This window comes from Pseudomonas sp. PAMC 29040 (genome assembly GCF_003994535.1).
GTDB classification, from domain to species: domain Bacteria; phylum Pseudomonadota; class Gammaproteobacteria; order Pseudomonadales; family Pseudomonadaceae; genus Aquipseudomonas; species Aquipseudomonas paraversuta.
In genome coordinates this window covers 113,245-170,027 of the sequence record NZ_RZAA01000006.1, presented here as the reverse complement: position 1 = coordinate 170,027, position 56,783 = coordinate 113,245, and the positions used below count along the sequence as shown (strand labels likewise).

At 60.5% G+C, this 56,783-nt stretch carries 59 protein-coding genes (1 of these 59 running past the window's edge); 10 read left to right on the top strand and 49 right to left on the bottom strand.

Annotation, left to right across the window (positions count from 1 at the left end; genetic code table 11):
* The first annotated feature begins 154 nt into the window (after window positions 1–154).
* The 7 genes from gcl (at window position 155) to WG29040_RS12900 (ending at window position 8,954) form a co-directional block, all read left to right on the top strand.
* Window positions 155–1,930, top strand: a complete 1,776-nt coding sequence (gcl, locus tag WG29040_RS12930) for a glyoxylate carboligase (protein ID WP_010656420.1) — start codon at window positions 155–157, stop codon at window positions 1,928–1,930.
* 56 nt (window positions 1,931–1,986) lie between these two features.
* Complete coding sequence (hyi, locus tag WG29040_RS12925; RefSeq protein ID WP_003441941.1) at window positions 1,987–2,769, top strand: hydroxypyruvate isomerase; 783 nt, start codon at window positions 1,987–1,989, stop codon at window positions 2,767–2,769.
* Between the two features lie 135 nt (window positions 2,770–2,904).
* Complete coding sequence (locus tag WG29040_RS12920) at window positions 2,905–3,795, top strand: 2-hydroxy-3-oxopropionate reductase (RefSeq protein WP_003441938.1); 891 nt, start codon at window positions 2,905–2,907, stop codon at window positions 3,793–3,795.
* Between the two features lie 138 nt (window positions 3,796–3,933).
* Window positions 3,934–4,845 carry an urea transporter gene (locus WG29040_RS12915; RefSeq protein ID WP_127196243.1) on the top strand — a complete coding sequence of 304 codons (912 nt, stop codon included), beginning with the start codon at window positions 3,934–3,936 and terminating at the stop codon, window positions 4,843–4,845.
* 39 nt (window positions 4,846–4,884) lie between these two features.
* On the top strand, window positions 4,885–5,706 hold the full coding sequence (locus tag WG29040_RS12910; RefSeq protein ID WP_003441923.1) for an ion transporter: 822 nt from the start codon (window positions 4,885–4,887) through the stop codon (window positions 5,704–5,706).
* Between the two features lie 93 nt (window positions 5,707–5,799).
* On the top strand, window positions 5,800–6,804 hold the full coding sequence (locus tag WG29040_RS12905) for a sulfate ABC transporter substrate-binding protein (protein ID WP_003441920.1): 1,005 nt from the start codon (window positions 5,800–5,802) through the stop codon (window positions 6,802–6,804).
* A 212-nt stretch (window positions 6,805–7,016) separates the two neighbouring features.
* Window positions 7,017–8,954 carry a DNA topoisomerase III gene (locus WG29040_RS12900; protein WP_127196242.1) on the top strand — a complete coding sequence of 646 codons (1,938 nt, stop codon included), beginning with the start codon at window positions 7,017–7,019 and terminating at the stop codon, window positions 8,952–8,954.
* Between the two features lie 15 nt (window positions 8,955–8,969).
* On the opposite strand, the gene WG29040_RS12895 is transcribed toward WG29040_RS12900, so the two are convergent.
* The gene (locus WG29040_RS12895; protein ID WP_003441918.1) at window positions 8,970–9,812 is read right to left on the bottom strand and encodes a PhzF family phenazine biosynthesis protein; all 843 of its coding nucleotides are present in this window, start codon (window positions 9,810–9,812) and stop codon (window positions 8,970–8,972) included.
* Window positions 9,813–9,986: 174 nt separating this feature from the next.
* Here WG29040_RS12895 and WG29040_RS12890 point away from each other — a divergent pair, with 174 nt between their 5' ends.
* Window positions 9,987–10,709 (top strand): SDR family oxidoreductase, encoded by a 723-nt coding sequence (locus tag WG29040_RS12890; RefSeq protein WP_127196241.1) that lies wholly within the window; start codon window positions 9,987–9,989, stop codon window positions 10,707–10,709.
* A gap of 47 nt (window positions 10,710–10,756) precedes the next feature.
* On the opposite strand, the gene WG29040_RS24450 is transcribed toward WG29040_RS12890, so the two are convergent.
* From WG29040_RS24450 to ccmA, 12 genes are all read right to left on the bottom strand, one after another.
* Window positions 10,757–10,888 carry a putative transporter small subunit gene (locus tag WG29040_RS24450; protein WP_003441916.1) on the bottom strand — a complete coding sequence of 44 codons (132 nt, stop codon included), beginning with the start codon at window positions 10,886–10,888 and terminating at the stop codon, window positions 10,757–10,759.
* Window positions 10,870–12,555, bottom strand: a complete 1,686-nt coding sequence (locus WG29040_RS12885; RefSeq protein ID WP_127196240.1) for a sodium:solute symporter family protein — start codon at window positions 12,553–12,555, stop codon at window positions 10,870–10,872. Before WG29040_RS12885 ends, WG29040_RS24450 begins: the two co-directional genes overlap by 19 nt.
* Before the next feature lie 364 nt (window positions 12,556–12,919).
* The gene (locus WG29040_RS12880; RefSeq protein ID WP_003441914.1) at window positions 12,920–13,315 is read right to left on the bottom strand and encodes a hypothetical protein; all 396 of its coding nucleotides are present in this window, start codon (window positions 13,313–13,315) and stop codon (window positions 12,920–12,922) included.
* 96 nt (window positions 13,316–13,411) lie between these two features.
* Window positions 13,412–14,614: a c-type cytochrome biogenesis protein CcmI gene (gene ccmI / locus WG29040_RS12875; protein ID WP_003441913.1), complete on the bottom strand. Its 1,203-nt coding sequence runs from the start codon at window positions 14,612–14,614 to the stop codon at window positions 13,412–13,414.
* Window positions 14,607–15,083 (bottom strand): cytochrome c-type biogenesis protein, encoded by a 477-nt coding sequence (locus WG29040_RS12870; RefSeq protein WP_003441910.1) that lies wholly within the window; start codon window positions 15,081–15,083, stop codon window positions 14,607–14,609. The genes ccmI and WG29040_RS12870 overlap by 8 nt, the downstream gene beginning before the upstream one ends.
* Window positions 15,080–15,616, bottom strand: a complete 537-nt coding sequence (locus tag WG29040_RS12865; RefSeq protein WP_003441908.1) for a DsbE family thiol:disulfide interchange protein — start codon at window positions 15,614–15,616, stop codon at window positions 15,080–15,082. The genes WG29040_RS12870 and WG29040_RS12865 overlap by 4 nt, the downstream gene beginning before the upstream one ends.
* Window positions 15,613–17,601: a heme lyase CcmF/NrfE family subunit gene (locus tag WG29040_RS12860; RefSeq protein WP_003441907.1), complete on the bottom strand. Its 1,989-nt coding sequence runs from the start codon at window positions 17,599–17,601 to the stop codon at window positions 15,613–15,615. Before WG29040_RS12860 ends, WG29040_RS12865 begins: the two co-directional genes overlap by 4 nt.
* Window positions 17,602–17,604: 3 nt before the next feature.
* Window positions 17,605–18,060, bottom strand: coding sequence for a cytochrome c maturation protein CcmE (ccmE, locus tag WG29040_RS12855; RefSeq protein WP_003441905.1), 456 nt, complete (start codon window positions 18,058–18,060; stop codon window positions 17,605–17,607).
* Window positions 18,057–18,233 (bottom strand): heme exporter protein CcmD, encoded by a 177-nt coding sequence (ccmD, locus tag WG29040_RS12850; RefSeq protein WP_003441903.1) that lies wholly within the window; start codon window positions 18,231–18,233, stop codon window positions 18,057–18,059. The genes ccmE and ccmD overlap by 4 nt, the downstream gene beginning before the upstream one ends.
* Window positions 18,230–18,988, bottom strand: coding sequence for a heme ABC transporter permease (locus WG29040_RS12845; protein WP_177412974.1), 759 nt, complete (start codon window positions 18,986–18,988; stop codon window positions 18,230–18,232). The genes ccmD and WG29040_RS12845 overlap by 4 nt, the downstream gene beginning before the upstream one ends.
* Window positions 18,989–19,072: 84 nt before the next feature.
* A complete protein-coding gene (ccmB, locus tag WG29040_RS12840) occupies window positions 19,073–19,741 on the bottom strand; it encodes a heme exporter protein CcmB (RefSeq protein WP_003441898.1) in 669 nt (222 codons plus the stop codon).
* Window positions 19,738–20,373 carry a cytochrome c biogenesis heme-transporting ATPase CcmA gene (gene ccmA / locus WG29040_RS12835; protein WP_003441897.1) on the bottom strand — a complete coding sequence of 212 codons (636 nt, stop codon included), beginning with the start codon at window positions 20,371–20,373 and terminating at the stop codon, window positions 19,738–19,740. Before ccmA ends, ccmB begins: the two co-directional genes overlap by 4 nt.
* A 191-nt stretch (window positions 20,374–20,564) precedes the next feature.
* Between ccmA and WG29040_RS12830 the strand changes: the two genes are divergently transcribed.
* Together WG29040_RS12830 and WG29040_RS12825 are read left to right on the top strand one after the other, a co-directional pair.
* Window positions 20,565–22,136 (top strand): flagellar hook-length control protein FliK, encoded by a 1,572-nt coding sequence (locus WG29040_RS12830; protein WP_127196239.1) that lies wholly within the window; start codon window positions 20,565–20,567, stop codon window positions 22,134–22,136.
* Window positions 22,133–22,453, top strand: a complete 321-nt coding sequence (locus WG29040_RS12825) for an EscU/YscU/HrcU family type III secretion system export apparatus switch protein (protein WP_003441895.1) — start codon at window positions 22,133–22,135, stop codon at window positions 22,451–22,453. The genes WG29040_RS12830 and WG29040_RS12825 overlap by 4 nt, the downstream gene beginning before the upstream one ends.
* Window positions 22,454–23,032: 579 nt before the next feature.
* Here the strand turns inward: WG29040_RS12825 and WG29040_RS12820 are convergent.
* The 36 genes from WG29040_RS12820 to WG29040_RS12645 form a co-directional block, all read right to left on the bottom strand.
* On the bottom strand, window positions 23,033–23,425 hold the full coding sequence (locus WG29040_RS12820; RefSeq protein ID WP_003441894.1) for a DUF2802 domain-containing protein: 393 nt from the start codon (window positions 23,423–23,425) through the stop codon (window positions 23,033–23,035).
* Complete coding sequence (locus tag WG29040_RS12815; protein ID WP_003441893.1) at window positions 23,426–23,908, bottom strand: chemotaxis protein CheW; 483 nt, start codon at window positions 23,906–23,908, stop codon at window positions 23,426–23,428.
* Between the two features lie 69 nt (window positions 23,909–23,977).
* On the bottom strand, window positions 23,978–24,751 hold the full coding sequence (locus WG29040_RS12810) for a CheW domain-containing protein (RefSeq protein ID WP_010656430.1): 774 nt from the start codon (window positions 24,749–24,751) through the stop codon (window positions 23,978–23,980).
* 84 nt (window positions 24,752–24,835) lie between these two features.
* Complete coding sequence (locus WG29040_RS12805) at window positions 24,836–25,624, bottom strand: ParA family protein (protein WP_003441891.1); 789 nt, start codon at window positions 25,622–25,624, stop codon at window positions 24,836–24,838.
* 50 nt (window positions 25,625–25,674) lie between these two features.
* Window positions 25,675–26,565 carry a flagellar motor protein MotD gene (gene motD, locus WG29040_RS12800; protein ID WP_003441890.1) on the bottom strand — a complete coding sequence of 297 codons (891 nt, stop codon included), beginning with the start codon at window positions 26,563–26,565 and terminating at the stop codon, window positions 25,675–25,677.
* A 2-nt stretch (window positions 26,566–26,567) separates the two neighbouring features.
* Window positions 26,568–27,308, bottom strand: a complete 741-nt coding sequence (locus tag WG29040_RS12795) for a flagellar motor protein (RefSeq protein ID WP_010656431.1) — start codon at window positions 27,306–27,308, stop codon at window positions 26,568–26,570.
* Window positions 27,308–28,438, bottom strand: coding sequence for a chemotaxis response regulator protein-glutamate methylesterase (locus tag WG29040_RS12790; RefSeq protein ID WP_127196238.1), 1,131 nt, complete (start codon window positions 28,436–28,438; stop codon window positions 27,308–27,310). The genes WG29040_RS12795 and WG29040_RS12790 overlap by 1 nt, the downstream gene beginning before the upstream one ends.
* Window positions 28,439–28,486: 48 nt before the next feature.
* Window positions 28,487–30,661 (bottom strand): chemotaxis protein CheA, encoded by a 2,175-nt coding sequence (locus tag WG29040_RS12785; protein WP_127196237.1) that lies wholly within the window; start codon window positions 30,659–30,661, stop codon window positions 28,487–28,489.
* A gap of 70 nt (window positions 30,662–30,731) precedes the next feature.
* Window positions 30,732–31,520: a protein phosphatase CheZ gene (locus tag WG29040_RS12780; RefSeq protein ID WP_003441885.1), complete on the bottom strand. Its 789-nt coding sequence runs from the start codon at window positions 31,518–31,520 to the stop codon at window positions 30,732–30,734.
* A gap of 20 nt (window positions 31,521–31,540) precedes the next feature.
* The gene (locus WG29040_RS12775) at window positions 31,541–31,912 is read right to left on the bottom strand and encodes a chemotaxis response regulator CheY (RefSeq protein ID WP_165439717.1); all 372 of its coding nucleotides are present in this window, start codon (window positions 31,910–31,912) and stop codon (window positions 31,541–31,543) included.
* A 207-nt stretch (window positions 31,913–32,119) separates the two neighbouring features.
* Window positions 32,120–32,863 (bottom strand): RNA polymerase sigma factor FliA, encoded by a 744-nt coding sequence (fliA, locus tag WG29040_RS12770; RefSeq protein WP_232286857.1) that lies wholly within the window; start codon window positions 32,861–32,863, stop codon window positions 32,120–32,122.
* On the bottom strand, window positions 32,860–33,690 hold the full coding sequence (fleN, locus tag WG29040_RS12765) for a flagellar synthesis regulator FleN (protein ID WP_003441882.1): 831 nt from the start codon (window positions 33,688–33,690) through the stop codon (window positions 32,860–32,862). Before fleN ends, fliA begins: the two co-directional genes overlap by 4 nt.
* Before the next feature lie 119 nt (window positions 33,691–33,809).
* Window positions 33,810–35,123 (bottom strand): flagellar biosynthesis protein FlhF, encoded by a 1,314-nt coding sequence (flhF, locus tag WG29040_RS12760; protein ID WP_003441881.1) that lies wholly within the window; start codon window positions 35,121–35,123, stop codon window positions 33,810–33,812.
* A gap of 11 nt (window positions 35,124–35,134) precedes the next feature.
* Window positions 35,135–37,264 (bottom strand): flagellar biosynthesis protein FlhA, encoded by a 2,130-nt coding sequence (gene flhA, locus WG29040_RS12755; protein WP_003441880.1) that lies wholly within the window; start codon window positions 37,262–37,264, stop codon window positions 35,135–35,137.
* Window positions 37,265–37,483: 219 nt separating this feature from the next.
* Window positions 37,484–38,053, bottom strand: a complete 570-nt coding sequence (locus WG29040_RS12750; protein WP_010656434.1) for a hypothetical protein — start codon at window positions 38,051–38,053, stop codon at window positions 37,484–37,486.
* A gap of 72 nt (window positions 38,054–38,125) precedes the next feature.
* A complete protein-coding gene (flhB, locus tag WG29040_RS12745) occupies window positions 38,126–39,262 on the bottom strand; it encodes a flagellar biosynthesis protein FlhB (protein WP_003441878.1) in 1,137 nt (378 codons plus the stop codon).
* Between the two features lie 2 nt (window positions 39,263–39,264).
* Entirely contained in the window at window positions 39,265–40,047 is a 783-nt protein-coding gene (fliR, locus tag WG29040_RS12740; protein ID WP_003441877.1) for a flagellar biosynthetic protein FliR, read from the bottom strand.
* Window positions 40,048–40,317 carry a flagellar biosynthesis protein FliQ gene (fliQ, locus tag WG29040_RS12735; RefSeq protein ID WP_003441876.1) on the bottom strand — a complete coding sequence of 90 codons (270 nt, stop codon included), beginning with the start codon at window positions 40,315–40,317 and terminating at the stop codon, window positions 40,048–40,050.
* Between the two features lie 24 nt (window positions 40,318–40,341).
* Window positions 40,342–41,085: a flagellar type III secretion system pore protein FliP gene (gene fliP / locus WG29040_RS12730; RefSeq protein ID WP_003441875.1), complete on the bottom strand. Its 744-nt coding sequence runs from the start codon at window positions 41,083–41,085 to the stop codon at window positions 40,342–40,344.
* Entirely contained in the window at window positions 41,085–41,525 is a 441-nt protein-coding gene (gene fliO, locus WG29040_RS12725) for a flagellar biosynthetic protein FliO (protein WP_127196236.1), read from the bottom strand. Before fliO ends, fliP begins: the two co-directional genes overlap by 1 nt.
* The gene (fliN, locus tag WG29040_RS12720) at window positions 41,526–41,990 is read right to left on the bottom strand and encodes a flagellar motor switch protein FliN (RefSeq protein WP_003441873.1); all 465 of its coding nucleotides are present in this window, start codon (window positions 41,988–41,990) and stop codon (window positions 41,526–41,528) included.
* A gap of 58 nt (window positions 41,991–42,048) precedes the next feature.
* Window positions 42,049–43,017, bottom strand: coding sequence for a flagellar motor switch protein FliM (gene fliM, locus WG29040_RS12715; protein WP_127196235.1), 969 nt, complete (start codon window positions 43,015–43,017; stop codon window positions 42,049–42,051).
* A 9-nt stretch (window positions 43,018–43,026) separates the two neighbouring features.
* Window positions 43,027–43,518, bottom strand: a complete 492-nt coding sequence (gene fliL, locus WG29040_RS12710) for a flagellar basal body-associated protein FliL (RefSeq protein WP_003441871.1) — start codon at window positions 43,516–43,518, stop codon at window positions 43,027–43,029.
* A gap of 185 nt (window positions 43,519–43,703) precedes the next feature.
* Window positions 43,704–44,975, bottom strand: a complete 1,272-nt coding sequence (locus tag WG29040_RS12705; protein ID WP_127196234.1) for a flagellar hook-length control protein FliK — start codon at window positions 44,973–44,975, stop codon at window positions 43,704–43,706.
* A gap of 77 nt (window positions 44,976–45,052) precedes the next feature.
* A complete protein-coding gene (locus WG29040_RS12700; protein ID WP_003441860.1) occupies window positions 45,053–45,415 on the bottom strand; it encodes an Hpt domain-containing protein in 363 nt (120 codons plus the stop codon).
* 30 nt (window positions 45,416–45,445) lie between these two features.
* Window positions 45,446–47,143 (bottom strand): fused response regulator/phosphatase, encoded by a 1,698-nt coding sequence (locus WG29040_RS12695; RefSeq protein WP_127196233.1) that lies wholly within the window; start codon window positions 47,141–47,143, stop codon window positions 45,446–45,448.
* Complete coding sequence (locus WG29040_RS12690) at window positions 47,140–47,442, bottom strand: STAS domain-containing protein (protein ID WP_003441855.1); 303 nt, start codon at window positions 47,440–47,442, stop codon at window positions 47,140–47,142. The genes WG29040_RS12695 and WG29040_RS12690 overlap by 4 nt, the downstream gene beginning before the upstream one ends.
* A 136-nt stretch (window positions 47,443–47,578) precedes the next feature.
* On the bottom strand, window positions 47,579–48,031 hold the full coding sequence (gene fliJ / locus WG29040_RS12685) for a flagellar export protein FliJ (RefSeq protein WP_003441852.1): 453 nt from the start codon (window positions 48,029–48,031) through the stop codon (window positions 47,579–47,581).
* A gap of 6 nt (window positions 48,032–48,037) precedes the next feature.
* Window positions 48,038–49,396 carry a flagellar protein export ATPase FliI gene (gene fliI / locus WG29040_RS12680; RefSeq protein ID WP_003441848.1) on the bottom strand — a complete coding sequence of 453 codons (1,359 nt, stop codon included), beginning with the start codon at window positions 49,394–49,396 and terminating at the stop codon, window positions 48,038–48,040.
* Window positions 49,386–50,153: a flagellar assembly protein FliH gene (gene fliH / locus WG29040_RS12675; protein ID WP_003441846.1), complete on the bottom strand. Its 768-nt coding sequence runs from the start codon at window positions 50,151–50,153 to the stop codon at window positions 49,386–49,388. Before fliH ends, fliI begins: the two co-directional genes overlap by 11 nt.
* Window positions 50,154–51,176: a flagellar motor switch protein FliG gene (gene fliG / locus WG29040_RS12670; RefSeq protein ID WP_003441844.1), complete on the bottom strand. Its 1,023-nt coding sequence runs from the start codon at window positions 51,174–51,176 to the stop codon at window positions 50,154–50,156.
* Window positions 51,169–52,950: a flagellar basal-body MS-ring/collar protein FliF gene (fliF, locus tag WG29040_RS12665; RefSeq protein WP_003441841.1), complete on the bottom strand. Its 1,782-nt coding sequence runs from the start codon at window positions 52,948–52,950 to the stop codon at window positions 51,169–51,171. The genes fliG and fliF overlap by 8 nt, the downstream gene beginning before the upstream one ends.
* A 15-nt stretch (window positions 52,951–52,965) precedes the next feature.
* Entirely contained in the window at window positions 52,966–53,298 is a 333-nt protein-coding gene (gene fliE / locus WG29040_RS12660; protein WP_003441837.1) for a flagellar hook-basal body complex protein FliE, read from the bottom strand.
* 234 nt (window positions 53,299–53,532) lie between these two features.
* A complete protein-coding gene (locus WG29040_RS12655) occupies window positions 53,533–54,912 on the bottom strand; it encodes a sigma-54 dependent transcriptional regulator (protein ID WP_003441834.1) in 1,380 nt (459 codons plus the stop codon).
* Window positions 54,913–54,917: 5 nt separating this feature from the next.
* Window positions 54,918–56,084, bottom strand: a complete 1,167-nt coding sequence (locus tag WG29040_RS12650) for a PAS domain-containing sensor histidine kinase (RefSeq protein ID WP_003441830.1) — start codon at window positions 56,082–56,084, stop codon at window positions 54,918–54,920.
* A gap of 239 nt (window positions 56,085–56,323) precedes the next feature.
* Window positions 56,324–56,783 carry the 3' portion of a sigma-54 dependent transcriptional regulator gene (locus WG29040_RS12645; RefSeq protein WP_003441828.1) on the bottom strand. It continues 1,016 nt past the right edge of the window, so only the last 460 of its 1,476 coding nucleotides appear in the window; its start codon lies off the right edge, out of view — the gene reads right to left on this strand; the stop codon is at window positions 56,324–56,326.

Below are 56,783 nucleotides of genomic sequence, written 5' to 3'. Positions count from 1 at the left end.
AAACCCTAAATCATTAGGCCTTGTGCCCTATTACAAGGGGGATCGGCTATTACAAACTGATTCTACAAAACCCATTGACCTGCGCACCGGAGCATGAATACACTCGCCAAACAGCCACTTGTATACAATTATAAAACGTAAGAGGCACAAAACGATGAGCAAAATGAGAGCAATCGAAGCCGCCGTTCTGGTGATGCGTCGCGAAGGTGTCGATACCGCATTCGGTATCCCGGGCGCCGCGATCAACCCGCTGTACTCTGCCCTGCAAAAGGTCGGTGGCATCGATCACGTCCTTGCTCGCCACGTCGAAGGCGCCTCGCATATGGCCGAGGGTTATACCCGCACCAAAGCCGGCAACATCGGCGTGTGCATCGGCACCTCCGGCCCCGCCGGGACCGACATGGTGACCGGCCTGTACAGCGCCTCTGCCGACTCGATCCCGATTCTGTGCATCACCGGCCAGGCCCCGCGTGCGCGGATGCATAAAGAAGACTTCCAGGCCGTGGACATCACCAGCATCGTCAAGCCCGTGACCAAGTGGGCAACCACGGTCATGGAGCCGGGCCAGGTGCCTTATGCCTTCCAGAAGGCCTTTTACGAAATGCGCTCCGGGCGTCCCGGACCGGTGCTGATCGATCTGCCGTTTGATGTGCAAATGGCAGAAATCGAATTCGATATCGACGCCTACGAACCGATGCCGCTGTCCAGGCCGACGGCGACCCGGATCCAGGCCGAGAAAGCCTTGCACCTGCTCAACCAGGCCGAGCGCCCGCTGCTGGTCAGTGGCGGTGGCGTGATCAACGCTGACGCCAGTGAACTGCTGGTGGAGTTTGCCGAGCTGACCGGGATCCCGGTCATTCCAACCCTGATGGGCTGGGGCACCATTGCCGACGATCACCCGCTGATGGTGGGCATGGTCGGCCTGCAAACCTCCCATCGCTACGGCAACGCCACCCTGCTCAAATCCGACCTGGTGCTGGGCATCGGCAACCGCTGGGCCAACCGCCACACCGGCTCGATCGATGTCTACACCGAAGGCCGCAAATTCATCCACGTCGACATTGAACCGACCCAGATTGGCCGGGTATTTACTCCCGACCTGGGCATCGTTTCCGACGCCGGCTCGGCGCTCAGGATGTTCCTTGAAGTAGCCCGGGAATGGAAAGCCGCCGGCATCCTGAAAAACCGCAGCGCCTGGCTACAAGACTGCCAGCAGCGCAAAGCCACCCTGCACCGCAAGACCCACTTCGACAACGTGCCGGTCAAACCGCAACGGGTGTACGAAGAGATGAACCAGGTGTTCGGCAAAGACACCTGCTACGTCAGCACCATCGGTTTGTCGCAGATTGCCGGTGCGCAATTCCTGCACGTGTACAAACCGCGCCACTGGATCAACTGCGGTCAGGCCGGCCCGCTGGGCTGGACCATTCCGGCAGCCCTAGGGGTGGTCAAGGCCGATCCGCAGCGCAATGTCGTAGCCCTGTCCGGCGACTACGACTTCCAGTTCATGATCGAAGAGCTGGCCGTCGGCGCACAGTTCAACTTGCCGTACATCCATGTGGTGGTGAACAACTCCTACCTGGGCTTGATTCGCCAGGCACAGCGCGGGTTTGAAATGGACTACTGCGTACAGCTGTCTTTCGATAACCTCAATGCTCCGGAGCTCAACGGCTATGGCGTCGACCACGTAGCCGTCGCCCAGGGCCTGGGCTGCAAGGCACTGCGGGTCTTCGAACCGAACGACATCCAGCCGGCACTGCGCAAGGCTCAAGAGCTGATCAAGGAGTTCCGCGTACCGGTGGTGGTGGAAATCATTCTGGAGCGTGTGACCAACATTTCGATGGGCACTGAAATCAACGCAGTCAATGAATTTGAAGACCTGGCGCTGGTAGGCAACGACGCGCCGACCGCCATTTCGATGCTTGACTGACTGACTGCGCCCCTCTCACTTCGGGGAGGGGCATCCCCTTTTCACAGGAGTTCACCATGCCGCGTTTTGCCGCCAACCTGTCCATGCTGTTCACCGAACAGGATTTCCTTGTCCGTTTTCAAGCGGCTGCCAATGCTGGTTTCCACGGCGTTGAATACCTGTTTCCTTACGACTACAGCTCCGCCGAGATCAAGGCCCAGCTCGACGCCAACAAACTGACCCAGGTGCTGTTCAACCTGCCAGCCGGTGACTGGGCCAAGGGCGAGCGCGGCATTGCCTGCCACCCGGACCGGGTTGAAGAATTTCGCGCGGGGGTCGATCTGGCCCTCGCTTATGCACAAGTCCTGGGCAACGACCAGATCAACTGCCTGGCCGGAATTCGCCCCCAGGGCGTGGCCGAGGCCGAGGTCGAAAAAACCCTGGTCAGCAACCTCAAGTACGCCGCCGACAAGCTTCAGGCGGCGGGGATCAGGCTGGTGATGGAGTCGATCAACACCCTCGACATCCCGGGCTTCTACCTGAACAACACCAAGCAGGCACTGGCCATTCAGGACAAGGTCGGCAGTGCCAACCTGTTCCTGCAATACGACATCTATCACATGCAAATCATGGAAGGGGATCTGGCCCGCACGATGCAGGCGCACCTGCCGCAGATCAACCACATCCAGCTGGCCGACAACCCGGGGCGCCACGAACCCGGCACCGGCGAGATCAATTATCGCTTCCTGTTCGAGCACCTTGACCGTATTGGCTATCAAGGCTGGGTCGGCTGCGAATACAAGCCGCTGACCAGCACCGAAGCCGGTCTTGCGTGGCTCAAAACCCACAACGCGGTTTAAGCGCGACTACGGGTCTTTTGTGGGAGCCGGCTTGCCAGCGATTGGATCACCCGGCGAAAACGGAAACACCGCATCGCTGGCAAGCCAGCTCCCACGGACCTGCATCAGCTGCAAATAAAAACAAGAGGATTTGTCATGGCTAAAATCGGATTTATCGGCACCGGCATCATGGGCTCACCCATGGCCAGCAACCTGCAAAAGGCCGGGCACAGCCTGTTCCTGTCCACCCACCACGGTGCAGCTCCTGCCGATCTGGTGGCCGCTGGCGCGGTCGCCCTGGCCAGCCCGCAAGAAGTCGCCCAGGAGGCCGAGTTCATCATCGTAATGGTCCCGGACACCCCCCAGGTCGAGGACGTGCTGTTCCGCGAGGACGGCATCGCTGCCGGCCTGAGCCCGAACAAAGTGGTGATCGACATGAGCTCGATCTCCCCCACTGCAACCAAAGCCTTCGCCGCAAAGATCAATGCCAAAGGCGCGCAATACCTGGACGCGCCGGTCTCCGGTGGTGAAGTCGGGGCCAAGGCAGGCACCTTGAGCATCATGGTCGGCGGCGACGAAAAGACCTTCGCCCGCGCCCTGTCCCTGCTCCAGAGCATGGGCAAAAACATCACCCTGGTCGGCGGCAACGGCGACGGTCAGACCGCCAAAGTGGCGAACCAGATCATCGTCGCCCTGAACATTCAGGCGGTGGCTGAAGCCTTGGTGTTTGCCGCCAAAAACGGCGCTGACCCGGCCAAGGTTCGCGAGGCCCTGATGGGCGGTTTTGCCTCTTCGAAAATCCTCGAAGTGCACGGCGAGCGCATGATTAAAGGCACTTTCGATCCGGGCTTCCGCATCAGCCTGCACCAGAAAGACCTCAACCTGGCGCTGGCCGGTGCCCGCGAGCTGGGGATCAACCTGCCCAACACCGCCAACGCACAACAAGTGTTCAGCACCTGCGCCGCCCTGGGTGGCAGCAACTGGGATCACTCGGCACTGATCAAGGGCCTGGAGCACATGGCCAACTTCTCGATCCGCGACAAATAAACCTGACGCTGACGAGGCACGAAGGCAGCGATGCGGGCCGCAGGACCGCGCTTGGCGGTTAGCAGTTAACCGCCAAGCGCTCGCAGCCTTCGTGCCCCGGCCGCGACTACCCCCCCTCCGCGTGCCACGGAACTCATCATGGGCTCAAACCAACTCAGTCCTGCATGCCCTGACTGGGCCACCGCTCTGTGCGCGGGGTTCAGTCAGATCTTCCTCCAGCGCCAGCCGCTGTGTGGGGTTTTGTGCTTGCTGGCAATTCTGGTCAGTGCCCCGGGCCTGCTCAGTGGCGCGTTGCTGGGAGGGATTGCCGGGCTCTTGACTGCGCAACGCCGTGACTATCCCAAGGCCGAACGCCAGGCAGGCCTCTATAGCTACAACGGCATTCTGTTGGGCATGTTGCTGAGCCACCAACTGCAATGGTCGGCCCTGTTGCCGCTGCTGATCATCGCCAGTGCCGGCCTGAGTACCATGCTGATTCACCAGTGGCTCAAACGCGCGGCAGACGGGCAAAGCCTTCTGGCCTATACCGCGCCCTTTGTCGGGCTGGGCTGGATCCTGCTGCACCTGCACAACCCGCCGGCCCAACCCCTGAATCACGACCTGCCACTCAATGGCCTGACCCTGGGTCTGGCCGTGCTCAAAGGCATTGGCCAGGTCATGTTGCTGCAACACCCCGTGGCCGGGTTGCTGATTGCGCTCGGGCTGTGGCTGAGCAGTTGGCGGGCCGCAGGCTGGGCATTGGCGGGATCGCTGGCAGGTCTTTTATTCAGTCTGTATCAACAGGACACCAGTGCCGCGCTCAGCGGGCTCGGCGGCTACAACCCGGTGCTGGCCGCCCTGGCCCTGAGCCAGCAGCGACGTCGACCCTGGCTGCCATTGATCGGTATCGTCGTGACCCTGATCCTGACCCCCGGATTCATTACCCTGGGGCTGCCCCTTTTAACCGCTCCATTTATTCTCGCCTGCTGGCTGGTGCATTCCAGTGTGCGGGTACTCAGGCCCGCCGCGGCGAAATCCGAAGAGCAATGCAGGTTGCGCATTGAGCGTTAATCCTTGAACCTTCTGTCATTTAAGGCTCGAGCAACCTACATGAATAACAAGGATTGGCGTCAACGCCTGTACGTCATGGTCTTTCAGGCTGACACGCCTGCCGGGCGGCGCTTTGACACCACGCTGTTACTGATCATTCTGTGCAGCCTGGTGGTGGTGGTGCTCGACAGCATCAACAGCATTCACCGCGACTACGCCGATCTGCTGGCTTACATCGAGTGGGGTTTCACCTTTGTCTTTGCCGTGGAGTACGGCCTGCGCCTGTATTGCTCACCCAGGCCCCTGCGCTATGCCTTCAGCTTTTACGGGCTGGTGGACCTGCTGGCGATCGTACCCGGCATTCTGGCGATTTATTACAGTGACGCGCAGTACCTGCTGATCATCCGCATCATCCGCATGCTGCGCATCTTTCGGGTGCTCAAGCTGGTGCCGTACCTCAGCCAGGCCAACTACCTGCTCTCGGCCCTGCGGGGCAGCAAACAGAAAATCATCGTTTTCCTGGTCGGTGTATCGACCCTGGTGACCGTGTTCGGCACCTTGATGTATGTGGTTGAAGGCCCGGAGAACGGCTTTACCAGCATTCCTGTGAGCATCTATTGGGCCATCGTGACCCTGACCACTGTGGGTTACGGTGACATCGTGCCGCAAACCGTCCTCGGGCGAGTCATCTCGGCCATGGTCATGATCACGGGCTACTCGATTATCGCCGTGCCAACCGGTATTTTTACCGCCGAACTGGCCAACGCCATGCGCGGCGAGCAACTGCAGCACGACTGCCCGGCGTGCAAGAAACAACGTCACGAACAGTCCGCCTCATTCTGTTCACGCTGCGGCAATGCTCTATATGCTAAAAATGCATAACCAAAGTGCTTTTTAATCTTTTAAGACCTATGCGGCAGCGACTATAGTCGCTGGCAATTTGCCCCTATTGCTCCCTATAACAAGGAATGCGCAGTGAAAAAACTTTTTAGTGCCTCAATCCTGGCCGCTGGCCTGGCCCTCGGCAGCATTGCCCATGCAGCCACCCCGCCGCCATTGCTAAACGTGTCCTACGATGTGATGCGCGATTTCTACAAGGACTACAATGCCGCGTTCCAGAAACACTGGGAAGCCGAGCATGGCACCAAGCTCAATGTGCAAATGTCCTTTGGCGGTTCGAGCAAACAGGCCCGATCAGTGATTGATGGCCTGCCGGCTGACGTGATCACCATGAACATGGCCACCGACATCAATGCCCTGGCTGATAATGGCCAGCTGGTTCCGCAAAACTGGGTGACCCGCCTGCCGGACAACAGCGCGCCTTTCACTTCGGCCACCGTGTTTATTGTGCGCAAAGGCAACCCCAAAGCCCTGAAAGACTGGCCGGACCTGCTCAAGGATGGCGTGCAAGTGATAGTGCCAAACCCGAAAACCTCGGGTAACGGCCGCTACACCTTCCTTTCGGCCTGGGGCTATGTTCTGAAGAACGGCGGCGATGAAACCAAGGCCAAGGAGTTCGTCGGCAAACTGTTCAAGCAGGCTCCTGTACTGGACACCGGCGGCCGTGCAGCCACCACCACCTTTATGACCAACCAGATCGGCGACGTGCTGGTGACCTTCGAAAACGAAGCGGAAATGATCGCCCGCGAGTTCGGTCGCGACCAGTTCGAAGTGATCTACCCGAGCGTATCGGCCGAAGCCGAGCCGCCAGTGACCGTAGTCGACAAGGTGGTGGACAAAAAAGGCACCCGCGCAACGGCCGAAGAATATCTGAAGTACCTGTGGTCTCCTGAAGGTCAGGAAATCGCCGCCAAAAACTACCTGCGTCCACGGGACCAGGCAATCCTGGCCAAGTACAACGACCGCTTCCCGAAAGTCGATTTCCTGTCGGTTGAGAAAACCTTCGGCGACTGGCGCGACGTGCAGAAAAAGTACTTCAACGACGGTGGCGTGTTCGACCAGATCTACAACGGTCAATAACCCCCACCCACGAGCTGGTCTGCAGGAGCGAACTTGTCTGTAGGAGCGAGCTTGCTCGCGAGCTTTTTCAACGCCACAACGAAGAGCTCGCTCCTGCAGGTTGGTTGGCAACCACCTCAAAGCTGTACAAAAACACAGTAAAAACAGTTGCCCTTCAGCCATTCTCTGCCATGCTGTGCACCTTCTGTGCGGCATGATGAATGAGTGGAGCTATGCGGCTGTTTCTGTGCGAAAAACCTTCCCAGGCCAAAGATATTGCGGCCGTGCTCGGTGCCAGCCGACGCGGTGATGGCTGCTGGGTGGGCCCCGCTGTCACCGTCACCTGGTGCATCGGTCACTTGCTCGAAACCGCCCCGCCCGATGCCTACGACGAGCGCTACAAGCGCTGGGTGCTGGCCGATCTGCCGATCATTCCCGAAAAGTGGAAAATGCGCGTCAAGCCCAAGACCGCCAGCCAGTTCAAGGCCGTCAAACGCCTGCTCGGCGAAGCCAGCGAACTGGTGATCGCCACCGACGCCGATCGCGAAGGTGAAATGATCGCCCGTGAACTGGTCGAGCACTGCCGCTATCGCGGGCCGATCCAGCGCCTGTGGCTGTCAGCCCTGGATGACGCGTCTATTCGCAAGGCCCTGGCCGCCCTCAAGCCGGGCAGCGAAACCTTTAACCTCTACCACTCGGCCCTGGGCCGCTCGCGGGCCGACTGGCTGATCGGGATGAACATGAGCCGCCTGTTCACCCTCCTCGGGCGCCAGTCCGGCTATCAGGGCGTACTGCCGGTGGGCCGGGTACAAACCCCCACCCTGCGACTGGTGGTCGACCGCGATCGCAGCATCAGCGACTTCGTACCCGTGGCTTACTGGGCCATCGACGTGCAGCTCAAACACGACGGGCAGTTGTTCACCGCACAGTGGCGGGCCGATCCCGACACCTGCGACGAACAGGATCGCTGCCTCAATCAGGCCCATGCCCAGCAGGCGGCCGACGCCATCAACAGCGCCGGCAGTGCCCGGGTGAGCAAATTGCGCACCGAACGCATGCGGGAAGTCGCGCCACTGCCATTCGACCTCGGCACCCTGCAAGAAGTGTGTTCGAAAAAGCTCGGCCTCGGCGCCCAGGAAACCCTCGACATCGCCCAGGCACTGTACGAAACCTACAAGGTGGTCACCTACCCGCGCAGTGACTGCGGTTACCTGCCGCAAAGCCAGCACAGCGAAGCAGCATCGATTCTGGCAGCCCTGCAACAGGCCGACCCGAGCCTGGCACCGCTGGCCGGACACCTCGACCCGCAACGCCGCTCCCGGGCCTGGAACGACGCCAAAGTCAGTGCTCACCACGGCATCATTCCTACGGCAGCGGCGAAAAACCTGGAACGCCTGACGGGCAAACACCGTGCGGTGTATACCCTGATTCGCGCACGCTATCTGGCACAATTCCTGCCCAACCACGAATACGATCGCACCCAGGCCGACTTCGATTGCGCCGGCCAGGCCCTGCGGGCCGTGGGCAAACAAATTGTCGAAGCCGGCTGGAAACGCGCCCTGCCCGAGGCCCTGGCTCCGGCCAGGGGTCGCGAAGCTGCGGCCCCGCAACCATTGCCGATTTTGCGCGAGGGTCTGGACTGCGCCATTGCCAACGTCCACCTCAAAGACCTGTGGACCCAGCCACCCAAGCCTTTCACCGAAGGCGACCTGATCAAGGCAATGAAAAACGTCGCCAAACTGGTGCAGGACCCGCTGTTAAAACAAAAGCTCAAGGACACCACCGGCATCGGCACCGAGGCCACCCGCGCCGGGATCATTCAGGGGCTGCTGGATCGTGGCTACCTGATCAAAAACGGCAAGGCCCTGGCCGCCACTGCGCCGGCCTTCAGCCTGATCGATGCGGTGCCCCGCGCCATCGCCGACCCCGGCACCACTGCCATCTGGGAACAAGCGCTGGACATGGTGCAAAGCGGTGAAATGACCCTGGAGACCTTCGTCGCCAAACAGGCGGCGTGGATGAGCAAACACATCGCCCGCTGCAGTGGCATGACCATGACCATCAGCGGCCCGGCCAGCCCGGCGGGCATGGCGCCGGCGTGGAAGAAAAAACGTAAGGCAGCGCCCGCCAGGGCAAAGCCAAAGCGGGCGGTGAAAGCTAAAAGCACTTGAGCCGGCGGCTGCCGGTCAAAGCGTCAGCGAGCCGTTGATGCAGGTCACTGCGGCACCGCCGACCCAGATATCGGCGCCGACTTTCTCAATCGATACCCGCCCTTCCCGGCCCATGGCCGTGCCCTGGCTGGCCACATAGCGCGACGGAGCAATACCCGCGCCAATCAACCATTGCGCCAGCCCGGCATTCAGGCTGCCGGTCACCGGATCTTCCGACATGCCGTCACCGGCAACGAAGGCACGGACTTCAAATTGCGCTTCAGTGCCGTCGCGCTCGGGGTTCCACGGGGCGACTACGCCGACCACCCGATTATGCAACTGTGAAAAGTCCGGCTTCAGCGCCAGCACCTGTTCGCGATCGCGCAGCAGCAACCCCAGCCAGCCGGGACCATTGTCGATCCAGCGGGCCTGCACCACCGCCCGGGTGTCGATCCCCAGGCCACGGCAGATGCGCTGCAGCAGGTCGTCATCCAGGGCTTCGTCGCGCAGCAGAGGCGGTGCAGTGAAAGCCAGCTGTCCATTCTGGCGACGAACCCGGATCAGGCCCACGGCGCATTCCTGGATGATTTCTTCACCCCGCGGCTTGCCACCTGCTTCCAGCCAGGCATGGCAACTGCCCAACGTCGGGTGCCCGGCAAAGGGCAGCTCCCTGAGGGTGGTGAAAATCCGCAGGCGGTAATCTGCTTCCGGGTTTTGCGGTTTGAGGACGAAAGTGGTTTCACTGAGGTTGGTCCAGCGCGCAAAGTCGGCCATTTGCTGATCGCTCAGACTGTCCGCGTTCAACACCACCGCCACCGGGTTGCCTTTGAGGGCAACCGTGCTGAAAACATCCACTTGTTTGAATTCAAATTGGCTCACTGCGACCTCCTGTTTTCGAATAAATCGCAGCCTACCATGGCCCCCCGCCCTGTAGGGGCGAGCTTGCCCGCGAGCTTTTACATCGCAGCAACAAAAAGCTCGCGAGCAAGCTCGCTCCTACAGGGTCAATGGCAAACCGGTATCATCGCTGCAGATTTAACTCAGGAGCACAGCATGACTGCACGTACCTTCCTCATCACTGGTGCCAGCAAAGGTATCGGTCGCGCCCTGGCAACCTGGCTGGCGCAAGCTGGGCATACCGTGGTGGGCATCGCCCGCAATGCCGATGACCCGAGCTTTCCCGGCACGCTGGTGGCGCTGGATCTGGCCGACCGCGAACGCAGCGCCCAGGTGCTCGGGGAACTCAGCGAACGCATTGCGTTTGACGGGCTGGTGAATAACGTAGGGCTGGTTCGCCCTCAAGCACTGGGTGAAATCGATCTGGATGCGTTTGATGACGTAATGCGGGTCAACCTGCACTCGGCGCTGCAAGCCACCCAGGCTTTGCTGCCGGGGATGCAGGCACGGGGCTGGGGCCGGATTGTCAATATTTCCAGCCTGACGGTGCTGGGCATCGCTCAACGCACCGCCTATGCCGCGGCCAAAGCCGCACTGGTCAGCTTCACCCGTTCGTGGGCACTGGAGCTGGCGCAAAGCGGGATCACCGTGAACGCCGTGGCCCCGGGCCCTACCGAAACCGAACTGTTCCGTGCCAATAACCCGCCGGGTTCGGCAGGCGAAGCCCGCTATCTGGCCGGAGTGCCGATGGCACGTCTGGGACAACCCGAGGAAATTGCCTCGGCAATTGCCTTCCTGCTCTCGGAGAACAGCGGCTTCATCACTGGCCAGACCCTGTTTGTCGACGGCGGTGCCTCGGTAGGCAAGGCCGCGTTTTAATGCGCATGCGGGCAAGCGCACGGCACTTGCCCGCACCACGGAACGATTTACACCAGGTCGGTACCGTCACGTCTGGCCTTGCGCATATCGCGGTACACACTGACGCACAGGGTGATCATCACGCCCGCCGCTATCACCGGCCAGATCATTACATAAAGGGTTAACGCGTAGCTGGACATGGGGAATCTCCTTGTTCAATTGCAGGTTTATCCAAGGTTTCGGGCACAGGGTTGTAGTGGAAGGCCACCACACGCTCATTGATGCAGTCGAAATCAAAGTTTTCGTTGGACAGCAAACTCACCAGTACACAGACCACGGTACTGATGCCGTAGGCAGTGAGTGAACTGAGCAAAACCGGGTAGTCGCGCAAGAAGCCGAAGGCAAAGGGTGCAAGCACCAGAAACGCCAAGCCGCCCAAGGTGAATCCGACCTTGCGTCCGAAGAAACCAAAGGCCATCAAACCTATGACTACCCCGCCACCGACCGATGCAAAGAGTTCGAAGAACAGGGCCACCACTCCCTGCAGTTCCAGCAGTTCGAAGCGCGCCACCAGAAACATGACAAAACCGGCAATGGCCGCACTGGTGAAGGCGGCATTGGTGATGCGCCCCCAGTACAGGCTGGCGATTACCGGGAACACGATGGCTCCCCACAGTGCGCCGACAAAAATCAGCATGGTCAGGATGTCCAGCTTGAGACTGGCGAAAACCACCGCGAGCATCGTCGCCACCACCATGGTCATGCGCCCGACGAACAACATGGTTTTAGGATTGGGTTTGCCCTTGGCCATATTTTTGCCATAGACGTCGGTCATCACCAGTGCCGACAACGCCGACAGATCCGAATCGGCAGTGGACGACAGCGAGCCAATCACCATGATGAAAAACAGCCCGACCGCAAAAGGTGGCAAGTAGGTCGAGGCCATCTGCGGGATCAGGTTGTTAAGGTCGCCGTCCACCGGTTGCACACCGGCCAGCAATGCCAGAAAACCCAGCATGCCAAGGCCGATCACGATCGAGGCATAGCCGATGGTAGCCGTGACAAAGGTCGATTTCATCAGGTCTTCACGCACCGCGAACAGCCGCTGGGCGATGGTCTGATTACCAATGGCATACGCCAGCACCGCGACAAAATAGGGGGCGCCCTGTTCCAGAATCGCGGTTTTCGAGTAAAAACTCGCTTGTTCGGCAGAAATATTCGGCATGCCCCGGGCAAATAATTCCGGGCCGCCGAGCTGGAAGAAAATAATCGGAATAATCACCACGGCCGCGAAGATCATGGCGATCAACTGACCGAAATCCGTCAGCACCGAAGAGCGAAAACCCGACCAGATGGTGTAGCCCAGAATCCCGAAGCCTGCGATCAAGACCCCGTGGATAAAGCTCAAGGGCGAGAGTACCGCCACCAGCGCCCCGGCGGCGGTGAAGTTGACCATCAGGCTGATCATGCTCCCGACAATATTGGAGCCCGCCAGAATCATCTGGCTGGAGCGCCCGTGCCGGGCATGCATGATTTCCGCCAGGGTATGGGCCTTGGGTGCCAGCTCGCGAAAACGCCGGCCGAAGGGGTAGATAAACAGAATCATCAGCGCGCCCCAGAAGCCGTAATGCAGCGCCCCCGAAAGACCGAACTTGTAGCCGGAGCTGGCAGCGGCATAGAACGAGGCCGCCCAGATCCAGGTGGCGGTCATGCTGGCAGCCGCCATGCCGAAGCCAATGGAATTATTGGAGACCATATAACCATCGACGTTTTCGTCCTTGCGCCCGACGCGCAACGACACCAGAAAGGTCAGGCCATAGAAACAGAACAGAAGCAGCAACACGGTGGGGGTGGAAAGTTGAAACATTCCTTTCTCCTTTTTATGTGCGCCACAGTCGTCACAGTCGCAACGAAAGGCCGATAAAGGCAGGCGCAAAACAACCCGGGTTTCCTGACAGGCAGGCAGCGACGGACAGCGGTCCGCTGGGTTGTTTTCATGAAGGCTGACAAGGGACGGGACGCAAAGGGCGACCCAGGTCCAAAGGTAAAGCGTGCGCCAGCACGTTGAACCCTGTGCTTGCAGCAATGGCCGGCAAGAGCCGGAAGATGAGTCGGTATCCAAGGCACAAGGCCTGACACCGACAGCCGGGAATTATAACAGGCTTGGGGCGGGGATTGCCGGTTGCAGTCCCATAAACAAAAACGGCGACCCGAGGGCCGCCGTTACTACATCACTTGAACTGCCGGCTCAACCCCGGCGGAACACCGCTGGTGTCGGTCTCTTCCCACGGGCCATTGGGGCTGACTGCCCGGCTCCAGCCATTGTCCCAACGGTAGTAGGCACGCTGGCGATAGAAGATGTTGGTCTGGTCATCCAGCACATAGACCCCCATGCGCGCATCCCAATGGCTCGGGCCACCGGGTGGCGGCGCGAAGGTGGCCGAAGTCCGCGGCAGCGGCTTGGGCGGCTTGGGGATGGGCATGTCCGGCAACGGCTGACCCGAAGGCTGCGGCGCCGGTTGCGGAGCGGGTGTCGATGGCGCCGAGGGTTCATAGGGCTGATGAACCGCACAGGCACTGAGGCCTAAAACCAGACTGAGCACAGTGATGCGTACAAGGACGGCCATGGATAATTCTCTTGTCATTGATTGCCCTGCAGGAGCGAGCTTGCTGGCGAGCTTTTCGTTGCCGCTTTGAAAAAGCTCGCTCCTGCGGGTTCCCGGTTATTTGTCCGGACTGTCGATGGTCAGCTGTTGCAGCTGCGTGGTGCTGCTGGACAGCGGTTTGCCCCGCCCTATCCACTCGCCGGCTGTTGGCTGGCCGGCGCGGGAGATGCGTGCCATGAGTTGGACTTCAGGAAAGTTGGACAGTTTCAATTGCGGCATCATTGCGTCGACATCACCCAGTTCAACGGTGATCGGCAGGTCGGCCACGGTCACGCGCTTGACCGCCAGGGGTGCCGGCGGGCCTGAGACTGCACGGGCGAAGATGAAGACGCTGTCACCCGGCAGGACCTGGGCCTTGACTGCATCAGCCAGATCGACACTGACCTTGATCGAAGCCCGGGCCTTGGCCGCAGGGGCCTCTTCGACTTTGCCACCACTGGCCAGCAACTGCTGACGAGCACGTTCGATGCCGCCTTCCAGCGCTTCACGGGACTTGTCACCCTGGGGCAGCTCGTTGAGCAGACGCTGCCAATAGGTGATGGCTTCCTGATAACGCTTGCCTTCAAAGGCGGCGATACCCAGCAGACCGAGGCTGGTGACTTCTTTCGGATCGGCCTTCAGGGCTTCATCGGTCAGCGCCTGGGTCTTGTCGCTCCACTGTTTGTCATCGGCAAAGTACTGCGCCTGGGCCCACTGACCCAACAACTCCGGCTGACGGCCGGCCAGGGCCACGGTGCGCTCAAACACTTTGGCGGCGTCGGCCGGGCGGTTTTGCGCCATATAGGCACGCCCCAGGAAATACAGGCCTTCGGCCGAGTCCGGCTGCGCTGCCGCAGCACGCTCCAGGCGCGCGACCATCTCTTCAAGGGATTGCGGCGGTTGCGAGAATTCGCGGGTCAGCTCGACTTTATCGCTGGAGCCATAGTGCAGGTACAGGCCCAGACCCAATACCGGAACCATGATCGCTGCCAGCAGTGGCAAGGCTTTGCCCAGGCTGGAAACCCGCGCCGGGGCCACGCCTTCAGTGTCTGCCAGCAATTCCCGGGCGGCTTCGGCACGCCCGGCTTCCAGCTGCCCGGCGTTCAATACGCCCTCTTCAAGCTGCTGCTGCAATTCAGCCAGACGCTCCTGATACAACGCTACGTTGAGCGCGGTACGGTCTTCTTCACGCTGGGCACGACGCCCGCGCAGTACCGGAATCAATAAAAAACTGAGGGCAATGAGTAGCAGCAAGCCTGCTGCGAGCCAGAAATCAATCATCTTTGGTTTTATCCAGCAAAGTGTCGAGGCGCTGACGCTCTTCGACAGAAAGTGTGTCCGAGCCTGCAGCCTGCGGGGCTCGACGACGGCGACCGACAATCACCCCGATCAGCACCAGGCCACCGAGCAGCAAGGCGAACGGGCCAAACCAGAGCACTGCGGTCTTGCTGGTCAGGGCCGGCTTGTAGAGCACGAAATCGCCGTAGCGCGCGACCATGAAGTCGAGGATTTGCTGGTTGTCCTTGCCCTCGCCCAGCATGCGGTAGATCTCGCGCCGCAGGTCAGTGGCGATCGGTGCATTGGAGTCGGCAATGTCCTGATTCTGACACTTGGGGCAACGCAGTTCCTGGGTCAGCTCACGAAAACGCGCGCGTTCGGCATCATTGGCAAACTCATAGGTATCGATGGCCCCCTGGGCCACGCCGCTCAGGGCCAGGCCCAGGGCTGCTGCCGCTAACCAGCGCTTCATGGCTTGGCCTCGTCAACCAGCGCCTGATAGCGGCTGGCCAGTTGTTCGCGCCAAACGGTTTCATCGATCACACCGACAAACTTGTGGCGAATGATGCCCTTGCTGTCGATCAGGAAGGTCTCGGGCGCACCGTACACCCCGAGGTTCAGGCCCAGGGAGCCGTCTGCATCGTTGATGTCCAGCTGGTAGGGATTGTGAAAGTCCTTGAGCCATTTTTTGGCGTCGGCATTCACGTCCTTGTAGTTGACGCCGTAAATCACCACACCCTGCTCGGCCAGTTTGGTCAGCACCGGGTGCTCGACCCGGCACGAAATACACCAGGTGGCCCACACGTTGACCAGCGCCGGCTTGCCCTTGAGGTCGGCCTCGGTCAGGGTCTTGTCACCCTCGACCGCTGGCAGGCTGAATGCCGGGAACGGCTTGTCGATCATTGCCGAGGGCAATTCGGTGGGGTCCAGGTACAGGCCTCTGTAGAGAAACCACGCCATGCCCAGAAATACGGCCAGCGGAACCAGCATCAACCAGCGCTTCATACGGTGGCTCCTGTCATGCCCAATGCTTCACGCACGCGGCTTTTAACCTTGACCCGATAACGCCGGTCCATCGCTGCCAGCAAACCGCCAAAGCCTGTGAGCAGGCCGCCGAACCAGATCCAGCGCACGAACGGTTTGACATGCACCCGTACGGCCCAGGCACCGTTATCCAGCGGTTCACCCAGTGCTACATAGAGGTCACGGGTAAAGCCGGCATCGATCCCGGCTTCGGTCATCATCGAGTTCTGCACCGTGTACAAACGTTTTTCCGGGTGCAGCACGCTGACTTCCTTGCCGTTACGGATCACCCGTACCGTGCCTTTGTCCGATGTGAAGTTGGGGCCCTGGTAGTGCTTGGCACCTTCAAAAATGAAGTGATAACCACCCAGCTCCATGGACTCGCCCGGCGCCAGACGCAAGTCGCGCTCGGCACTGTTCTGGCTCGACAACACCACGCCCAGCGCGCAGACCGCAATCCCCAGGTGGGCGATCTGCATGCCCCAGTAGCTGCGGGTCAGGCTGCGCATGCCTTTGATCAGGCCTTTGTGACGGGTTTTGTCGCCAATGTCGCGCACCCCGGCCAGCAACACCCACGCCGCCAGCATAAAGGTGGTGATCACCGCCCAGTTGAAGTCGCCATAGGCTACGCCGGCAATCGCCGCCAGCGCCGCACTGCCCAGCAGAACCGGGGTCAGCATGCTCAGCAGCCATTTGACCGGAGTGTCTTTCCAGCGCACCAGCATGCCGACAGCCATTACCACCATCAGCAAGCCCATCAGTGGAATGAACATGGCGTTGAAATACGGCGGGCCGACCGACATCTTGGCGCCACTGATGGCATCCAGAATCAGCGGATACAAGGTGCCCAGCAGAATCATCGAAGCGGCCACCACCAGCACCAGGTTATTGCCCAGCAGCAAGGTTTCGCGGGACCACAGCTTGAAGCTGACGTGGCTCTTGACCACCGGTGCACGCAACGCAAACAGGGTCAGCGAACCGCCTACGACAAACAGCAGGAAAATCAGGATGAACACCCCGCGCTCGGGGTCGGAGGCAAACGCGTGGACCGACGTCAGCACGCCGGAACGCACCAGGAAGGTCCCCAGCAGGCTCAACGAAAAGGCGGCAATCGCCAGCAACACGGTCCAGCTTTTGAACACTCCGCGTTTTTCGGTCACGGCCAGCGAGTGAATCAGCGCTGTGCCCACCAGCCATGGCATGAACGAGGCGTTTTCTACCGGGTCCCAGAACCACCAGCCGCCCCAGCCAAGCTCGTAATACGCCCACCACGAACCCAGGGTGATACCGATACCGAGAAAGGCCCAGGCAACGATGGTCCACGGACGCGACCAGCGGGCCCAGGCAGCATCCAGCCGACCGCCGAGCAAGGCGGCAATGGCGAAGGCAAAGGCCACCGAGAAACCGACATAGCCCATGTACAGCATCGGCGGGTGAACGATCAGACCGATGTCCTGCAGCAGCGGGTTAAGGTCATTGCCGTTTGCAGGAATTTGCGGAAGCAGACGTACGAACGGATTCGAAGTCATGATCAGAAACAGCAGGAAGCCGATACTGATCATGCCCATGATCGCCAGCACCCGGGCCAGCATCACTTGCGGCAACTGGCGCGAGAAGATCGACACGGCGAAGGTCCAGCCCCCCAGAATCATCGCCCACAACAGCAGCGAACCTTCGTGGGCGCCCCACACGGCGCTGAACTTGTAGTACCAGGGCAGCGCGCTGTTGGAGTTGCTCGCCACGTACGCCACCGAGAAATCATCACTCATAAAGGCGTAGGTCAGGCAACCGAACGAAAACAGCAGGAAGGCAAACTGGCCCCAGGCGGCAGGTTGCGCCAGGCTCATCCACAACTTGTCGCCGCGCCAGGCACCCAGCAGCGGCACGATGGCCTGCACGATGGCAAAGCACAGGGCCAGAATCATGGCCAGCTGGCCCAATTCAGGAACAAACAGTCCAAACGTCATTACTTAACCCTCTTTAGCCGGTACAGGCGCGGACTGGCCACTTTCATTCAACGCTTTGGTCACTTCGGGCGGCATGTATTTTTCGTCGTGCTTGGCCAGCACTTCATCAGCCACCACCACACCCTGGGCGTTGAGCTTGCCCAGGGCGACGATGCCCTGCCCCTCACGGAACAGATCCGGGAGGATGCCGCGATAAGCGATGGTTACGGACTTGTTGAAATCGGTGACCACGAACTGCACGTCCAGCGAGTCGCCAGAGCGTTTCAACGAACCGGCTTGCACCATGCCGCCGGCACGAATGCGGGTGTCCAGCGGGGCTTCGCCATTGGCGATCTGAGTCGGGGTGTAGAACAGGTTGATGTTCTGCTGCAGGGCACTCAAGGCCAGGGCAACGGCAATGCCTACCCCCACCAGAATTGCCAGGATGATGATCAAACGTTTTTTGCGCAGCGGATTCACTTCGAGTTCTCCCGGCGCAAACGACGCGCCTCTTGTTGCAGATAACGCCGGCGCGCCACAATCGGCAGCGCTACGTTCAACCCCAGCACTGCCAGGCAAATGCCATAGGCCGACCAGACATATACCGCGTGATGGCCCATGGCGATAAAGTCGCCGAAAGACGCAAAGCTCATCGTCCACCCTCCAGCGCTTTCAATACCAGGGCCTTGACCCAGCTACTGCGGGCCTCGCGTTTGAGTACTTCGAGGCGCATGCGCAACAACAGCACGGCGCCAAAGAAGCAATAAAAACCCAGCACCGTCAGCAGCAATGGCAACCACATTTCCATCGGCATGGCCGGTTTTTCGGTCAGGGTGAAGGTCGCGCCCTGATGCAGGGTGTTCCACCACTCGACCGAGTATTTGATGATCGGGATATTGATCACGCCGACAATCGCCAATACCGCGCAGGCCTTGGCCGCGCTGTCGCGATTGGTGATGGCATTGCCAAGGGCAATGAGGCCGAAGTACAGAAACAGCAGGATCAGCATCGAGGTCAGGCGAGCATCCCACACCCACCACGAGCCCCAGGTCGGCTTGCCCCAGATCGCACCGGTGAGCAGCGCCACGGCGGTCATCCAGGCACCGATGGGCGCTGCGCACTGCAGGGCCACGTCGGCGATTTTCATCTTCCAGACCAGGCCAACCACGCCGCACACCGCCAGCATCACATAACAGGACTGGGCCAGCATCGCCGCCGGCACATGGATATAAATGATCCGGAAGCTATTGCCCTGCTGGTAGTCGGGCGGCGCAAATGCCAGGCCCCAGACTACCCCGCAGGTAATCAGCAGCGCTGCCGCAATGCTTAACCAGGGCAGCAGGCGCCCGCTGATGGCATAGAACCATTTGGGCGAGCCGAGTTTGTGAAACCAAGTCCAGTTCATCACGCTGTTTCCATCACGGTGCTTTGCCACGCCCGAGGGTCGTTGACAAAGCCAGGGTCTTTACTGGCCCCATGGGGCCAGACCTCATTATTCGCCGACGCTGATTTTCAGGCCGGCGGCTATAGCAAAAGGTGTCAGGGTTACTGCCAGGGCGGTCAGGCTTGCAAGCCAAAGCAGATAACCCGTCGCAGGCATGCCTTGCAAGGCCGCCTGCAACGCGCCGCTGCCAAGAATCAGCACCGGGATATATAAAGGCAGAATCAGCAGGGCCAGCAGCAGGCCACCCCGTTTGAGGCCCACGGTCAGCGCCGCGCCAACAGCGCCGAGCAGGCTCAAGACCGGCGTACCCAGCAACAACGACAGCAGCAAGACCGGCAGGCAGGCCACCGGCAACCCCAGCATCAAGGCCAGCAGCGGCGACAGGATGACCAGAGCCAGACCGGAAAACGCCCAGTGTGCCAGCACTTTGGCCAATACCAGTAGAGGCAGGGGGTGCGACGAAAGGACCCACTGCTCCAGTGATCCGTCCTCGAAATCACTGCGGAAAAGCCCGTCCAGCGAGAGCAAAACCGATAACAGGGCAGCTACCCAGAGCAGCCCCGGAGACAAGGTTTGTAACAACTGAGTCTCGGGTCCGACTGCCAACGGGAACATGGCGATCACAATTGCGAAGAACACCAGAGGGTTGGCCAGTTCCGCCGGACGGCGAAACAGCAAACGCGCTTCACGTGCCACCAAGGTTGCGAACACACTCATACAGCCCAATGCCCCAGGTCGATATCGCGGTAACCGGCCGGCATCCGGGTCAGGTTGTGGTGAGTGGTCAGTACCACCATGCCACCGCGTTCGCAGTGACTCGCCAGGTGCTCTTCGAGCTGGGCCACACCCTGTTTATCGAGCGCGGTAAACGGCTCATCGAGAATCCACAACGGCGGGCTGTCCAGATGCAGCCGCGCCAGAGCCACACGCCGCTGCTGACCTGCGGACAAGGTGTGGCACGGTACATCTTCAAAACCCTTGAGCCCCACTGCAGCCAGCGCTGCCCAGATAGCGTCACGGGAGGCCGGGCGATGCAGGGCGCAGAGCCAGGCCAGGTTCTCTTCCGCGGTGAGCAAATCCTTGATACCGGCAGCATGGCCGATCCAGAGCAGATTACCGGCCAATTGCGTTCGCTGACTGCTCAACGGCAGGCCATTGAGCCGGACTTCACCCGCCGTCGGCTGCATCAGGCCCGCCAACAAACGCAACAGGCTGGTCTTGCCGCTGCCGTTGGGCCCGCTGATTTGTAACATGTCGCCGCTGGCGAGTCGCAATTCGAGATTCTCGAACAGCATCCGCCAGTCGCGCTCACAGGCGAGTGCTACGGCTTCTAAAAGAGGGCTGGTCACGTAATTGAGGCCTTCACGGTTCAAGTCGGCTGAGGCGCGGCCGTTAAAATGATGCAGGATAAATGCTTTGGCGACCTGTTTCAGAGAGCTGGGTCAAACAATAGCGATGTTTTCACCCGCTCTGAACGACGGGGCAGCATTATACATGCCATGCCCTACTCTAAATGAGCCAATTTCGACAGGCTGTTACGATGAAAGGCGACATGACAATTCCACCCGTCCTGCCCGCTGCGCCGACCGCCGTACGTCCTGGCATTACGGGCGGTGAAACGCTCAAATTGCTGCAGCCTCTCCCGGGCCTGATCGGCCCCGGCCAAAGTGCACAGGCACAAGTGTTATCACTTAAACAGGGGGATGCGGCCTTCCAGCTGCTGCTCCGATTGACCCTCGATAGCGGGCGCCAGACCAATGTGCAAGTCAGCAGCCTCCAACCCCTGCCCCTGGGCACCCTGCTCGCCGTGAGCCAGCCCGGCCCCGGCAGTCTGGCCATCAGCCTGCAGCAAGCCCTGAGCAACGGCGTGGCCAGCCTCACCCGGCTTGACCCGCAACAATTGCCGGCGGGCAGCCTGCTGCAGGGCAAAGTGCTGACCACCCAGCTGCTGGCCCAGAGCGCTGGTCAGCCTGCGGTCTATCGCTCAATGGTCACACTGCTCAACAGCGCCCTGAACGGCAGCACCCTGACTCTGGACAGCACCCAACCCTTGCGCGTGGGCAGCTTGCTGAGTGCACAGGTGCAGGATGCACAGACCCTGAATTTTGTCCCGCTGAGCGGTCGTCAGGATCAACTGGCGGTGGCGCAACAACTGGCCATGCAGCAAGGTCGCCAGGCTTCACTGGAAGGCCTGCTCAGCGCCCTGCAAAAACTCCCGGCCAGCAACAACATGCCCGACGCGTTACGCGCCTCCATCGACAAGCTGTTGGCAGGCTTGCCTACGCCAGCAGAGTTGAGTAACCCCAAAACATTAGGAGCAGCCTTACTCAATAGCGGCGCTTTTCTGGAGGCCAGACTGCTGAACGGCCAAACCCAGGCCCTGGCTCCAGACATGAAAGCCACATTGCTGCGCCTGATTGCGCAGATCTTGCCGGGCGTACCTGCAAACTCCGCTTTCACCCCCGCCATGGCCGCCAGCAGCCAGGCCCAGGCCATGCCGACCTTTGTCCGCAATGCCCTGGGGATGCTCGGCCAGGTCAGCGCCAAACCCCAGCCTGGCGGCTTTCCGCTGCCCAAGCGTGGACTGCCCGGTGGCGAAGACGAAGACAGCCTGGAACATTTGCTGAAACTCGCAGCGGCGGCCATTTCGCGCCTGCAAAGCCATCAACTGTCCAGCCTGGAGCAAAGCGGACGAACCGCTGATGGCAACCTGCTGACCACCTGGCAACTGGAAATACCGATGCGCAACGCCCACGACGTAGTTGCGCTGCAGATCAAGTTTCAGCGTGAAGATCCGGGTGAGAAACAAGCCCAAGACACGGCCGAAAGCCGTGAAGTCAAAGATCAGCTGTGGCGGGTGGAACTGGCCTTCGACCTGAGCCCGCTGGGCCCCTTGCATGTACAGGCGCAATTGCTTCGCGGCAACCTGTCGGGCCAGCTCTGGGCGCAACGGGCCAGTACCGCAGAACTGATCGCCAGCCAGCTGGGCACGTTACGCCAGCGTCTCAACGATGCCGGGCTGAGCGTGACCGATCTCGATTGCCACCAGGGCATCCCGCCACAAGGTGGCCACACCCCACTGGAACAACGCTGGGTTGACGAAACCGCATGAGCACAGAGCCCGAAACGCGTCAGGCGATTGCCCTCAAATACGACGGCAAACAAGCGCCCACCCTCACCGCCAAGGGTGACGATGAACTGGCCGAAGCCATTCTCAAACTGGCCCGCGAGTACGAAGTGCCAATTTATGAAAATGCCGAGCTGGTGAAATTACTGGCGCGCATGGAACTGGGGGACAGCATCCCGCAGGAGCTGTACCGCACCCTGGCGGAGATCATTGCCTTTGCCTGGCAGCTTAAAGGCAAATTCCCGGAGGGATTCGATCCCGATGCCGGGCCGGTGGAACGGGATATAACCCCGCCGAAATAAGCCAGATCACAAGGCACCTGTAGGAGCGAGCTTGTCTCGCGAGCTTTTCAGCCAAACCGCAAAGCGCTCGCGAGACAAGCTCGCTCCTACAGGGGTTGTGCTGTGCAGAAATGCGGCAGATCGCAGACTTCACCGTCCAGGCCGGCAGGCACCCCATGCAGGAGGTAGCAACCGCACCTGTAGGAGCGAGCTTGCTCGCGAGCTTTTCAACCAAGCCGCAAAGAGCTCGCGAGCAAGCTCGCTCCTACAGGGGTTGTGCAGTGCAGAAATGCGGGAGATTGCAGACTTCACCGTCCAGGCCGGCAGGCACCCCATGCAGGAGGTAGCAACCGCATCTGTAGGAGCGAGCTTGTCTCGCGAGCTTTTCAACCAAACCCCAAGAGCTCGCGAGCAAGCTCGCTCCTACAGGGGTTGTGCTGTGCAGAAATGCGGCAGATCGCAGACTTCACCGTCCAGGCCGGCAGGTACCCCTTGCAGGAGGCTGCAATTGCACCTGTAGGAGCGAGCTTGTCTCGCGAGCTTTTCAGCAAAACCGCAAAGAGCTCGCGAGACAAGCTCGCTCCTACAGGGTATGGCGGTTCAGCCTTTATGCATCTTGCTCATCAACTCGGCCTCGGCCTGGGTCAGGCCGCAGGACTGGGTCAGTTCGTCAACGCTGGCACCCATGCCCACCAGACGCGCGGCCTGGTTGAACGACAGGCTGGTGGGGTCGCGCTGTTCCAGCTGGGTCAGCTTCTCGGGCAGCGGCGCTACCACGGCGCGCAGTTCGTGCAGGTCTTCGCCCATCTGCACACTGCCGTTCTGGTAGGTGTCCAGCCGCCGGGTCAGTTCCTTGAGGCGCCGGTCACGCAGTTCGTCCGCCCCCGCCTGCTGTGCGGCACTCACGCGCTGGCGGCGGATATAGGTCACCAGCACCCACAGTGTCGCCACCCAGAGCAGGCCCAGGACGATTACCGCCGCCTCAAGGATCAATCAGATGTTCTCCAGGTCCGACCACTCTTCTTCGGTCATCATCTTGTCCAGCTCAACCAGAATCAGCAGCTCCCCGTTCTTGTTGCACACACCCTGGATAAATTTTGCCGACTCGTCATTGCCCACATTGGGCGCCGTTTCGATTTCAGACTGACGCAGGTAAACCACTTCCGCCACGCTGTCGACCAGAATCCCCACCACTTGCTTGTCGGCTTCGATGATGACGATCCGCGAGTTGTCAGTAATCTCGGCACCCTGCAAGCCAAAACGCTGACGCGTGTCTATCACCGTCACCACATTGCCGCGCAGGTTAATGATGCCCAGCACGTAAGACGGCGCACCAGGAACCGGGGCGATTTCGGTATAACGCAGTACTTCCTGCACCTGCATGACGTTGATGCCGTAGGTCTCGTTGTCCAGCTTGAAGGTGACCCACTGCAGGATCGGATCTTCGCTGCTCTGTTGTGCCGCTGCCTTGCTCATACCCAAACCCCTGAAGAAATACCGTCGATGCGGTGTGTACTGTCTGACCGCGGCCAAAGGCCCGGTGGTTTATTTGTCGGTTGCCCCGGCGGCGGCACTGGCCATGTGCTTGACCGCGCCACTGCTGATCAACTCTGCCAGCTGCGCCACGTCCAGCAGCGCACACATGTGTTCAATCACAGTGCCCGCCAGCCACGGTCGCTGCCCGCGCCGGGTCCGCCATTTGATCTGTTCGGGGTCCAGGCGCAGTGAGCGGCTGACTTGATGCACGGCCAGCCCCCAGTCGTAACCCTGGACCGAAATAACGTATTGCAGGCCCTCGCGAAAATCATCGCGATAGCGGTCGGGCATTACCCAGCGCGCGGTGTCCAGCACATTGAGGTTGCCACTGTGGCTCGGCAGAATGCCCAGGAACCACTCCGGCTGACCGAACAGGGGAGTCAATTCCCGCCCCTGCAGTGAATAAATCGAGCCCAGGCACACCAGCGGCACCGCCAGCGTCAGCCCGGCCACGTCAAACAGCAGACATTCGAAAGGCTCGTCGGCCCAGGCCGGGCGGCCGTCGGTCTGCGCCGGCAATGGAGCCGCCGCGGCGCGCGGTCGGTGCACCTGCACCAGAGGATGGGCGAACGCTTCGGTGGCCACCCCCACGTCTGCCAGCTCCAGCGGCATGGCAACCGCCGGTTCTTCAGCCTGCACCTGCCCGTCAAGGGCAACTGCGGACAGCTCGTCCGGCTGTGGTTCAACCTGCTGCAACCCTTCTGTGGCATCGAACAGCAAGTCGTCGAGATAGGACTGCAAAGCCAATTGCGGGCCGTGGGAAAGCGCTGTCGCCTGTTTCATAAAGTGCCCCACTCAACTGCCTCGCGACTGAGGCCTTGAGACGTTATCGGCCGCACCCGGCGGCTACTTGAATGCACGCGCACCTCAGACCGCCTGCGGCGCGAGCTGGCGGGTCAATACATGCTTGAGCAAGGCGCGATAGGCGATCACCCCACGGCTTTTTTCATCGAACTGCGAGGGCGTCTGCCCTGCCCGGCTGGCATCACGCAAACGCGTGTCCACCGGGACAAAGCCCTGCCACAGGGTGTCGGGGTACACATCGCGCAAAACCCGCAAGGTGCTCATCGAGGCCTGGGTACGGCGGTCGAACAAGGTCGGCACGATGCAGAACGGCAGTTCCTGCTGGCGCGAGCGGTTGATCATGCGCAGGGTGTGAACCATGCGTTCCAGGCCCTTGAGGGCCAGATGCTCGGTTTGCACCGGGATGATCAACTGCTGGCTAGCCGCCAATGCATTGACCATCAGCACCCCCAGGATCGGCGGACTGTCGATGATGGCGTAGTCATAATCCTGCCACAGCTGCGCCAGACTGCGGGCGATGACCAGACCCAGGCCGCTCTGCCCCGGAGCCTGACGCTCCAGGGTTGCCAGCGCAGTGGTGGCTGGCAACAAGGCAATGTTCGGATGGCTGGTGGACAGCAGTAATTGCGCAGCCAGGCCTTGCGGCACCTGGCCCTGGTGCAAAAACAAGTCGTAAACGCTGTGCTCGAGGGCGTCCGGGTCGTAACCGAAATAGCTGGTCATGGAACCGTGCGGGTCGAGGTCGACCACCACCACGCGCTTGCCCGCCTCAGCCAGCAAACCGGCCAGAGCGATGGATGTGGTGGTCTTACCGACTCCACCTTTTTGATTGGCTACTGCCCAGACTCTCATTTTGTTGTTCCTCCCGGCTGCGGACGTGCCGGCCGAGAATTGACATGCACTTATAGGAGCGGTGACGGGGAATTGACGGCATTCCCACGAACCGGCGGCTTTGTTGGAGGCGGTGCAGTTTGTGTGCCAGCCCGCTTCAGGGCGGCATCCGGTGTTGCGTGAGCGGTGCCCACGCCGGTCAGGCTGCGCCTTACTTCCAGATTGCGCGACACCACCAGTACCACCCGGCGATTGAGGGCGCGCCCCTCAGGCGTGGCGTTATTGGCCACCGGTTGAAACTCGCCGTAGCCCACCGACGCCATGCGCCCGGGGTTGACCCCCTGCATCGCCAGCATGCGCACGATGCTCGCCGAGCGTGCCGACGACAGCTCCCAGTTGGTCGGATACTGCGCGGTACGTATCGGCAAATCGTCGGTAAAGCCCTCGACGTGAATCGGGTTGTCGAAGGGTTTGAGGATCGCCGCCACCTTGTCGATGATACTGAACGCCATATTGCTGGGCATGGCGTCGCCGCTGCCGAACAACAGGCTGGAATTGAGTTCGATCTCGACCCACAACTCGTTACCGCGCACCGTCAATTGTCTGGACGCGATCAAGTCGCCGAAGGCGGTGGTGATGTCATCGGCAATGGTTTTAAGCGGATCATCAGGAGACTGCCCCAGACCGGCGTCGGTGTGTTCGCTGTCTTTGATCAACGGCTCTGCCGGGGTCGTCGTCAGTGGCCGCTCATCGCCGACAGGGATTGGCTTGACGCTGCGCTCGCTGTCATTGAAAACCCCGACCAGGGCCTGGGAAATCACCTTGTACTTGCCTTCGTTGATCGATGAAATCGAGTACATGACCACAAAAAAGGCAAACAGCAGCGTAATGAAATCCGCGTAGGACACCAGCCAGCGTTCATGATTGACGTGCTCATCGGCGGAGCGGCGGCGGCGACTCATAGTTAACCCACAAAGCCCTGGAGCTTGAGTTCGATGGAGCGCGGGTTTTCGCCTTCGGCAATCGACAGGATGCCTTCGAGCATCATCTCGCGGTACAGCGACTGGCGCAGGGCAATCGCCTTGAGTTTGCTGGCAATGGGCAACAGCAACAGGTTGGCACTGGCCACCCCGTAAATGGTCGCCACAAACGCCACGGCAATGCCGCTGCCCAGTTGCGCCGGGTCGGCCAGATTGCCCATCACGTGGATCAGGCCCATCACTGCACCGATGATGCCGATGGTCGGCGCATAGCCGCCCATGCTTTCAAAGACTTTGGCGGCCTCGATATCGCGACTTTCCCGGGTCATGTAATCGACCTCCAGCACACTGCGGATGGCTTCGGGCTCAGCGCCGTCCACCAGCAACTGCAGACCTTTGCGCGAATAGCTGTCGGGCTCGGCATCGGCCACGCTTTCAAGGCCCAGCAGGCCCTCCTTGCGTGCGGTAAGGCTCCAGTTGACGACCTGGTCGATGCCGGCAGCCATATCGATGCGCGGCGGAAAGATAATCCAGACCAGGGTTTGCATCGCCCGCTTGAACGCACTCACGGGCGACTGCAGCAACGCCGCGCCCACTGTACCGCCCACCACAATCAAGGCCGCCGGGCCATTGACCAGGGCGCCCAGATGGCCCCCTTCCAGGTAGTTGCCGCCGATAATCGCGACAAAGGCCATGATGATGCCGATCAGACTGAGCACATCCATCAGTGACAGGCCTCCACCAGGTACCGGCCGACATCATCGAGGCTGTACACCGCATCCGCCAGGTTGGCTTTGACGATGGCCATGGGCATGCCGTAAATCACACAGCTGGCCTCGTCCTGGGCCCACACCGTACTGCCGCCCTGCTTGAGCAAACGTGCACCTTCACGGCCATCCGCGCCCATGCCGGTCAATACCACCGCCAAAACTTTGTCGCCGTAGGACTTGGCAGCTGAACCGAAGGTGATATCCACGCACGGTTTGTAGTTCAGACGTTCATCGCCTGGCAGGATTCTTACCGCGCCACGCCCGTCAATCATCATCTGCTTGCCGCCCGGAGCCAGCAACGCCAGGCCGGGGCGCAAGATATCGCCGTCTTCGGCTTCCTTGACGCTGATCCGGCACAGCTTGTCCAGACGCTCGGCAAAGGCTTTGGTAAAAGCCGCTGGCATATGCTGGACCAGTACGATCGGCGCCGGGAAATTTCCCGGCAACTGGGTCAGGACCCGTTGCAAGGCCACCGGACCGCCAGTTGAGGTGCCGATGGCCACCAGTTTGTAGGCTTTGCGCTTTGGCCCGGGGGACGTCGCTGGCGCGGCCGTACGACTGGCAATCGGCGTGGTGCGTGCCGGAGCCGGGATGGCTGCAGGCGGCGCAAAACCGCCCGCTGCCGGCCGGCTGACAACAGGCGCCGGTATGCCGGGGGCTGGTGCGCTGTAGCCGGACAAGCGACGGTTGCTGCGGGAGATGCTGTGCACCTTTTCGCACAGCAATTGTTTGACCTTGTCCGGATTACGCGAGATGTCTTCAAAGTTTTTCGGCAGGAAATCCACCGCCCCGGCGTCCAGCGCATCCAGGGTGACCCGGGCGCCTTCGTGGGTCAGCGAAGAGAACATCAGTACCGGAGTCGGACAGCGCTGCATGATATGGCGCACCGCCGTAATGCCATCCATCAACGGCATCTCGTAGTCCATGGTGATCACATCGGGCTTGAGCGCCAGCGTCTGATCAATCGCCTCCTTGCCGTTGGTGGCGGTACCGATCACTTGAATTGTTGGATCAGCCGACAGAATTTCCGAGACGCGGCGGCGGAAAAAACCGGAATCATCCACCACCAGGACCTTGACTACCATAAACACTCCGTTAGGCGGTATGAGGTGCAACCGCCGGTGCCACCAGAATCAAATACGCCGCGAAGCGTAGTGCTTGAGCATGCTCGGAACATCCAGGATCAGGGCAATACGGCCGTCACCGGTGATGGTGGCGCCCGACATGCCTGGCGTGCCCTGGAGCATTTTGCCCAACGGCTTGATCACCACTTCTTCCTGGCCCACCAGTTGATCGACCACAAAGCCGATGCGCTGGGTGCCCACCGAAAGAATCACCACATGCCCTTCGCGCTGCTCTTCATGGGCCGCCGAGGCCACCAGCCAGCGCTTGAGGTAGAACAATGGCAACGCCTTGTCCCGCACGATCACCACTTCCTGGCCGTCGACCACATTGGTGCGCGACAGGTCGAGGTGGAAAATTTCGTTGACGTTGACCAGCGGGAACGCAAACGCCTGATTGCCCAGCATCACCATCAGGGTCGGCATGATGGCCAGGGTCAGCGGCACCTTGATCACGATTTTCGAACCGCGACCCAGGGTCGACTCAATGCTCAGCGAGCCATTGAGCTGGGCGATCTTGGTTTTCACCACATCCATGCCCACGCCACGCCCGGACACATCGGAAATCTCGGTTTTGGTGGAGAAGCCCGGGGCAAAAATCAGGTTGTAGCAATCGTTTTCGCTCAGGCGATCGGCTGCATCCTTGTCCATCAGCCCTTTTTTCACTGCAATGGCGCGCAGCACATTGGCGTCCATGCCTTTGCCGTCATCGGAGATCGACAGCAGGATATGGTCGCCTTCTTGCTCGGCCGACAAAATTACCCTGCCGCAGCGCGGTTTACCGGCTGCTTCGCGCTCTTCGGGGGTTTCACACCCGTGGTCAACCGCGTTGCGCACCAAATGCACCAGCGGATCGGCCAGTGCCTCGACCAGATTCTTGTCGAGGTCGGTTTCTTCGCCCACCAGCTCCAGGCTGATTTCTTTTTTCAACTGGCGCGCCAGATCGCGCACCAGACGCGGAAAACGGCCGAAGACTTTTTTGATCGGCTGCATCCGGGTCTTCATGACCGCGGTCTGCAGGTCGGCGGTCACCACGTCGAGGTTGGACAATGCCTTGGCCATCGCTTCGTCGTGGCTGTTGAGGCCCAGGCGCACCAGACGGTTACGCACCAGCACCAGCTCGCCGACCATGTTCATGATGTCGTCCAGCCGCGCAGTATCAACCCGCACCGTGGTCTCGGCCTCAGAAGCCTGGGGCTTGTCGGCGCTGGCAGCCGGGGCCCGGGGGGCCACTGCACGGGCGGCTTCGGGCGCACTGGCTACCGGCGCTGGAGCCGGGGCCGCAACAACGGCTGCAACCGCAGGGCTCTGGACAGAAAACTGGCCCTTGCCGTGCAGCTCATCGAGCAGTGCTTCAAATTCGTGATCGCTGATGTGATCCGGGCTGACAGGCTCACCAGCCTGGTCTGCCGGCACAACCGGGGCTGCGCCCAGCGCATCGGTATTGAATGAACCTTTGCCATGCAACTGATCAAGCAAGGCTTCGAATTCGTCGTCGGTGATTTCATTGCTCACCGACTCTGTCATCACAGGTGCCGACTCTGGCGCCACGCTGGAGGCCGTGTCGGGGCGAAACTGCCCCTTGCCGTGCAACTGGTCGAGCAGCGACTCGAATTCGGCATCGCTGATTTCATCACTGCCTGCAGGCGCTGCAACTGCCTGCACGGGCTCGGCAGCAGCAGCCTTGACTGCATTCAGGGAGTCCAGCAGCAGTTCAAATTCGTCATCGGTGATATCGCTGCTGTCGCCGGCCACAGGTTCGGCGACCGCCACCGCAACGGCGACTGTCGGCACCGAAGCTGGCTCGGCCAGACGTGCCAGCGCCGCCAGCAGCTGCGGGGTTGCCGGCGTAACCGGGCGGCGCTCGCGCACCTGGGTAAACATGGCGTTGACCGCGTCCAGGGCCTCAAGAACCACGTCCATCAATTCCGAGTCGACGCCACGCTCACCCTTGCGCAGGATGTCGAAAACGTTCTCGGCGATGTGGCAGCACTCCACCAGCTCGTGGAGCTGGAGGAAGCCGGCGCCCCCTTTTACAGTGTGAAAACCGCGAAAAATTGCATTGAGCAAGTCCGCATCATCCGGTCGGCTTTCAAGCTCGACCAGCTGTTCGGACAGCAGCTCTAGAATCTCGCCGGCTTCAACCAGGAAATCCTGAAGGATTTCTTCATCGGCGCCGAAGCTCATGTACGTGCTCCTTGAAGTAGGACCTTTCGACGCCGGGACGGGTAACCCTTACCGCGCGCCTACTCAGTACCTAGAAACCTAAACTGGAAAGCAAATCGTCTACATCATCCTGGCCGGACACGACATCATCACGTTTATCGGCATGAATCTGCGGACCTTCACCCTTAGTCAGGTTTTTTTGCGAATTATTTTCTGCGAGCAGTGCCGCACGGTCGTGTTCGATCCCGGCAAAGCGATCGACCTGACTGGCCATCAGCACCAGCTTGAGCAAATTGCTTTCCACATCGGTCACCAGCTGGGTGACACGCTTGATCACCTGACCGGTGAGGTCCTGGTAATCCTGGGCGAGCAATATGTCAGTGAGGTTGGCGGACACCACATGGTTGTCGGCTTCGCTGCGCGTCAAAAAACTGTCAACCCGCCGCGCCAGTTCGCGAAACTCCTCGGCGCCTACTTCGCGCCGCATAAAGCGGCCCCAGTCTGCGCTCAGGGCTTTAGCCTCGCTGCCCAGGCCATTGACCAGCGGCGTGCTGTTTTCTACCAGATCCATGGTTCGATTCGCCGCAGCTTCCGTGAGCTTCACAACATAAGCCAAACGCTCGGCTGCATCGGTGATCTGCGACACTTCTTCAGCGCGCGGCATGTTCGGATCGATGTGAAAGTTGACAATCGAGCTGTGCAACTCACGGGTCAGCTTGCCGACTTCCTGGTACAGGCCGCGATCGCGAGTCTGGTTCAGTTCATGAATCAGTTGCACGGCGTCGCCAAACTTGCCTTTCTCAAGGCTGTCGACCAATTCGCGGGCATGTTTTTTCAGGGTCGACTCAAACTCGCCCTGTGTCGCTTCTTGATGCTCCATAGCGCCCCCCGGGAAACCGTTCAACCGATGCGATCAAAGATTTTTTCGATCTTGTCTTTGAGTGCAAGGGCCGTGAACGGCTTGACCACATAGCCGTTGACCCCGGCCTGGGCCGCCTCGATGATTTGTTCGCGCTTGGCTTCAGCGGTCACCATCAGCACGGGCAGGTGCTTGAGTTTTTCGTCGGCACGCACATGGCGCAACAACTCGATACCGGTCATGCCCGGCATGTTCCAGTCCGTCACCAGAAAGTCGATGTGCCCCTGGTTGAGGATCGGCAACGCCGTGGTGCCGTCGTCCGCCTCCACCGTGTTGGTGAACCCGAGGTCACGCAACAGATTTTTAATGATCCGTCGCATCGTTGAGAAATCATCAACGATGAGGATCTTCATGTTCTTGTCCAATTCGACCTCCAAGCAGTCTTAAACGCGTTCAGTCTCTGGACGCGCCATTCAATCAATTCGATTTCGCACACGCCATAAATCAACTGTGGGAGCGGGCCTGACGCGATGCAGGCAACGCCGGTTAACTGATCCACCGCGTCGCGCCCATCGCGGGCAAGCCCGCTCCCACAATGAATCAGCGATTGCCCGCTGTTTTCAGTTCGCCCGCCACTGCCCCAGGCGTGCCCGCAGTCGGGCGGCGCACTGGCTGTGCAGCTGGCTGACACGGGATTCGCTGACCCCCAGCACCTCGCCGATTTCCTTGAGGTTCAGTTCTTCGTCGTAATACAGCGCCAGGACCAGTCGCTCACGCTCCGGCAACAGGCTGATCGCGTCGGCCAGTGCTGTCTGGAAGCGTTCATCTTCCAGGTCCCGCGAGGGTTCCGGGTGAGCACTGGCACCATCCTCATGCAACCCTTCGTGCTCGCCGTCCTGCAACAGGTCGTCGAAACTGAACAGGCGGCTGCCCAGGGTGTCATTCAAAATGGCGTAATAATCATCAAGGCTTAACTGGAGTTCGGCCGCAACCTCGTGATCTTTAGCGTCACAACCGGTTTTTGCTTCAATTACCCGAATTGCGTCACTGACCATGCGGGTATTGCGGTGCACCGAGCGCGGCGCCCAGTCGCCCTTGCGCACTTCATCGAGCATCGCACCACGAATGCGGATACCGGCGTAGGTCTCGAAACTCGCGCCCTTGGTCGCGTCGTATTTGGTCGACACTTCGAGCAGGCCGATCATCCCGGCCTGGATCAGGTCGTCCACCTGCACGCTGGCGGGCAAACGCGCCAACAGGTGATAGGCGATACGCTTGACCAACGGTGCGTAGCGTTCGATCAGCTCATACTGGCTGTCACGCGACGCTTTGCTGTACATGCGATAGCCGCTGGCGGTCATCAGGGACGCCCTCCGCCTGCCTGTTGCACCAGGCGCTCGACAAAGAACTCCAGATGCCCCCGGGGATTGGCCGGCAGCGGCCAGGTGTCAACTTTCTGGGCGATGGCCTTGAACGCCAGGGAGCACTTGGAACGCGGAAATGCCTCGTACACGGCGCGCTGTTTTTGCACCGCCTTGCGCACACTCTCGTCGTAGGGCACGGCGCCCACGTATTGCAGGGCGACATCCAGAAAACGGTCGGTAACCTTGGTCAGTTTGGCGAACAGATTGCGCCCTTCCTGCGGGCTCTGGGCCATGTTGGCCAGCACCCGGAACCGGTTCATCCCGAAATCGCGGTTCAGCAGCTTGATCAGCGCGTAGGCATCGGTGATCGAAGTCGGTTCGTCACACACCACCAGCAGGACTTCCTGGGCGGCGCGCACAAAACTCACCACTGAGTCGCCGATCCCGGCTGCGGTATCGATCACCAGCACGTCGAGGTTATCGCCCAGGTCACTGAAGGCCTGGATCAAACCGGCATGCTGGGCCGGGCTCAGGTTGACCATGCTCTGGGTGCCCGACGCCGCCGGTACGATCCTGATCCCGCCAGGGCCCTGGAGCAGTACGTCGCGCAGCTCGCAACGACCCTCGACCACATCGGCCAGGGTGTACTTGGGGGTCAGCCCGAGCAGCACATCGACGTTTGCCAGGCCCAGGTCGGCATCCATCAACATGACGCGTCTGCCCATTTCGGCAAGCGCGATAGACAAGTTGACTGACACGTTAGTTTTACCGACGCCACCCTTGCCGCCGGTCACTGCGATCACCTGTACGGGATGCATGCTGCCCATGATCATTTTTTACCTTGTCTTTCTTAGACGCGGCTACAAAGGTTGGCTGCACGTGCCCCACTGGCACAACACCTTGCAGACCATCGATGTAGGTACATTGCTACGTAACCTTGAGTACCTCAGCCGACCTGTTTGGGAGGGCTTTGATAGATATCAGCGAACATGTCGGCCATGGCCTCTTCACTGGGTTCTTCCTGCATTTGCACACTCACGGCCCGGCTCACCAACTGGTGACGACGGGGCAAGTGAAGATCATCGGGGATCCGCGGACCATCCGTGAGGTAAGCCACCGGCAGCCCGTGCTGGATCGCCAGGCTCAGCACCTCCCCCAGACTCGCGGTTTCATCCAGCTTGGTCAGAATGCAACCGGCCAGCCCGCATCGTTTGTAACTGAGGTAAGCCGCCGTCAACACCTGTTTCTGACTGGTGGTCGCCAGTACCAGATAGTTGCGTGCCTTGATCCCGCGCCCCGCAAGACTTTCAAGCTGCAGGCGCAGTGCCGGATCGCTGGCCTGCAGGCCGGCGGTATCCACCAGCACCACGCGCTTGCGTACCAGCGGCTCAAGGGTCTGGCCCAACGACTGGCCAGGCGCAACGTGGGTCACGGGTACATTGAGAATTCGGCCCAGGGTCTTCAGTTGTTCCTGGGCGCCGATACGAAAGCTGTCCATGCTCACCAGGGCAATATTTTGCGCGCCGTACTTGAGGACGTAACGCGCTGCCAGCTTGGCCAGGGTAGTGGTTTTGCCCATGCCCGCAGGCCCCACCATGGCAATCACACCGCCCTCTTCCAGCGGTTCAAGCTCCGGGGTCGCGATCATTCGCGCCAGGTGGGCCAGCAACATCCGCCACGCCTGACGCGGTTCTTCAATTCCAGCCACTTGCGCCAGCAGATCCCGCGACAGCGGCCCGGACAAGCCAATGCGCTGTAAACGGCGCCACAAATTGGCTTGTGCAGGCTTGGCGGCCTGCAACTGGTTCCAGGCCAGCGAGCCCAACTGCACTTCGAGCAGTTCGCGCAGCACATTGAGTTCCGAGCGCATGTTGTCAAAGGCGCGCTGGTCCATCGAGGGCGCGGCCACAGGAGCAGGACGCGCCGGTTCCTGCGGCGCCGGCTCGGTCAACGGCTCGGCGGCGGTCAGCGGCAGACCGGCAAACAACTGGCGGCTGACATCGGCATCGCCATCCCCGCGCAAACTCAGTTCGGCCCGGGCCGAAACAATGCTGGACTGGGTTTTGCGCAGCTCTTCTTCCAGTTCCATATTCGGTACCCGCGGTGCCAGCGCCGACAGTTTGTAGTCCAGGGCGGCAGTCAACTCCACACCACCGGCGATCCGGCGGTTACCGATAATGGCGGCGTCGGCCCCCAATTCATCACGAATCAGCTTCATGGCCTGACGCATGTCGGCGGCGAAAAATCGCTTCACTTGCATAAATCAAACCCTCAGCCGTTAGGGCCTACTGTCGCAACAATCGTGACTTGCTTGTTATCAGGAATTTCCTGGTACGAGAGCACATGCAGGTTAGGCACCGCCAGGCGTCCAAACCGCGAAAGCATTGCACGTACCGGGCCTGCCACCAGCAAGATCACCGGGTTGCCTTGCATCTCCTGACGCTGGGCGGCGTCGATCAGCGAGCGCTGGAGTTTTTCCGCCATGCTTGGCTCCAGCAACACGCCCTCTTCCTGGCCTTGTCCGGCCTTTTGCAAACTATTGAGCAATATTTGTTCCAACCTTGGTTCCAAGGTGATCACAGGCAGCTCGGAGTCAACGCCTACAATGCTTTGCACGATTGCGCGGGACAGTCCGACCCGGACCGCAGCAACCAGCGCGGCAGTATCTTGACTCTTATGGGCATTGTTCGCGACGGCTTCGGCAATGCTTCGAATGTCGCGTACCGGTACCTGTTCTGCCAACAAGGCCTGCAACACCTTGAGCAACTGCGACAGGCTCAACACCCCCGGCACCAGCTCTTCGGCCAATTTGGGCGAGGCCTTGGCCAGCAGCTGCATCAACTGCTGCACTTCTTCATGACCGATCAGTTCATGGGAGTGCTTGTACAGGATCTGGTTCAAGTGGGTCGCAACTACAGTGCTGGCATCCACTACGGTATAGCCCAGCGATTGCGCCTGACTGCGCTGACTGATCTCGATCCACACGGCTTCCAGACCGAAGGCCGGATCTTTGGTGGTAATACCGTTAAGTGTGCCGAACACCTGCCCCGGGTTGATCGCCAGTTCGCGATCGGGGTAGATCTCGGCCTCGGCCAGAATCACCCCCATCAAGGTCAGGCGATAGGCGCTGGGGGCCAGATCGAGGTTGTCGCGGATATGCACGGTGGGCATCAGAAAGCCCAGGTCCTGGGACAGTTTTTTGCGCACGCCCTTGATCCGTGCCAGCAGCTGGCCGCCCTGATTGCGGTCAACCAGCGGGATCAGGCGATAGCCGACTTCCAGCCCGATCATGTCGATGGGCGTTACGTCATCCCAGCCCAGCTCTTTGCTCTCCTGGGCACGGGCCGGCGATGGCAGCAACTCTTGCTGACGCTGCACCTCTTGCAGGGCCTGGACCTTGACCACATTCTGCTTTTTCCACATCAGATAGGCCACGCCACCCGCAACGGCGGCCAGACTCAGGAAGGAGAAGTGCGGCATGCCCGGCACGATCCCCATGACCGCCATCAAACCGGCCGACACCGCCAGCGCCTTGGGCGAGGCAAACATCTGGCGATTGATCTGCTTGCCCATGTCTTCGGAGCCGGACGCGCGGGTCACCATGATCGCGGCAGCGGTGGACAGCAACAGCGATGGCAACTGCGCCACCAAACCGTCACCGATGGTGAGCAAGGCGTAGACCTTGCCGGCCTCGCCGAACGTCATGCCGTGCTGGAAAATACCGACGGCCATGCCACCGATCAGGTTGATGAACAGAATCAGCAAGCCGGCGATGGCATCACCGCGCACGAACTTGCTGGCGCCGTCCATCGAGCCGTAGAACTCTGCCTCCTGGGCAACTTCCTGACGGCGCTGCTTGGCCTGGGGCTGATCGATAAGACCGGCATTGAGATCGGCGTCAATTGCCATTTGCTTGCCGGGCATGGCGTCGAGGGTGAAACGGGCGCTCACTTCGGAAATACGTCCGGCACCCTTGGTCACCACCACGAAGTTGATGATCATCAAAATCGCGAACACCACGATACCGACTACGTAGTTACCGCCGATCACCACTTCACCGAAGGCCTGAATCACCTTGCCGGCGGCCCCGTGGCCTTCCTGGCCGTGAAGCATGACCACCCGGGTCGAAGCCACGTTGAGCGCCAGACGCATTAACGTGGCGACCAGCAAAATGGTGGGGAATACGGCAAAATCCAGCGGCCGCAGGGCATAGACACAGACCAGCAACACCACAATCGACAGCGCGATATTGAAGGTGAAAAACACGTCCAGCAGAAAGGCCGGGATTGGCAGCATCATCATTGCCAGCATCACCAGCAATAACAACGGCACGCCCAACTGTCCATGCCCCAAACCGGCCAGACCGTTGCGTGCGGTGTTGATTAACTGAGAGCGATCCAATGACATTGCGACAAACCTTTAGCAAACTTTTGACGCCATATGCGCCGTAAAGCCTGCCTGTGCAAGAAGCCTTCCAACTTTGGCAAATGGCCATGTCTATATTTCAGAGCTGCCGGGCGGCAGCCATATATACATAACCCTGCAGGAGCGAGCTTGCTCGCGAGCTGTTTGTCTGCAGATTGAAAAGCTCGCTCCTAGGGTCAAACGGGGCGCCGGTACTCAGTTCCAGCGCCACTCCCCAAGGTCGATCACCAGACACGCGCTGCTGCTGGAGCGGAATACCACATCCAGCTTGCGATTGGGCTCGTAGCGCTCAGATCCGCGACCACCGATCAAAATCGCACCACAGCGCCCATCGCCGATGTGCGGGCGCTCTTCCCACACCGGCACGCTGTCCAGCTGCAACTGGCGTATCAGCTTGTAGAGGATGAAACTGCGCACGCAGCGGCCATTGATGCCTTCGAAACTCAACGACTTGCGCAGAAAAGACATGATGGAGTCCCGCTCTTTGTAGCAGCGCTCCATGATCCCGGCGTAGTACTGCTCCCGGCCCAGGCCGTGGGGCACGGTGGGCAACGAGATCACCGCCAGCAAGTTCGAGCCCTCGGTACTGAAGCCGACAATATGCCGCCCCTGCAATTGTTCCAGCCAGAAAATGGCAAAGGTGCCGTCCAGAGCAGGGAATTTCGGAAACAACCCTTCGAGATCGACGTGAGCAATGTCACTCGAATCACTTAGCGCATAGGTTCTGATCGAACTTTCAGGAATAAGGGTTAACTCAATCGGCATAGCACTCTCCATTGCCTGCGCGCGAACTAAAAAGACATCGCATTCCAAGTTAAGCAGGTTTGGGGCAAGCCTCTACTGATCACGCCGTAAATCCGCCGGAATCGGCAAATCCTTGAGCGGATCCGGGCGCTTGCCCCGGCCCGCCTGATACTGGCGTATCTGGTACACATAGGCCAGAACCTGGGCCACGGCCAGATACAACCCGGCAGGAATCTCCTGATCCAGCTCCGTGGAGTGGTAGATCGAGCGCGCCAGGGCCGGAGACTCCAGCAGCAAAATATTATGCTTGGCACCAATCTCGCGAATCTTGAGTGCCAGAAAATCGCTGCCCTTGGCCAGCAGCATGGGCGCCGCGCCCTTCTCCGGATCGTATTTCAACGCCACGGCGTAGTGCGTCGGGTTGGTGATAATCACGTCGGCGTCGGGAATGGCACTCATCATGCGCCGCTGGCTCATTTCCCGTTGCAGTTGGCGAATCCGCTGTTTGACCTCGGGCCGACCTTCCTGATCCTTGTGCTCATCACGCACTTCCTGCTTGGTCATGAGCAGTTTTTTGTGGCTTTCCCACAGCTGCACCGGAACGTCCACCGCCGCAATCAGGATCAACCCGCAGGCCATCCACAGCGCACTCCAGGCAACCACTTGCACACTGTGGATTACCGCCAGCTCCAAAGGCTCATGGGCGATTCGCAGCAGGTCGTCGATGTCGGACTGCAACACCAGCAAGGCCACGATCAGGATGATGAAGAATTTGGCCAGCGCCTTCAGCAGTTCCACCAGCGCCTTGGCCGAGAACATGCGCTTGATCCCGGCAGCGGGGTTCATGCGGCTGAACTTGGGCGCCAGGCTGCCGGCAGCGAACAGCCAGCCCCCCAGGGCAATGGGCCCGACCAGGGCAGCAATCAGCAAGGTCACCAGAACCGGCTGCACGGCAATCAGCGCAACCTTGCCCGAGTGCAGCAAAAAAAGGCCCATGGAATCGGGATTGAGCAGGGTTTCGCGACTGATGCTGAAGTTGTAGCGCATCAGATCCATCATGTCCCGCGCCAGCGCGCCGCCAAAAATCAGCAGTCCGATAGAACCCGCCAGCATGATGGCCAGGGTATTCAGCTCTTTGGAGCGTGCGATCTCGCCCTTTTCCCTGGAGTCCTTTTTTCGTTTCTCCGTGGGGTCTTCTGTTTTATCGGCACCGCTCTCGCTTTCTGCCATGGCTATCGCGCCTGTGCCAGCTCACGTAAAAACTGCAAGGCCTCGGAGGCCAGCGGTTGATACTGATTGAGAATATCCGCCAGGCCGATCCACAGGATCACCATGCCCAGCACCAGAGTCAGCGGAAAACCGATCGAGAAGATATTGAGTTGCGGCGCCGCCCGGGTCATCACACCAAAGGCGATGTTGACCACCAGCAATGCAGTAATGGCCGGCAGCACCAGCAACAAGGCGGCACCCAGCACCCAGCCCAGCTTGTTGGCGATTTCCCAGTAGTGATTGGTCAACAAGCCACCGCCCACCGGCAAGGTAGTGAAGCTCTCGGTGAGCACCTCGAAGACCACCAGATGGCCGTTCATGGACAGAAACAACAAAGTCACGAGCATGGTGAAGAACTGCCCGATGACCGCCACGTTGACCCCGTTGGCCGGGTCGACCATGGACGCGAAGCCCATGCCCATCTGGATCGCGACAATTTGCCCGGCCACCACGAACGCCTGGAAAAACAGTTGCAGCGAGAAGCCCAGCAATGCGCCGATGATGATTTGCTCGGCAATCAGCATCAGGCCACTGAGGTCCAACGGGTTGACGGCCGGCAGCGGCGGCAGGCTGGGCAGGATTGCCAGGGTGATGGCCAGCGACAGAAACAGCTTGATGCGCTTGGGCACCAGGGTCGTGCCGATGATCGGCATGGTGGTCAGCAACGCGCCCACCCGGAACAGCGGCAGCATGAAGCTGGCGACCCAGGTGCTGATCTGCGCGTCCGTCAAAGCGAGCAGCGACATTTAGCCGATCAACTGCGGAATGCTGCCGTACAACTGCAGGATGTATTCCATAAAGGTCTGCACCAGCCAGGGCCCGGCAACGATCAGGGTGACCAGCATCACCAGCAACCGCGGAAGGAAGCTCAGGGTCTGCTCGTTGATCTGGGTAGCCGCCTGAAACATGGCCACCAACAGCCCGACCAGCAAACTGGGCACGACCAGCACCGCGACCATCACCGTGGTCAGCCACAGCGCGCTGCGAAACAGGTCAACCGCGACTTCTGGGGTCATTGCGCATTACTCCCGCTCATGGGGTCAAACTCCGCCGAAACTGCTGGCCAGGGTGCCGATAATCAACGCCCAGCCATCCACCAGCACGAACAGCATGATTTTGAACGGCAACGAAATGATCAGCGGCGAGAGCATCATCATGCCCATGGCCATCAGCACACTGGCCACCACCAGGTCGATGATCAAAAACGGGATGAAGATCATGAAGCCGATCTGGAATGCGGTTTTCAGCTCCGAGGTGACGAAGGCCGGCACCAGAATGGTCAGGGGCGCGGCATCCGGAGTGGCGATGTCGGTGCGCTTGGACAGGCGCATGAACAGTTCAAGGTCGCTGGTGCGGGTTTGCGCCAGCATGAAGTCCTTGAGCGGCACTTGCGCCTTGAGAATGGCGTCCTGGGCCGAGAGTTTTTCTGCCAGGTAAGGCTGCAAGGCGTCCTGGTTCACCTTGTCGAATACCGGCGCCATGATGAACATGGTGAGGAACAGCGCCATGCCGGTGAGAATCTGGTTCGACGGCGTTTGCTGCAGCCCCAGGGCCTGGCGCAGGATCGAAAACACAATGATGATCCGCGTGAAGCTGGTCATCAGCATGACGAACGCCGGAATAAAGCTCAGCGCGGTCATGATCAGCAAAATTTGCAGGCTGACCGAGTACTCTTGCTGGCCGTTGGCCCCGGTGCCCAGGGTGATCGCCGGAATCGACAGCGGATCGGCCCCGAACGCTACTGGTGCGAGCAACGTCAACAACAGCGCGACGACTAAACGCATTACGGCTTGTCCTTTTGCTGACCCAATACTTCCATCAATCGTTTGGCAAACTCGGGGGTCGCCGACTGCGTGGTACCCGGCACCTGCACCGGCTCCTTGAGCACGTGCAAGGGGGTGATACGCCCGGGCGTCAGGCCAAGCAGAATCTGCTCCTCGCCCACTTGCACCAGCACCAGCCGGTCGCGGGCACCCAGGGCCCGCGAACTGATCAACTCAATCACCTGCCCCTGTCGCGACCCGGTTTGCTGTACCCGGCGCAGCAGCCAGGCCAGGGCAAAGATCAGCCCCAGCACCAGCAACAAACCCATCACCAGCTGTGTCAGCTGCCCGCCGATGCCACTGCCGATCACAGGTGCAGCGACAGGGGTGGCGCTGGCCAGCGGCTCGGCCGCCAGCACGCTCAGGGGTAAAGCCAGTAAACCGCCGAGAAGCCGCTTCACTTAACGCAGCTTCTTGATGCGTTCGCTTGGACTGATCACGTCAGTCAGGCGGATGCCGAACTTTTCGTTGACCACCACCACTTCACCATGGGCAATCAGGGTGCCGTTGACCAGCACGTCCAGCGGCTCGCCGGCCAGACGATCAAGCTCGATGACCGAACCCTGATTGAGTTGCAACAGGTTGCGGATGTTGATGTCGGTGCTGCCCACTTCCATGGAGATGGAAACCGGAATATCCAGAATCACATCCAGGTTGGGACCATCCAGGGTGACCGGTTCGTTATTGCGCGGCACGCTGCCGAACTCTTCCATTGGCAAGCGGCTGGAGGCCGGCTTGGTGGCTGCATCGGCCGCCAGCAAGGCGTCGATATCCGCCTGCCCGACGTCGCCGGTTTCTTCCAGGGCCGCAGCCCATTCATCAGCCAGGGCCTGGTCTGCAGCACTTGTATCGTGTTCGGTAGCCATCGGGGAGTCCTCGGCGAGCAGTCAATCATTAACACAGCAATTTGGGGTGGACCGACGCCTAGCGCCGTCCGATGGGCTCAATCACTTGCAAGGCCAGATTGCCTTTGTGCGAGCCCAGTTTGACCTTGAACGAAGGCACGCCGTTGGCGCGCATCACTAGTTCGTCTTGTAGTTCGACGGGAATCACATCACCCGGCTGCATGTGCAAAATGTCCCGCAGACGCAATTGCCGGCGGGCCACGGTGGCGCTCAGTGGCACGCTGACATCCAGCACGTCCTCGCGCAAAGCCTTGCTCCAGCGTTCGTCCTGATCGTCGAGGTCGGACTGAAAACCGGCATCGAGCATCTCGCGTACCGGCTCGATCATCGAGTACGGCATGGTGACGTGCAGGTCTCCGCCACCGCCATCGAGCTCGATGTGAAAGGTTGACACCACGATCGCTTCGCTGGGGCCGACGATATTGGCCATTGCCGGGTTCACTTCCGAGTTGATGTACTCGAAATTGACTTCCATGATCGCCTGCCAGGCCTCCTTCAAATCGATGAAGGCCTGCTCCAGCACCATGCGCACCACCCGCAGTTCGGTGGGGGTGAATTCACGGCCTTCGATCTTGGCGTGACGGCCGTCACCGCCGAAGAAGTTGTCCACCAGCTTGAACACCAGCTTGGCATCGAGGATAAACAGCGCAGTGCCGCGCAACGGCTTGATCTTGACCAGGTTGAGACTGGTGGGCACGTACAGCGAGTGCACGTATTCACCGAATTTCATAACCTGTACCCCGCCCACTGCGACGTCCGCAGAGCGGCGCAGCATGTTGAACATGCTGATGCGGGTGTAACGGGCAAAACGCTCGTTGATCATTTCCAGGGTCGGCATGCGGCCCCGGACAATCCGGTCCTGACTGGTCAGGTCGTAACTTTTGACACTGCCGGGTTCGGCAGCTGCTTCGGCCTGTACCAGGCCATCATCGACACCATGCAACAGCGCGTCGATTTCATCCTGGGACAGCAGGTCTTGCACGGCCATGTCGTGATCCTACTGCAATACAAAGTTAGTAAAGAGCACCTGATCGACAACCACTTTTCCGAGTTCTTTCTGCGCCACTTCCTGAACGCTGGCAGTAGCTTTCTGACGAAGTATTTCCTGCCCCACCGGCGTCGCCAGGTCATCGAAGGTTTGCCCGGAGAACAGCATCACCAGATTGTTGCGGATCACAGGCATATGCACCTTGAGGGCGTTGAGGTCATTCTGGTCGCGCGCCTGCAAGGTCATGCTCACTTGCATATAGCGCTGGCGGCCATTGGCGTTGAAATTGACCACGAAGGCCGGCGCCATGGGTTCATAAATCGCCGGGAGCTTGATGTTTGCGTCAACCACAGGTGCGGACTCGCTCTTGGGGCCGCTCAGGAAATACCAGGTGGCGCCCACAGACAGGCCGATCGCCAGCAACACTGCCACTGCGACCAGGATGATCAGCTTCAATTTGCCTTTCTCGGCAGGGTCCTTCACTACGTCGCTCGTCGCCATGCCAATAATCCGTCGCTTTTCGGTTTTCACAGATGCTTGGGTAGGCAGAGCAAGTGTTATGCCAGAAGTGTCGGGATGTGGCAGAACACTGTAAGAGCACACCTGTGCAGGCGTGAGCCTGCTCGCCTGCACATTGAAAAAACCCGCGAGCAAGCTCGCCCCTAGAGGGGGAGCGAGGCTGTGGCTCAGGCGTAGTAATCCACCGCGCTGGAGCCGATAACCACACTCGGCGCTACGCTGCCGGTGGCCGCGATTGCCGGCTCATCTTCGCCGGCACCTTCAAGCCGGTGACCACCAGAGGGGTTCTGCGCCTGCTGCTCCTGGCCCTGCCCCTGCCAGTTGCGCGACTGGTCCGAGACGTTGACGTCGACCTGCCCCATGCCCTGCTGGGCGAACATTTCACGCAAGCGGTGCATCTGGTTGTCCAGCGCCTCGCGCACCCCGGCGTGGGCACTGACGAAGTTGACCTGCGCGCTCTGGTCGGGGGCGATGTTGACCCGGATATCCAGCCGCCCCAACTCCGCCGGCTGCAACTGGATATCTGCCGATTTCAGGTTGGCGCTGGACAGGTACATCACACGATTGACCACCTCTTCGGTCCAGCCGCTCTGATGCATGGCCAAAGGCTGGTTGACCGGCAATGCATTGGCGGTTTTGGGTACCGCCGCCTGGGTGAGTGCAGCCAGGCGACTGGCGAAGTCATCCACCCGGGTATCGCTGGACGCGCTCTTCAGGTCTTTGAGGCCATCATCGAGCAGCCCCTTGAATGCCTCCTCCCCCCCCTCGCCGGACGCTGAACCGTCGGCTTTCGGGTCGATCAGTATGGCAACCGCAGCGGTTTGCCCCTGAACAGTGGCCGGGGAATTCTCCAGTGCCGCATTTTTCCCCGGCGTCTGGCTACCGGCCGAGACATGCCCGCCCTGCTCCATGGCCAGGCGCACCGCAGGCATATCGTCCAGGGGATCGGCCTCAGGATCGAAACTGTCATCCTCCACCGGTGGCGGCTGCAGCTGTGCTTGCGCCGCAGCGGCCAGTTGCGCGGCTTGCACCTCGGGCTGCGCCGGCTCTACCGGCACTGCAGCTTCAGCCGCAGGCGGCGCTACCACTGCCTGCACCGGCACAGTCGCCTCGTCGCGTACCCCGTCAGCGGCATCTTGCTGACTTGCGCTGCCGGTGTCTTTGGTCTTGCCAGCAGGCAAGGTCTTGCCGCTATCGGCAACCGCCGGCGGTCTTTCAGACGCCTGGTCGCTGCCCTGATTACGCCTGGCGAGCGCTCCCGCAGAGGGTTCCCGCACATGACTCAAGGGCTTGGTTTCAGACGCTTTCGCATACACCCTGGAAAAGGGTTCAGCTCCGGATTTAGCGGGCTCGGTGCCAGACAGGGGAGTTTTGACCGCAGGCGTTTTGGACGCAGCAGTACCGGAGGTCTGAAGAAAGGGATTGGCGGCAAGGGGCATTAACAGGTCTCCACTGTACGGCTGGCATAGGTACAGGTGGATGAGTCAGAGCAAGGTTCGGGCCAGCTTTGGCCGAATCAGCCGGAGGCAAAGTTCGACGGATTGAAACGCTGGCGCTCGGCACGATAAAGACGACGCACCATCTGGTATTCATCGTCGATTTTGACGACCAGTTCCTTGATGCCGGCCAGCGGCTTCTTTTGCGCGCGCTCTTCAAGCAGGCCGCACAGATGCGCCAAACGAATGGCACCCATGTTGCTGCTACTGCCTTTGAAGCTATGGGCGACCAGACTCAGGTCGTGGGCTTCGTGTGTGCTGCGCAGTTGATCCAGGCGCTCTTCGGAATCAGAAAGAAAGGTGTCGAGCAAATCCTCAAACCCGCCTTCCATTACGTCCCGCAACGCACTGACTACCTTTGGATCCATATGAATGTCGGACACTTGTTCACTCCTTGATCAAGAATGATCGGATTATGCCAGAGCCTCCCATGAAAACTCTACGGTCGCACTGCGACCATCGGCGGACCATTGCGCTGCAGGGCACAGTTGGCGTACCAAACTCACCCCACGCCCCGACAGACGGTTCAGGTCCAGCGGTCTGGACAGCACTGTTGCAACATCAAAACCCTCACCACTGTCGTCTACCTGCAGCAATAAGCGCCCGCCCCGTGGCACAGGTTCGACCTGCACCCGCACCCGCACAAACCCGCTTCGCAGCGCTGCCAGACGTTCATTACGCAACTGGTAATAGCGGGCAAACCCCCGGGCATCTCGCTTGAGCCGTGAATCAAGACCCAGAACGCCGTGCTCCAGAGCATTGCTGTAAAGCTCGGACAGTACCGCATGAATCACTGCACCCCGGGCCCGCAAGCCGTGAACCTCCATCAGCAGTTGCAACAGATAGGGCAGCGGATTGAACCGTTGCAGCGTGGCCCCGCGGAATTCAAAGCTGGCCGACCAGTCCAGCGGGCTGCACTGGTCACTGTCTGAATAAGGCATGACCGGCACATCCAGAGGCTGCGGCAACTGTGACGTGATCTGCACCATGCTCACATCATCACGGGAATGACCCTGGAAATCGTGCAGGGCCTGTTCGACCTCGGCAATCAGCATGTGCGGCTGGCGATTGGCATCCAGTACCTGCTGCAAGCGCTCAACTCCGAACAGCTGCTCATCCGGGCCGCTGGTGTCGATCACACCATCGGTCAGTAAAAACAGTTGGTCACCGGGCAGCATTGGCCATACACGGGTGGAGTGATCGAAGGCTTCGGCACGCAATATGCCCAACGGCAGGTGCTGCGAGGTCAATGCCCTGCGCTGCTCCGTGGTCCGGGCTTGCAGATAGCCATCGGGCATGCCGCCGTTCCAGACTTCGACACTGCGCCGCTGGGCACTGACGCACAGCACCGTGGCGCAGCAAAACATGTCGACGGGCAGGATGCCCTGGAGCTTGGCGTTCATTTCCCGGAGCATTTCGGCCAGCCCGTAGCCTTTGGCCGTCATGCTGTAAAACACTTCTGCCAAAGGCATGGCACCAATCGCAGCCGGCAGGCCGTGCCCGGTAAAGTCGGCCAAAAGAAGATGGGTATCTCCGGTCGGGGTGTAGGCCGCCAGCAATAAATCACCATTGAACAAGGCATAGGGCGATTGCAGGTAACTGATATTGGGCGCACTCAGACAGCCCGCGTGTGCCACCCGGTCAAACACGGCCTTGGCCACCCGCTGCTCGTTGAGCAAGTAATCGTTATGCCGAGCGATCTGGTCACGCTGTTGCAGCACGGTTTCCTGCAGACGCCGCATCCGGTCCATCACGGTGATTTTCGCCGCCAGCAGCATGGGGTTGTAAGGCTTGCTCAGCACGTCGTCGCCGCCGACCTCGAGACTGCGGGCCAGGGCATCGGCCTGATTCAGGGACGTGAGAAAAATGATCGGTACCAGCACCTCGCCCGCCAATGCTTTGATCTGGCGCGCGGCCTCGAATCCGTCCATCACTGGCATCACAGCATCCATCAACACCAGCTGTGGACGCTCCCGGGCAAACAGCGCTACGGCTTCAGCACCATTGGCTGCCAGCAGCACGTTATGCCCCTGAAGCTGCACAATGCTCGACAACAGCAGGCGGTCAGCGCTGCTGTCCTCGGCAATCAACACGGTCAGGGAGGTGTTCACGTGATATCGAACAGTTTGTCGAAGTTGGAAATATTGAAAATCTTGAGTACATCCGGGTTGCTGTTGATCACCCTGATTTCTGCGTTGTCGCCGCCGGCATGGTCGCGCAGCAACAACAGCATGCCCAGCGCCGAACTGTCGACGTAGGTCGCTTCCTTCAGATCCACCACGCATTCGGTATCAGAGTCGAGCTTTTCGTAAGCCTCACGAAATTGCTGATGCTTGGCAAAGTCGAACCGGCCTTTGATCGCGATCGTCAGCTTGCGGCCATCTGCGGAGATTTCAGACGTCACTGCCATGGGGGAGCTCCCGTGTCGGGTTTCGGGTTGACCCGCAAACTATAGACGCTCTGAAACCCAGGGAGTGACGCCGCACAAACTCTGTAGGAGCGAGCCTGCTCGCGAGCCTGCTCGCTCCTACAGGAGAGGGGGGATTTCAGTAAGGATTGTTACGCGGTAAACGCTGGGACAGCTCGTCCATCAGTTTTTGCTCGCGCTTGTCTTCCAGCTGGCGGGCTTCTTCGGCGTAACGCTGGACCAGTTTGCGCAGCCCTTCCACCCGGGCATAGGCCTGTTGCCAGGTTTCGCGGGCCTTGTTGAGGTTGTTCTCATGCCAGACCAGGCTTTGGCGCTGCTGCCCGACGGCGGTTTCAAGCTGGTTGAGGAAGTATTGATAGTTGCGCAACCATTGCCCGGTGACGCCCTGGCTGCCGCGCTCAATCCATTGCGACTGGTATTCCCCGCGGAAGTTTTCCAGGTCGCCGAGTTTGCTGTTGGCCAGATTGACCTGGCCCTGGAAATGCCCCAGCCGCTGCGCTGCGGCCTTCTCGGTTTTTTCGGCCATGTCCACCACCGGCGCCAGACGCGCTGCCCTTCCATCACTGGCCATGGTCGATTAACCGCCCGCGGCCGGAGCGAAGATTGTCCCCAGATGACCAGCACTTTCACCCAGGCTGATATTGTCGTTCAGCCCCTGGCGCAGGTACGCCACCATCGCTGGCTGCAAGGCAATCGCGGTATCGGTTTCGCGATCGCCGCCGGGCACGTATGCCCCCACGCTGATCAAGTCCCGGGCCTGCTGGAAGCGCGACCACAACTGCTTGAACTGCTGGGCACGACGCATGTGTTCCGGGGTAACCACTGACGGCATCACCCGGCTGATGGACGCTTCAATGTCGATCGCCGGGTAATGACCTTCTTCGGCCAGACGCCGGGACAGCACAATGTGCCCGTCAAGCACGCCCCGCGCCGAGTCAGCGATCGGGTCCTGCTGGTCATCGCCTTCGGACAGCACGGTGTAAAACGCAGTGATCGAGCCGCCCCCGGCTTCGGCGTTACCGGCCCGCTCCACCAGCTTGGGCAACTTGGCAAATACCGAAGGCGGATAGCCCTTGGTGGCCGGAGGCTCGCCAATGGCCAAGGCAATTTCACGCTGGGCCTGGGCAAATCGGGTGAGCGAGTCCATCAACAGCAACACGTTCTTGCCCTTGTCACGAAAGTATTCGGCAATACGTGTGCAGTACATGGCCGCGCGCAGACGCATCAGCGGCGCATCGTCAGCCGGGGATGCCACCACCACAGAACGCTTGAGGCCCTCCTCGCCGAGGATGTGCTCGATGAATTCCTTCACCTCGCGACCCCGTTCGCCGATCAGCCCGACCACGATGATGTCGGCCTCGGTAAAGCGGGTCATCATGCCCAGCAGCACACTCTTGCCCACGCCAGTACCGGCAAACAGGCCCAGACGCTGTCCACGGCCGACCGTCAATAAACCGTTGATGCTGCGAATGCCCACGTCCAGCGGCACGCTGATGGGATCACGCTTGAGCGGGTTGATGGCCGGGCCATCCATCGGCACCCAGTCTTCGGCCTTCATCCCGCCCTTGCCGTCCAGCGGCCGCCCCGCACCATCGAGTACACGACCGAGCATGCTCATGCCCATTGGCAAGCGACCGTTATCGGCCAGGGGCACCACCCGGGCACCCGGGGCGATTCCGGCGACACTGCCAACGGGCATCAAAAAAATCTTGCTGCCCGAAAACCCCATCACCTCGGCTTCGACTTGCACCGGGTGAAAACTGTCATCGTTGATCACCAGACAGCGACTGCCCATGGCCGCGCGCAGGCCTTCGGCTTCCAGGGTCAGGCCGACCATGCGCAACAGGCGGCCTTCGACTACCGGCTGCGCGGGCAATGCGACCACCGGGGCATAGGCGCCCAGGCGCCTGGCGAAGCTGGTGCGCTTAAGGTGCATCGGGCTGGTCCAGATCGACGTCGATGTCCGGCGGCGCCGGGTGCAATGCCTGCTCGTGAAGCTGATCGAACAGCTGACTCATTGCCTGTTTGATCCGGGTTTCGATACTGGCATCGATGCGACTGTGTTCGGTTTCGATACGGCAGCCGCCCGCTTGCAGGCTGTCGTCTTCGACGATTTTCCAGCGTTCGTCGTGACGCTCGCGCAAGGCCTTGATCTGATCGAAGTCTTGGGGATTGATAAACAGGCGAATGTTATCGGCACCCATGGGCAACAGCTTCAGGCCCTCGCGCAATACCTGTTCGATCTGCCTGGAATCGGTTTTAAGTTCGCGCTGGATCACTTGGCGGGTCATGTGCTCGACCAGGCCGACCATGGCTTTTTCCAGCTGCTGGTCCTGCTCGGCCAGCGGCGCCATCAGGCTGCTCATCAAGCGTTCAAGGCTGGCCACCCTGGCCGCCAGAGCGACCTCGGCTTCCTGGCGCACCTTGAGCTGAGTGCTGTGAAAGCCTTCCTTTTCACCCGTGGCAAAGCCTTCGTTGTAGGCTTCCTGGCGGATGCTTTCGAGCTCCTCAAGGGTCAGCGGCTGGACTTCATCCAGCGGCACCTCCTGCATCTCGACCGGCGGCTCCTCGACCACCTCGGGCTCAACCTCGAGCGGCTCGCGCCACGGGTCAAAGCTGGGCAGGCCCCATACGTCGAAGGCCCCCACATCCTTGGCGCGAATCACATCTCCGGGCGACTCACCATTGCTCACTTAGATCATCTCTTCGCCGCCCTTCCCGCCGAGAACGATTTCTCCGGCTTCGGCCATTCGGCGGGCGATGGTGAGGATTTCTTTCTGTGCGGTTTCGACATCGCTGACCCGTACCGGGCCTTTGGCTTCCAGGTCGTCGCGCAGCAATTCGGCGGCACGCTTGGACATGTTCTTGAAGATTTTTTCCTGCACGTTCTCGTCGGAGCCCTTGAGGGCCAGTACCAGCACGTCCGAGGACACTTCGCGCAGCAGCGCCTGAATGCCGCGGTCGTCGACATCCGCCAGGTTGTTGAAGACAAACATGAGGTCTTCGATCTGCCCTGACAGGTCTTCGTCGATGTCGCGAATCGAATCCATCAGTTGAGATTCCATCGAGCTGTCGAGGAAGTTCATGATGTCGGCCGCCCGCTTGATGCCGCCCAAAGAGGTGCGCGCAGCGTTGGAGTTGCCGGAGAACTGCTTTTCGAGGATCTGGTTCAGCTCTTTAAGTGCCGCCGGCTGCACGGTGTTGAGCGAGGAAACGCGCAGGATGATGTCCAGCCGCGCCTTTTGATCAAAGTGGCCGAGCACTTCGCCCGCCTGATCGGGGTCGAGATAGGCCACCACAATGGCCTGAATCTGCGGGTGTTCAAAACGGATCACGTCCGCCACGGCACGGGGTTCCATCCACTTCAGGCTGTCGAGGCCGCTGGTGTTGCCACCCAGCAGGATGCGATCGATCAGGCCGTTGGCTTTGTCTTCGCCCAGGGCCGAGGTGAGCATTTTGCGAATGTAACTGTCGGAGCCGACCCCCAGGCTGGTCTGGTCACCGACGATCTCGACGAACTCGCTCATCACCTGTTCAACCTGCTCGCGGTGCACGTTGCGCATTTGCGCCATCGCCACACCCACCCGCTGGACTTCTTTGGGCCCCATATGGCGCAGTACCTGGGCCGCATCAGACTCGCCGAGGGACAGCAGCAAAATGGCTGCCTTGTCGACCCGGGTCAGCTTGGCGTTGGCAGCAGCTCGGTTATCACTCATCAGCGTTGATCCACTCTTTTACCACCTGAGCCACACGGCCCGGGTCTTCAGCCACCAGACTCTTGATGGCGTTCAACTGCGCGTCATAGCCTTCGCTCGGGCTCGGCAGCATGATGCTTTGCGGGCCCCCAAGGCTGACGCGATCGTTGGCCAGTTCGCCATCCAGGCTGCCCATCTCGGCATCACTGCCAATACCCGCCACCTGCTTGTTGCGGCCATGGCCGGTGATGTTGTTCAGCACCGGACGCAACACCCCGAACACCAGCACCAGAATGAACAGCACACCCAGCACTTGCTTGAGCACATCCCAGAACCAGGGCTGGGAATAGAACGGAATATCGGCAACCACTTCCGCGCGTTCGGTGGAGAACGGCACGTTGATCACGCTGACACTGTCGCCACGACTGGCATCAAAACCCACCGCGTCCTGCACCAGCCGGGTAAAACGTGCCAGTTGATCGCTGGTCCATGGCACCTGGGTAACTTCACCGTTGGCCGGGTTGATGTTGACCTTGTCGTCGATCACCACCGCCACGGACAGGCGATTGACCCGACCCTGCTGCTGCTTGGTGTGGCTGATGGAGCGGTCCAGTTCAAAGTTGCGGGTCGATTGCGAGCGCTTGTCTGCCGGGTACGGGGCCAACATCGGCTGGCCGGTCGCCGGGTCCATGATTTGTTGACCATTGGCATCCAGCAGCGGTTGGCCGGGCTGAATCATGCCCGCGCCTGCTGCACCGCCCTGGGCGGTTTGTTGCGGCGCCGACGCCGGGCTCGGGGGCTGATTGCTCAGTGCCCCGGGAACGCCCTGGGGGCCATTGCTGGCGGTGCGCTGCTCGCTGGTGGATTGCTCGCTGCGCAGGGCCGGCTGATCCGGGTTGAACTGCTCGGAGGTGGACTCGACTGCGCTGAAATCAACATCGGCAGACACTTCCGCCTTGTAGCGGTCATTGCCCAGCACCGGCTGCAGGATGTTGTGCACCCGCTGGGTCAGCATGCTTTCCATGCGTCGGCTGTAGTCGAACTGCTTGCCGGCCATGGTCAGCTCGGAGTTTTGCGCCTGATCGGACAACAGGTTGCCTTTCTGGTCGACAACCGTGATCTGCGACTTGTTCAGCTCCGGAACGCTGGTGGCCACCAGATTGATGATCGCCTGCACCTGGCCCGGCTCCAGCGAACGGCCGCCGTACAGCTCGACCAGCACCGAGGCGCTGGGCTTGCGCTCATCGCGCACGAACACCGAGCTCTTGGGGATCGCCAGGTGCACCCGGGCGCCCTTGACGTTGTTGAGGCTGGAAATGGTGCGCGCCAGTTCGCCTTCCAGGCCACGGCGATAGCGGGTGGCTTCCATGAACTGGCTAGTGCCCAGGCCCTGGTCTTTATCCAGGATTTCAAAGCCGATATTGCTGTCGGTAGGCGTGACGCCGGCGGCGGCAAGTTTTAGCCGGGCACGGGAGACGTCATCGGCCTTGACCAGCAAGGCGCCAGAGTTGGGCTCAACGGTGTAGGCAATGTCGGCGGCGGCCAGGGTTTCCATGACCTGCTTGGCATCCATACCGGCCAGGCTGCCGTACAGCGGCCGGTAATCGGGTTGTTGCGACCACAGCACCACGGCAAAGCCAATCGCCACGCTCGCAGCCAGACCGACCATAAGGCCGACCTGACGCAACATGGTCATTTCGGCCAGGTTGTCCAGAAAAGACAACCCGAACAGCGGCGCTTTGCCGCCGGCCGGGCCTGGATTGGCCGGAACGTTATCCGGGAGTGCATCAGCCATGACTTAATATCGTCCTTAAACCGGCATCTGCATGATGTCTTGGTACGCCTGAACCAGCTTGTTACGCACTTGGGTCAATGCCTGAAAGGAGACGCTGGCTTTTTGCGACGCAATCATCACGTCAGTCAGATCAACGCCGGTTTTGCCGATTTCGAACGCGTTCGACAACTGACTCGACGCCTGCTGCGTCTCACTGACCTTGTTGATCGCATTGCCGAGCATGTCGGAGAAGCTGCTGGCACCCGCTTCGGGAACGGCCTGCACAGCCGATTTCGGTTGGGCCATGGCGTCCATTTGCATGGCCCGCATGTCCAACATCAATCGATTAAATTCAATACCTTGGCTCATGGACGACTGCCTCCGACGACCCGCAATTTTTTGACACTTTCACAACGCATCCTGGGGTGTAGCAACAAGGGTGCCAGCTCTTTGTCGTTTTCGAAGAATTAACGTTACCAATCGTCGCAGACAGAAACTCCCGTTGTCGCTGAAGAGGCACCAGGCTGCGATCGGATGCGCAGCGGCCGCGAAGCCAGAACAACGCCATCGCAGCCTCGTCAGCGACTACAGCCACGGCCCCGGTTACGTCGCGGCAAACAGGCAGGCCTCGACATCCATCCCGGCATCGCGCATTTGCGCCAGCTTGTAGCGCAATGTGCGCGGGCTGATGCCCAGACGCTCGGCGGCCTCTTTGCGACGGCCGCGCTCGGCGCGCAAGGTCTCGATGATCATCTCGAACTCGCGGCGACGCAGATCATCACCCAGCGCTCCCGACGACTCGGCCGTATCAAGCGGCAAGGATTCGACCAAAACCGGCAATGGCGCGCACGCCACCGGACCTGCCAGGCAGAAGTCCGGCGCTTCAATCAAACCGCCCTGCTGCAGGATCAGCGCCCGCTGAATCGCGTTGTCCAGCTCCCGTACATTGCCCGGCCACGCATAGGTGGTCAGACAGGCTCTGGCCTGGGGCGAAAAGCGCACCGCGGTGTGCTTCATTTTGCTGATGTACTTGGCCAACAAGCGCTCGGCCAACGGCAGGATGTCCGCGGTGCGCTCGCGTAACGGGCGCCAGGCCAGAGGAAAGACCGAAAGCCGGTAGTACAGGTCCTCGCGAAAACGCCCCGCTGCCACCTCCCCCGCCAGATCACGGTTGGTGGTGGCGACTACGCGTATATCCAGCGCAATCGGCTTGCGCCCGCCGACCCGCTCGACTTCGCGCTCTTGCAGCACCCGCAACAATTTGGCCTGCAACCCCAGGGGCATTTCGCTGATTTCGTCGAGCAGCAAGGTGCCGCCGTCCGCCTGTTCGAACTTGCCCGCCTGCGCCGCAATGGCCCCGGTAAACGAGCCTTTTTCATGGCCGAACAAGGTGGCTTCGAGCATGTTGTCGGGGATTGCCGCGCAGTTGATTGCCACAAACGGCTGACTGCTGCGGTGCGAATGCTGGTGGATGTAGCGCGCGAGCACTTCTTTGCCGGTGCCCGACTCGCCCGAGATCAGCACCGTGGAGTCGCTGCGGGCCACTCGCGCCGCCAGATCGAGCAATTGCAGGCTGGCCGGCTCAACCGCCACCGGTCCCTGGCTGTCTGCCGCCCCAAGGCTACCCAGCGCATGCCGGGCGACCAGATCCAGCAGCGCCCGGGGCTCAAACGGCTTCACCAGATAGTCCGCCGCACCCTGGCGCATGGCATCCACGGCGCGCTCGACGGCGCCATGGGCGGTCATCAGCAACACCGGCAATTGCGGCTGGCTGACACGCAACCGGCCAAGCAATTGGTGCCCGTCCATACCGGGCATATTGACGTCGCTGATCACCAGGCTGAATGACTCGCCAGCAACTGCCTCCAGCGCTTCTTCGGCCGATGCCACCGCGCGAAAACCGTGCCCGGCCAGCAACAGGGTGTCCGCCAGGGCTTCACGCAGAGCGCGATCGTCTTCGACCAGTAAAACCTTGATTGCCATCGCCATCAGTTTTCCTGCGCCTCGCCTGGAATCAGCGGCAAGCTGAGCAAGGCACAAGTGCCGCGCCCCGGCCGCGAGTGTAAAAGCAGCTGACCCTGATGGGCCCGGGCCACTGCATTGACCACCGCCAGGCCCAGCCCGGTACCGGTGGCCCTGGTGGTGAAAAACGGCTCGCCCAGACGCTCCAGCACCTTGGGCTCGATGCCGCTGCCGCTGTCACTGACGCACAGGCGCAAGGTGTTGTCACGGGCGTACAGATGAACCTTGAGCCGCACCTGAGGTGTACCGGCTTGCAGGGCATTTTCGATCAGGTTGAGCAATGCACCGACCAGGGTGTCGCGGTTACACAACACAAGACCGCCATAAGCGTCGCACTGCCAGCGCATCGACACGCCCTGAACATGGGTCTGGGCTGCGGCTTGAAGGGCCTGCATCAAGGCCTTGGGGGCAACTTTATCGGTCAGCGGCAGCTCGCCACGGGCAAACACCAGCATGTCGCGCACCTGGTGCTCCAGCTCATGCAGACGTTCCTTGAGACGCCCGGCAAAGCGCTGCTGGGTTTCGACGGGAAGCACCTGTTCAGTCAGATGGCTGGCGTAGATCAGTGCCGCCGACAGCGGCGTGCGGATCTGATGGGCGAGCGAAGCGACCATGCGCCCCAACGAAGACAAACGCTCATGGCGGGCGAGTTGATCTTGCAGGCGCCGGGTTTCTGTCAGGTCGTTGAGCAATACCAGTTGCCCGGGCTCAGCATCCAGCGATCGGGTGGCAATCGACAGGCGCCGCCCGTCTTTAAGCGATACCTCGTGCCCGTCATCTTCACGGGGGGCAAAGCAGCGGGCGATCACGTGGCGCCACAGCTCGCCCTCCAGGGGCAAGCCAAGCAGCTCGCTGGCCGCAGGATTGGCCTCGCGCACAAGGCCGCGGTCATCAATCACGATGACCCCGCCCGGTAATAGATCGAGGAGGTTTTGCAGGCGGTTGGCCAGCCGTTCTTTCTCTGCAAGTTCCGCCATGCGTTGGGCGCTGACAAATGCCAGTTCACCTTTAAGCTCGGTGACCCGGGCTTCGAGCAGACTGTAGGAATCGGTCAACTGGGTCGACATTTGATTGAACAGCGAGAACGCGTGCTCCAGTTGCGCCGGAGTAGACGGCGTAGCCCCCAGCGACATGGCTTGCCCTGCGAGATCAGGGCCAGAGGACTGTTGGGCTATGTGCGGCATGGGGCGTTCTCGCTTGGCTGACCGTCATAAAACGGTTCGTTGACCCAAGCGGTGCAATACCCGTGCCTAAAGAAGCGGCTTGAAACTGTACCGGCGCAAGCCCGCGGGTGATGGCGGCTTCCGGGCATCCTGGAGCAACAGGCTCGCGAGCTGGCTCGCTGCTACAGAGTCAAAAGCAGTAGCAGGCGTCAATCCTCCGCCGGCTCTTCCCCGTCGCGACGGCTCATGCCGTATTTGCGCATTTTCTCGACCAGGGTGGTACGGCGAATGCGCAGGCGCTCGGCGGCGCGGGCGACAATGCCATTGGCGTCATCCAGCGCTTGCTGGATCAATCCTTGCTCCAGACCACCGAGGTAGTCCTTGAGGTCCAGGCCTTCAGGGGGCAGCATCGCCGTGGCGCTGAAGTCCTGGGTGCTGTTGTTGATCGCCACCCGCTCTTCCATGTCGCTGAACAGGGTGTCGACCAGGTTCTCGTCTTCGTCGTCCACGTAGCGAAATTTCTTCGGCAGTTCGGCGACGCCAATCACCCCGTACGGATGCATGATCGCCATGCGCTCAACCATATTGGCCAGCTCGCGGACATTGCCCGGCCATGCATGACGGCAGAGCGACATGATGGCGCCGGAGTTGAAGCGGATGGAGCCGCGT

Excerpts from the sequence above, each read along its gene's own strand:
- WG29040_RS12775 (WP_165439717.1), bottom strand. The coding sequence starts at position 31,912 with ATGAAGATCCTCATCGTTGATGATTTCTCAACGATGCGACGGATCATT.
- WG29040_RS12650 (WP_003441830.1), bottom strand. The coding sequence starts at position 56,084 with ATGTCGCTGGGGGCTACGCCGTCTACTCCGGCGCAACTGGAGCACGCG.
- WG29040_RS12865 (WP_003441908.1), bottom strand. The coding sequence starts at position 15,616 with ATGAAGCGCTGGTTGATGCTGGTTCCGCTGGCCGTATTTCTGGGCATG.
- WG29040_RS12920 (WP_003441938.1), top strand. The coding sequence starts at position 2,905 with ATGGCTAAAATCGGATTTATCGGCACCGGCATCATGGGCTCACCCATG.
- WG29040_RS12805 (WP_003441891.1), bottom strand. The coding sequence starts at position 25,624 with ATGAGAGTCTGGGCAGTAGCCAATCAAAAAGGTGGAGTCGGTAAGACC.
- ccmI (WP_003441913.1), bottom strand. The coding sequence starts at position 14,614 with ATGATTGATTTCTGGCTCGCAGCAGGCTTGCTGCTACTCATTGCCCTC.
- WG29040_RS12810 (WP_010656430.1), bottom strand. The coding sequence starts at position 24,751 with ATGAAACAGGCGACAGCGCTTTCCCACGGCCCGCAATTGGCTTTGCAG.
- fliG (WP_003441844.1), bottom strand. The coding sequence starts at position 51,176 with ATGAGTGATAACCGAGCTGCTGCCAACGCCAAGCTGACCCGGGTCGAC.
- WG29040_RS12825 (WP_003441895.1), top strand. The coding sequence starts at position 22,133 with ATGAGCACAGAGCCCGAAACGCGTCAGGCGATTGCCCTCAAATACGAC.
- fleN (WP_003441882.1), bottom strand. The coding sequence starts at position 33,690 with ATGGGCAGCATGCATCCCGTACAGGTGATCGCAGTGACCGGCGGCAAG.
- flhF (WP_003441881.1), bottom strand. The coding sequence starts at position 35,123 with ATGCAAGTGAAGCGATTTTTCGCCGCCGACATGCGTCAGGCCATGAAG.
- WG29040_RS12690 (WP_003441855.1), bottom strand. The coding sequence starts at position 47,442 with ATGGCAGTGACGTCTGAAATCTCCGCAGATGGCCGCAAGCTGACGATC.
- WG29040_RS12790 (WP_127196238.1), bottom strand. The coding sequence starts at position 28,438 with ATGGTAGTCAAGGTCCTGGTGGTGGATGATTCCGGTTTTTTCCGCCGC.
- WG29040_RS24450 (WP_003441916.1), bottom strand. The coding sequence starts at position 10,888 with ATGTCCAGCTACGCGTTAACCCTTTATGTAATGATCTGGCCGGTGATA.
- fliJ (WP_003441852.1), bottom strand. The coding sequence starts at position 48,031 with ATGGCCAGTGATGGAAGGGCAGCGCGTCTGGCGCCGGTGGTGGACATG.
- WG29040_RS12915 (WP_127196243.1), top strand. The coding sequence starts at position 3,934 with ATGGGCTCAAACCAACTCAGTCCTGCATGCCCTGACTGGGCCACCGCT.
- fliI (WP_003441848.1), bottom strand. The coding sequence starts at position 49,396 with ATGCACCTTAAGCGCACCAGCTTCGCCAGGCGCCTGGGCGCCTATGCC.
- WG29040_RS12910 (WP_003441923.1), top strand. The coding sequence starts at position 4,885 with ATGAATAACAAGGATTGGCGTCAACGCCTGTACGTCATGGTCTTTCAG.
- flhB (WP_003441878.1), bottom strand. The coding sequence starts at position 39,262 with ATGGCAGAAAGCGAGAGCGGTGCCGATAAAACAGAAGACCCCACGGAG.
- WG29040_RS12885 (WP_127196240.1), bottom strand. The coding sequence starts at position 12,555 with ATGTTTCAACTTTCCACCCCCACCGTGTTGCTGCTTCTGTTCTGTTTC.
- fliM (WP_127196235.1), bottom strand. The coding sequence starts at position 43,017 with ATGGCCGTGCAAGACCTGCTGTCCCAGGATGAAATCGACGCGCTGTTG.
- fliL (WP_003441871.1), bottom strand. The coding sequence starts at position 43,518 with ATGGCGACGAGCGACGTAGTGAAGGACCCTGCCGAGAAAGGCAAATTG.
- fliR (WP_003441877.1), bottom strand. The coding sequence starts at position 40,047 with ATGTCGCTGCTCGCTTTGACGGACGCGCAGATCAGCACCTGGGTCGCC.
- WG29040_RS12780 (WP_003441885.1), bottom strand. The coding sequence starts at position 31,520 with ATGGAGCATCAAGAAGCGACACAGGGCGAGTTTGAGTCGACCCTGAAA.
- WG29040_RS12750 (WP_010656434.1), bottom strand. The coding sequence starts at position 38,053 with ATGCCGATTGAGTTAACCCTTATTCCTGAAAGTTCGATCAGAACCTAT.
- ccmB (WP_003441898.1), bottom strand. The coding sequence starts at position 19,741 with ATGAGTGTGTTCGCAACCTTGGTGGCACGTGAAGCGCGTTTGCTGTTT.
- WG29040_RS12815 (WP_003441893.1), bottom strand. The coding sequence starts at position 23,908 with ATGAGCAAGGCAGCGGCACAACAGAGCAGCGAAGATCCGATCCTGCAG.
- hyi (WP_003441941.1), top strand. The coding sequence starts at position 1,987 with ATGCCGCGTTTTGCCGCCAACCTGTCCATGCTGTTCACCGAACAGGAT.
- gcl (WP_010656420.1), top strand. The coding sequence starts at position 155 with ATGAGCAAAATGAGAGCAATCGAAGCCGCCGTTCTGGTGATGCGTCGC.
- motD (WP_003441890.1), bottom strand. The coding sequence starts at position 26,565 with ATGAGTCGCCGCCGCCGCTCCGCCGATGAGCACGTCAATCATGAACGC.
- WG29040_RS12880 (WP_003441914.1), bottom strand. The coding sequence starts at position 13,315 with ATGGCCGTCCTTGTACGCATCACTGTGCTCAGTCTGGTTTTAGGCCTC.
- WG29040_RS12830 (WP_127196239.1), top strand. The coding sequence starts at position 20,565 with ATGAAAGGCGACATGACAATTCCACCCGTCCTGCCCGCTGCGCCGACC.
- WG29040_RS12785 (WP_127196237.1), bottom strand. The coding sequence starts at position 30,661 with ATGAGCTTCGGCGCCGATGAAGAAATCCTTCAGGATTTCCTGGTTGAA.
- fliE (WP_003441837.1), bottom strand. The coding sequence starts at position 53,298 with ATGAGCCAAGGTATTGAATTTAATCGATTGATGTTGGACATGCGGGCC.
- WG29040_RS12870 (WP_003441910.1), bottom strand. The coding sequence starts at position 15,083 with ATGAAGCGCTGGTTAGCGGCAGCAGCCCTGGGCCTGGCCCTGAGCGGC.
- WG29040_RS12795 (WP_010656431.1), bottom strand. The coding sequence starts at position 27,308 with ATGGATGTGCTCAGTCTGATCGGCATCATCATGGCCTTTGTCGCGATT.
- fliF (WP_003441841.1), bottom strand. The coding sequence starts at position 52,950 with ATGGCTGATGCACTCCCGGATAACGTTCCGGCCAATCCAGGCCCGGCC.
- fliQ (WP_003441876.1), bottom strand. The coding sequence starts at position 40,317 with ATGACCCCAGAAGTCGCGGTTGACCTGTTTCGCAGCGCGCTGTGGCTG.
- fliN (WP_003441873.1), bottom strand. The coding sequence starts at position 41,990 with ATGGCTACCGAACACGATACAAGTGCTGCAGACCAGGCCCTGGCTGAT.
- WG29040_RS12900 (WP_127196242.1), top strand. The coding sequence starts at position 7,017 with ATGCGGCTGTTTCTGTGCGAAAAACCTTCCCAGGCCAAAGATATTGCG.
- fliP (WP_003441875.1), bottom strand. The coding sequence starts at position 41,085 with ATGCGTTTAGTCGTCGCGCTGTTGTTGACGTTGCTCGCACCAGTAGCG.
- WG29040_RS12890 (WP_127196241.1), top strand. The coding sequence starts at position 9,987 with ATGACTGCACGTACCTTCCTCATCACTGGTGCCAGCAAAGGTATCGGT.
- WG29040_RS12655 (WP_003441834.1), bottom strand. The coding sequence starts at position 54,912 with ATGGCAATCAAGGTTTTACTGGTCGAAGACGATCGCGCTCTGCGTGAA.
- ccmD (WP_003441903.1), bottom strand. The coding sequence starts at position 18,233 with ATGAGCTTTGCGTCTTTCGGCGACTTTATCGCCATGGGCCATCACGCG.
- WG29040_RS12860 (WP_003441907.1), bottom strand. The coding sequence starts at position 17,601 with ATGACGTTTGGACTGTTTGTTCCTGAATTGGGCCAGCTGGCCATGATT.
- WG29040_RS12705 (WP_127196234.1), bottom strand. The coding sequence starts at position 44,975 with ATGCCCCTTGCCGCCAATCCCTTTCTTCAGACCTCCGGTACTGCTGCG.